This window comes from Amycolatopsis iheyensis (assembly GCF_024703995.1).
GTDB lineage: Bacteria > Actinomycetota > Actinomycetes > Mycobacteriales > Pseudonocardiaceae > Amycolatopsis > Amycolatopsis iheyensis.
In genome coordinates this window covers 284,281-340,204 of sequence record NZ_JAMXQV010000003.1, presented here as the reverse complement: position 1 = coordinate 340,204, position 55,924 = coordinate 284,281, and the positions used below count along the sequence as shown (strand labels likewise).

Annotated in this window: 52 protein-coding genes (2 of these 52 running past the window's edge); 23 read left to right on the top strand and 29 right to left on the bottom strand. The window is 72.7% G+C overall.

Translation table 11 applies throughout. The features are described from left to right. Positions 1–1,571: the 3' portion of a hypothetical protein gene (locus M8542_RS08815; RefSeq protein ID WP_257919536.1), read on the top strand. Its footprint begins 1,723 nt before the window's first position; 1,571 of the gene's 3,294 nt are visible here — the last part of the coding sequence; its start codon lies off the left edge, out of view; its stop codon occupies positions 1,569–1,571. A 79-nt stretch (positions 1,572–1,650) separates the two neighbouring features. Here the strand turns inward: M8542_RS08815 and M8542_RS08810 are convergent, their stop codons facing one another. Continuing rightward, complete coding sequence (locus M8542_RS08810; protein WP_257919535.1) at positions 1,651–2,940, bottom strand: MFS transporter; 1,290 nt, start codon at positions 2,938–2,940, stop codon at positions 1,651–1,653. Positions 2,941–3,057: 117 nt separating this feature from the next. Further along, positions 3,058–4,269 (bottom strand): PucR family transcriptional regulator, encoded by a 1,212-nt coding sequence (locus M8542_RS08805; protein ID WP_257919534.1) that lies wholly within the window; start codon positions 4,267–4,269, stop codon positions 3,058–3,060. A gap of 366 nt (positions 4,270–4,635) precedes the next feature. Here M8542_RS08805 and M8542_RS08800 point away from each other — a divergent pair, with 366 nt between their 5' ends. Genes M8542_RS08800 through M8542_RS08790 form a run of 3 tightly spaced genes read left to right on the top strand, consistent with a single transcriptional unit; the run spans position 4,636 to position 9,565 of the window. Next, positions 4,636–5,841, top strand: coding sequence for a metal-dependent hydrolase family protein (locus M8542_RS08800; protein ID WP_257919533.1), 1,206 nt, complete (start codon positions 4,636–4,638; stop codon positions 5,839–5,841). After that, positions 5,838–7,910, top strand: a complete 2,073-nt coding sequence (locus M8542_RS08795) for a prolyl oligopeptidase family serine peptidase (RefSeq protein WP_257919532.1) — start codon at positions 5,838–5,840, stop codon at positions 7,908–7,910. The genes M8542_RS08800 and M8542_RS08795 overlap by 4 nt, the downstream gene beginning before the upstream one ends. Further along, positions 7,907–9,565, top strand: a complete 1,659-nt coding sequence (locus tag M8542_RS08790) for a gamma-glutamyltransferase (protein ID WP_257919531.1) — start codon at positions 7,907–7,909, stop codon at positions 9,563–9,565. Before M8542_RS08795 ends, M8542_RS08790 begins: the two co-directional genes overlap by 4 nt. Before the next feature lie 10 nt (positions 9,566–9,575). Here the strand turns inward: M8542_RS08790 and M8542_RS08785 are convergent, their stop codons facing one another. From M8542_RS08785 to M8542_RS08775, 3 genes are all read right to left on the bottom strand, one after another. After that, entirely contained in the window at positions 9,576–11,609 is a 2,034-nt protein-coding gene (locus tag M8542_RS08785; protein WP_257919530.1) for an acyltransferase family protein, read from the bottom strand. A gap of 130 nt (positions 11,610–11,739) precedes the next feature. Next, complete coding sequence (locus M8542_RS08780; RefSeq protein WP_257919529.1) at positions 11,740–13,707, bottom strand: S9 family peptidase; 1,968 nt, start codon at positions 13,705–13,707, stop codon at positions 11,740–11,742. 105 nt (positions 13,708–13,812) lie between these two features. Further along, complete coding sequence (locus M8542_RS08775) at positions 13,813–16,557, bottom strand: AfsR/SARP family transcriptional regulator (protein WP_257919528.1); 2,745 nt, start codon at positions 16,555–16,557, stop codon at positions 13,813–13,815. A gap of 72 nt (positions 16,558–16,629) precedes the next feature. Between M8542_RS08775 and M8542_RS08770 the strand changes: the two genes are divergently transcribed. The 4 genes from M8542_RS08770 to M8542_RS08755 all read left to right on the top strand — a co-directional run bounded on the left by M8542_RS08770 (position 16,630) and on the right by M8542_RS08755 (position 19,321). After that, positions 16,630–17,031, top strand: a complete 402-nt coding sequence (locus M8542_RS08770; RefSeq protein WP_257919527.1) for a DUF302 domain-containing protein — start codon at positions 16,630–16,632, stop codon at positions 17,029–17,031. A 43-nt stretch (positions 17,032–17,074) separates the two neighbouring features. Continuing rightward, positions 17,075–17,422, top strand: coding sequence for a UBP-type zinc finger domain-containing protein (locus M8542_RS08765; protein WP_276586138.1), 348 nt, complete (start codon positions 17,075–17,077; stop codon positions 17,420–17,422). An 84-nt stretch (positions 17,423–17,506) separates the two neighbouring features. Further along, positions 17,507–18,157 (top strand): DUF4230 domain-containing protein, encoded by a 651-nt coding sequence (locus M8542_RS08760; protein ID WP_257919526.1) that lies wholly within the window; start codon positions 17,507–17,509, stop codon positions 18,155–18,157. Between the two features lie 15 nt (positions 18,158–18,172). Continuing rightward, on the top strand, positions 18,173–19,321 hold the full coding sequence (locus tag M8542_RS08755; protein ID WP_257919525.1) for a fumarylacetoacetate hydrolase family protein: 1,149 nt from the start codon (positions 18,173–18,175) through the stop codon (positions 19,319–19,321). On the opposite strand, the gene M8542_RS08750 is transcribed toward M8542_RS08755, so the two are convergent. Beyond that, entirely contained in the window at positions 19,302–19,787 is a 486-nt protein-coding gene (locus tag M8542_RS08750) for a GNAT family N-acetyltransferase (protein ID WP_257919524.1), read from the bottom strand. The two genes, M8542_RS08755 and M8542_RS08750, sit on opposite strands and share 20 nt — an antisense overlap. Positions 19,788–19,853: 66 nt before the next feature. On the opposite strand from M8542_RS08750, the gene M8542_RS08745 reads away from it, so the two are divergent. Beyond that, positions 19,854–20,642: a phosphatase PAP2 family protein gene (locus M8542_RS08745; RefSeq protein ID WP_257919523.1), complete on the top strand. Its 789-nt coding sequence runs from the start codon at positions 19,854–19,856 to the stop codon at positions 20,640–20,642. Here the strand turns inward: M8542_RS08745 and M8542_RS08740 are convergent. The 3 genes from M8542_RS08740 to M8542_RS08730 all read right to left on the bottom strand — a co-directional run bounded on the left by M8542_RS08740 (position 20,587) and on the right by M8542_RS08730 (position 24,066). Next, positions 20,587–20,799 (bottom strand): hypothetical protein, encoded by a 213-nt coding sequence (locus tag M8542_RS08740; protein ID WP_257919522.1) that lies wholly within the window; start codon positions 20,797–20,799, stop codon positions 20,587–20,589. The two genes, M8542_RS08745 and M8542_RS08740, sit on opposite strands and share 56 nt — an antisense overlap. A gap of 152 nt (positions 20,800–20,951) precedes the next feature. Continuing rightward, on the bottom strand, positions 20,952–23,591 hold the full coding sequence (locus tag M8542_RS08735) for an ATP-binding protein (RefSeq protein ID WP_257919521.1): 2,640 nt from the start codon (positions 23,589–23,591) through the stop codon (positions 20,952–20,954). Then, positions 23,581–24,066 carry a MarR family winged helix-turn-helix transcriptional regulator gene (locus M8542_RS08730; RefSeq protein ID WP_257919520.1) on the bottom strand — a complete coding sequence of 162 codons (486 nt, stop codon included), beginning with the start codon at positions 24,064–24,066 and terminating at the stop codon, positions 23,581–23,583. The genes M8542_RS08735 and M8542_RS08730 overlap by 11 nt, the downstream gene beginning before the upstream one ends. A 110-nt stretch (positions 24,067–24,176) precedes the next feature. Between M8542_RS08730 and M8542_RS08725 the strand changes: the two genes are divergently transcribed. Both M8542_RS08725 and M8542_RS08720 read left to right on the top strand, forming a co-directional pair. Next, entirely contained in the window at positions 24,177–25,358 is a 1,182-nt protein-coding gene (locus M8542_RS08725) for an FAD-dependent monooxygenase (RefSeq protein WP_257919519.1), read from the top strand. 156 nt (positions 25,359–25,514) lie between these two features. After that, the gene (locus M8542_RS08720) at positions 25,515–25,874 is read left to right on the top strand and encodes a YrhB domain-containing protein (protein WP_257919518.1); all 360 of its coding nucleotides are present in this window, start codon (positions 25,515–25,517) and stop codon (positions 25,872–25,874) included. Here M8542_RS08720 and M8542_RS08715 read toward each other — a convergent pair whose 3' ends face one another. Beyond that, a complete protein-coding gene (locus M8542_RS08715; RefSeq protein ID WP_257919517.1) occupies positions 25,875–26,969 on the bottom strand; it encodes an FAD-dependent oxidoreductase in 1,095 nt (364 codons plus the stop codon). A gap of 85 nt (positions 26,970–27,054) precedes the next feature. Between M8542_RS08715 and M8542_RS08710 the strand changes: the two genes are divergently transcribed. Beyond that, positions 27,055–27,777 carry a TetR/AcrR family transcriptional regulator gene (locus M8542_RS08710; RefSeq protein WP_276586137.1) on the top strand — a complete coding sequence of 241 codons (723 nt, stop codon included), beginning with the start codon at positions 27,055–27,057 and terminating at the stop codon, positions 27,775–27,777. Between the two features lie 6 nt (positions 27,778–27,783). Here M8542_RS08710 and M8542_RS08705 read toward each other — a convergent pair whose 3' ends face one another. The 3 genes from M8542_RS08705 to M8542_RS08695 form a co-directional block, all read right to left on the bottom strand. After that, entirely contained in the window at positions 27,784–30,033 is a 2,250-nt protein-coding gene (locus M8542_RS08705) for a protein kinase domain-containing protein (protein ID WP_257919515.1), read from the bottom strand. 4 nt (positions 30,034–30,037) lie between these two features. Then, complete coding sequence (locus tag M8542_RS08700) at positions 30,038–31,357, bottom strand: outer membrane protein assembly factor BamB family protein (RefSeq protein ID WP_257919514.1); 1,320 nt, start codon at positions 31,355–31,357, stop codon at positions 30,038–30,040. A 168-nt stretch (positions 31,358–31,525) separates the two neighbouring features. Further along, a complete protein-coding gene (locus M8542_RS08695) occupies positions 31,526–31,945 on the bottom strand; it encodes a MarR family winged helix-turn-helix transcriptional regulator (RefSeq protein WP_257919513.1) in 420 nt (139 codons plus the stop codon). A gap of 56 nt (positions 31,946–32,001) precedes the next feature. On the opposite strand from M8542_RS08695, the gene M8542_RS08690 reads away from it, so the two are divergent. Then, positions 32,002–32,511: a DUF6790 family protein gene (locus M8542_RS08690; protein ID WP_257919512.1), complete on the top strand. Its 510-nt coding sequence runs from the start codon at positions 32,002–32,004 to the stop codon at positions 32,509–32,511. Then, a complete protein-coding gene (locus M8542_RS08685; RefSeq protein WP_257919511.1) occupies positions 32,508–33,134 on the top strand; it encodes a TMEM175 family protein in 627 nt (208 codons plus the stop codon). The genes M8542_RS08690 and M8542_RS08685 overlap by 4 nt, the downstream gene beginning before the upstream one ends. A 9-nt stretch (positions 33,135–33,143) precedes the next feature. On the opposite strand, the gene M8542_RS08680 is transcribed toward M8542_RS08685, so the two are convergent. Further along, complete coding sequence (locus M8542_RS08680) at positions 33,144–33,458, bottom strand: hypothetical protein (RefSeq protein ID WP_257919510.1); 315 nt, start codon at positions 33,456–33,458, stop codon at positions 33,144–33,146. A gap of 197 nt (positions 33,459–33,655) precedes the next feature. Between M8542_RS08680 and M8542_RS08675 the strand changes: the two genes are divergently transcribed. Then, positions 33,656–34,249: a hypothetical protein gene (locus M8542_RS08675; protein WP_257919509.1), complete on the top strand. Its 594-nt coding sequence runs from the start codon at positions 33,656–33,658 to the stop codon at positions 34,247–34,249. A 27-nt stretch (positions 34,250–34,276) separates the two neighbouring features. On the opposite strand, the gene M8542_RS08670 is transcribed toward M8542_RS08675, so the two are convergent. Further along, positions 34,277–34,576, bottom strand: coding sequence for a hypothetical protein (locus M8542_RS08670; protein WP_257919508.1), 300 nt, complete (start codon positions 34,574–34,576; stop codon positions 34,277–34,279). A 37-nt stretch (positions 34,577–34,613) separates the two neighbouring features. Beyond that, entirely contained in the window at positions 34,614–35,036 is a 423-nt protein-coding gene (locus M8542_RS08665; RefSeq protein WP_257919507.1) for a MarR family winged helix-turn-helix transcriptional regulator, read from the bottom strand. Between the two features lie 55 nt (positions 35,037–35,091). Between M8542_RS08665 and M8542_RS08660 the strand changes: the two genes are divergently transcribed. Together M8542_RS08660 and M8542_RS08655 are read left to right on the top strand one after the other, a co-directional pair. After that, positions 35,092–35,874: an alpha/beta fold hydrolase gene (locus tag M8542_RS08660; protein WP_257919506.1), complete on the top strand. Its 783-nt coding sequence runs from the start codon at positions 35,092–35,094 to the stop codon at positions 35,872–35,874. Beyond that, positions 35,871–36,626, top strand: a complete 756-nt coding sequence (locus M8542_RS08655) for an MBL fold metallo-hydrolase (RefSeq protein ID WP_257919505.1) — start codon at positions 35,871–35,873, stop codon at positions 36,624–36,626. The genes M8542_RS08660 and M8542_RS08655 overlap by 4 nt, the downstream gene beginning before the upstream one ends. Positions 36,627–36,629: 3 nt before the next feature. Here the strand turns inward: M8542_RS08655 and M8542_RS08650 are convergent, their stop codons facing one another. The 4 genes from M8542_RS08650 to M8542_RS08635 are packed head-to-tail and all read right to left on the bottom strand — an operon-like array spanning position 36,630 to position 39,259. Continuing rightward, a complete protein-coding gene (locus tag M8542_RS08650) occupies positions 36,630–37,589 on the bottom strand; it encodes a threonine ammonia-lyase (protein WP_257919504.1) in 960 nt (319 codons plus the stop codon). Continuing rightward, a complete protein-coding gene (locus M8542_RS08645) occupies positions 37,586–38,230 on the bottom strand; it encodes a helix-turn-helix transcriptional regulator (RefSeq protein WP_257919503.1) in 645 nt (214 codons plus the stop codon). Before M8542_RS08645 ends, M8542_RS08650 begins: the two co-directional genes overlap by 4 nt. Further along, positions 38,223–38,576, bottom strand: a complete 354-nt coding sequence (locus M8542_RS08640; RefSeq protein WP_257919502.1) for a RidA family protein — start codon at positions 38,574–38,576, stop codon at positions 38,223–38,225. Before M8542_RS08640 ends, M8542_RS08645 begins: the two co-directional genes overlap by 8 nt. Before the next feature lie 53 nt (positions 38,577–38,629). Next, positions 38,630–39,259 (bottom strand): TetR/AcrR family transcriptional regulator, encoded by a 630-nt coding sequence (locus M8542_RS08635; protein ID WP_257919501.1) that lies wholly within the window; start codon positions 39,257–39,259, stop codon positions 38,630–38,632. 76 nt (positions 39,260–39,335) lie between these two features. Here M8542_RS08635 and M8542_RS08630 point away from each other — a divergent pair, with 76 nt between their 5' ends. Continuing rightward, positions 39,336–40,286, top strand: coding sequence for an NAD(P)-dependent alcohol dehydrogenase (locus M8542_RS08630; protein ID WP_257919500.1), 951 nt, complete (start codon positions 39,336–39,338; stop codon positions 40,284–40,286). A gap of 14 nt (positions 40,287–40,300) precedes the next feature. Here M8542_RS08630 and M8542_RS08625 read toward each other — a convergent pair whose 3' ends face one another. Next, positions 40,301–41,284, bottom strand: coding sequence for an Lrp/AsnC family transcriptional regulator (locus M8542_RS08625; RefSeq protein ID WP_257919499.1), 984 nt, complete (start codon positions 41,282–41,284; stop codon positions 40,301–40,303). Between the two features lie 123 nt (positions 41,285–41,407). On the opposite strand from M8542_RS08625, the gene M8542_RS08620 reads away from it, so the two are divergent. Continuing rightward, a complete protein-coding gene (locus tag M8542_RS08620) occupies positions 41,408–42,226 on the top strand; it encodes an NAD(P)H-binding protein (RefSeq protein ID WP_257919498.1) in 819 nt (272 codons plus the stop codon). After that, positions 42,223–42,684, top strand: coding sequence for a DUF6640 family protein (locus M8542_RS08615; RefSeq protein ID WP_257919497.1), 462 nt, complete (start codon positions 42,223–42,225; stop codon positions 42,682–42,684). The genes M8542_RS08620 and M8542_RS08615 overlap by 4 nt, the downstream gene beginning before the upstream one ends. Before the next feature lie 10 nt (positions 42,685–42,694). On the opposite strand, the gene M8542_RS08610 is transcribed toward M8542_RS08615, so the two are convergent. Further along, on the bottom strand, positions 42,695–43,417 hold the full coding sequence (locus tag M8542_RS08610; protein ID WP_257919496.1) for an SDR family NAD(P)-dependent oxidoreductase: 723 nt from the start codon (positions 43,415–43,417) through the stop codon (positions 42,695–42,697). Positions 43,418–43,451: 34 nt separating this feature from the next. Beyond that, entirely contained in the window at positions 43,452–46,169 is a 2,718-nt protein-coding gene (locus M8542_RS08605) for a helix-turn-helix transcriptional regulator (RefSeq protein ID WP_257919495.1), read from the bottom strand. 112 nt (positions 46,170–46,281) lie between these two features. Between M8542_RS08605 and M8542_RS08600 the strand changes: the two genes are divergently transcribed. The 3 genes from M8542_RS08600 to M8542_RS08590 are packed head-to-tail and all read left to right on the top strand — an operon-like array spanning position 46,282 to position 49,259. After that, positions 46,282–46,854, top strand: a complete 573-nt coding sequence (locus M8542_RS08600; RefSeq protein ID WP_257919494.1) for a VOC family protein — start codon at positions 46,282–46,284, stop codon at positions 46,852–46,854. 30 nt (positions 46,855–46,884) lie between these two features. Continuing rightward, positions 46,885–48,246 (top strand): dihydrolipoyl dehydrogenase family protein, encoded by a 1,362-nt coding sequence (locus tag M8542_RS08595; RefSeq protein ID WP_257919493.1) that lies wholly within the window; start codon positions 46,885–46,887, stop codon positions 48,244–48,246. Further along, positions 48,246–49,259, top strand: a complete 1,014-nt coding sequence (locus M8542_RS08590; RefSeq protein ID WP_257919492.1) for an alcohol dehydrogenase catalytic domain-containing protein — start codon at positions 48,246–48,248, stop codon at positions 49,257–49,259. Before M8542_RS08595 ends, M8542_RS08590 begins: the two co-directional genes overlap by 1 nt. 4 nt (positions 49,260–49,263) lie before the next feature. On the opposite strand, the gene M8542_RS08585 is transcribed toward M8542_RS08590, so the two are convergent. From M8542_RS08585 to mftC, 6 genes are all read right to left on the bottom strand, one after another. After that, positions 49,264–51,144: a tetratricopeptide repeat protein gene (locus M8542_RS08585; protein ID WP_257919491.1), complete on the bottom strand. Its 1,881-nt coding sequence runs from the start codon at positions 51,142–51,144 to the stop codon at positions 49,264–49,266. Positions 51,145–51,257: 113 nt separating this feature from the next. Then, positions 51,258–52,448, bottom strand: coding sequence for a pre-mycofactocin synthase MftD (mftD, locus tag M8542_RS08580; protein ID WP_257919490.1), 1,191 nt, complete (start codon positions 52,446–52,448; stop codon positions 51,258–51,260). Next, positions 52,445–53,854 carry a mycofactocin biosynthesis glycosyltransferase MftF gene (gene mftF / locus M8542_RS08575; protein ID WP_257919489.1) on the bottom strand — a complete coding sequence of 470 codons (1,410 nt, stop codon included), beginning with the start codon at positions 53,852–53,854 and terminating at the stop codon, positions 52,445–52,447. The genes mftD and mftF overlap by 4 nt, the downstream gene beginning before the upstream one ends. Further along, a complete protein-coding gene (locus M8542_RS08570; protein ID WP_257919488.1) occupies positions 53,851–54,624 on the bottom strand; it encodes a mycofactocin-coupled SDR family oxidoreductase in 774 nt (257 codons plus the stop codon). Before M8542_RS08570 ends, mftF begins: the two co-directional genes overlap by 4 nt. After that, on the bottom strand, positions 54,621–55,331 hold the full coding sequence (gene mftE / locus M8542_RS08565; RefSeq protein WP_443641021.1) for a mycofactocin biosynthesis peptidyl-dipeptidase MftE: 711 nt from the start codon (positions 55,329–55,331) through the stop codon (positions 54,621–54,623). The genes M8542_RS08570 and mftE overlap by 4 nt, the downstream gene beginning before the upstream one ends. Continuing rightward, positions 55,295–55,924 carry the 3' portion of a mycofactocin radical SAM maturase gene (gene mftC, locus M8542_RS08560; RefSeq protein ID WP_257919487.1) on the bottom strand. 537 nt of this gene lie beyond the right edge of the window, so 630 of the gene's 1,167 nt are visible here — the last part of the coding sequence; the start codon falls outside the window, past its right edge; it ends in the stop codon at positions 55,295–55,297. The genes mftE and mftC overlap by 37 nt, the downstream gene beginning before the upstream one ends.

Here is a 55,924-nt window from a genome sequence, read left to right as displayed (position 1 = left end):
TCGGCCTTTGGCTGGCCCCGATCGCGACCCGCGATGAGCGCGTCGAGACGGTGCTGCGGCGCGACTCGTCCACGGTCACGGTGCGCGAGGTGGCCGACGCGATCAGCCGGCGCCGCACCGACCTGCTCGACGAGGTGTTCCAGCGGCCGCCGCACGGGCGGTTCGTCGCGCGGAACGTCCGGCTCGTCCCGACGTTCACCGATTCGCTGCGGGAGTGGCTGCCGCGGCAGGTCGCCCGCTACGGCGAGCTGCTGGCCGACCTCGCCACCGCGCCCGGGAAGTCGACCTGGGAGCGGGTTTCGGCGGTGCGCCGGCTGGCCGGGCTGCCCGGCGCCGGCGTCGACGACGTGACGCCGTTCCTGGCCGACGACGAGGTCGCGGTGGTCGAGGCGGCGCTGGCCGGACTGGCGTGGATCGACCGGCCCGGCGACGCGCTGGGCACGTTGCTCGGCTACGCCGACACCGACCGCGCCCGGGTCGCGGTGTACGCGGCCGGGCGGGCCGCGCGGGTGCTCCCGCCGGCCGAGCTGGGTGCCGCGCTGCGGCCGGTGCTGGCCGGGAAGAAGGTGACGTCGCGCAAGGAAGCGATCCGGCTGCTGGCCGAGCACCGCGTGCCGGACGCCGCCGGCGAGCTGGGCGCGCTGTGGGCGGACCCGCGGCTGCACCGCGACCTCCGCCGCGCGATCGTCTCGGCCGCCAGGTGGTTCCTCGACGACGACCGCACCTGGTCGTGGCTCACCGAAGCGTCCACTATGGACGATGTGGCGACCGCGCTGACCGAAGCCGGCCCGCTGACGGTCGCCGAGCACCACCGCGCGCGGTACGGCGCACTGGTGCGCGCGGTGGCGGACAGCGCCGACGCCGACACGGCGCGGATCGGGTTGGCGGCCTGGCCCGCGTGGAGCGTCTGGGACCGGGAAGGAACGGCGGCGGTGGTGGCCCGGATCGCCGACCTGACCCGGACCGCGACCTGGCGGGAAGCGGTCCACGCGGTGATGCATGCGTGTGCGGTCACCGAGGACCTGGAGCCACTGCGGGCCACGCTCACCGCGCTCGCCTCGGCGGACGAGCCGGTGGCGCCCGACCGCGACCAGCCCGCCCGGCAGCGGTTGCGGTTCTTCGTCGGCTGCGTCGCGGGCCGCCTGCACGTCAGCGGCGCGAAGCTGCTGGCCGCGGGAGAGCGGCTGGCGACGGAGCTGGCCGGCCGGGCGGAGTACCGCGCGGAAGCGCTGACGCTCGCCGTCGCGGCCCTCCCGCACCAGGGCGACCTGCTGCCGGCGCTGCGCCGGATCGCGGCCCTCGCCGACCGGCCGGTCGTGGCCTGGCAGACGGCGGACAGCCTGTCGGCCTGGGTGGCCCGCCACGACCCGAGCCGGCCTTCGCTGCTGGACACGGCTCGCGGCCTGACGGGTGGTCCGGCGGAGGCGTTGCTGGCGCTGGGCATCGCGGAGCGAGCGGGCGCCGACACCGGCTGGCCCGAGCCGTGGCGGGAGCTGGTGGTGGCGCTGCGCGAGCACGAGGACCCGGACGTCCGGGACCGCGCGGCGCGCATCGCCCTCGCACCGGAATGACGGCACGGGGGTCTCCGTCGCCGCCACCGGACCACCACGACACACGCGGCCCGGTGGCAGCGAAAACCCTCGACAGCACTCACCCGCGCAAGCTGGTCCCCTTGGTCTCCGGAATCCCCTTCACCAGGATCGGCAACGCGATCAGCGCGACGACACTCGCGTAGACAGCCGGCGCGATCAGCGCGCCGGTGCCGTTGACCAGCAGCTCGCTGACCAACGGCGCCGTACCGCCGAACACCGCGTACGCCAGGTTGTACGGCAACGCCATCCCGCTGAAGCGGACGCTCGTCGGGTACAGCTCGAGGACCGACAGCGCGCCCATCTGCAACAGCGACACCGCGAACACGAACGCCAGCAGCGCCACCACGACCGCGGTCAGGCTGCCGGTGCCCATCAGCAGGTACGCGGGCACGATCAGGACCACCGCCGCGATCGCGCCGGCGCGGACCAGGCCGCGGCGGCCGTGGCGGTCGGCCAGGACGCAGAGCCACAGGCCCACCGGGATCGACACCAGGTTCGCCGCCGTCGTCAGCGCCAGCACCGTGCCGCTCGACATGCCGATCGCTTCGTTCAGGTACGTCGGCAGGTAGCCCAGGAACATGTGGGTCAGCAGGCCGAGCACGGCGAAGTACACGAACAGCACCAGCAGCGTCCGCCAGTGCCCGCGCACCAGCTCGCGGAACGGGCGGGCCGGTGCCGTCGCGCGCATCTCGGTGAAGACCGGGCTTTCGGCGACCCGCAGCCGCAGGACCAGGCCGACCAGCGCGACCAGCCCGGCGAGGACGAACATCCACCGCCAGCCCTCCGTCGCGAAGCGGTCGCCGAACACCGAGCGGAAGAGCAGCGCGACCGCCGTCGCGCCCACCGCGCCGAGCATCGTCGACGACCCGACCAGGCCCATGTACCACGCGCGGCGGCCGTCGGGAGCGTGCTCGACCGTGAACGTCAGCGCGCCGGTGTACTCCCCGCCCGCGGAAAACCCTTGCACCAGGCGGCAAACCAGCAGCAGCACGGGTGCGAGCACCCCCGCCGACGACCACCCCGGCAGCAAGCCCATCACCGCGGTCGCCGCGCCCATCAGGATGATCGACAGGCTGAGCGAGTTGCGGCGGCCACGGCGGTCACCGATCCGGCCGAACACCACCGCGCCGAGCGGCCGGGCGATGAAAGCCACGCCGTAGACGGCGAACGTGCCCAGCAGCGCGGCCGTTTTGTTGCCCGGTGGGAAGAACGTCAGCGCCAGCACGCCGGCGGTGTAACCGTAGAGGGTGAAGTCGAACCACTCCACGAAGTTCCCCACCGACGAAGCGAACAGGACGCCTCGCCGCATCTTCGTGGTGCGAACCCGGTCGGACGAAAGCACGCTCATCACGCCTCCATGGGGTGGTGCTCGCCAGAGTCGTGGTGAGTGTGCGGGCGCGGCCGCGCCGGCAACCAGCGCCGGATGTCGCGTCCGGCGGGACCGGCGGACGACGTTCGTCGCTCCTCAGCGGCCCAGGTGGTCGCGGTGGGCGGCGGCGAGGACCCGCAGCTTGAGGCCGAGGTGCAGCAGGAGCCGGTCGTCGCCGGAGTCCAGGCTGCAGCCGGTGATCTGCTCGATCCGCTTGAGCCGCTGGTACAGGGTCGCGCGGTGCACGCGCAGCGAGTCGGCGGTGCGCTGGATGTTCCCGCCGTGGTCGAAGAAGTCGGTCAGCGTGGGCAGCAGGACGTGGTGGGTGTCCTCCTGCTCCAGCGCGGCGAGCGCGGGCACCGAAGACGCGTCGAGGAGGTCCTCGGCCGGGAGCTTCAGCAGGAGCTCGTACGGGCCGAGTTCGCCCCAGCGGGCGAGGTTCCCGGTGCTGGGCAGCAGCAACGCGGCCCGCGCGGCCAGCAGCGCCTGCTGGTAGGACGTGACGACGTCGCCGAGGGCCGTGACGGTCCCGCCGAGCCCGAAGACCGGCCGGGCCCGCTCGTCGCCGAGCCGCCGGAACCGGGTGGTGACCCGTTCGGCGATCGTCTCGACCAGGCCGCGCCCCGGCGGCTCCCGCTGGACGAGCAGGATCCAGGCCCGCGACCGGTTCGCCGCCATCAGCGCGACGTCGTCGGCGACCGCGCGGACGCCGTCTTCGACCGCCGCCTCGAAGGCGACCTCCTGCGGGCCGGGCGAGGCCGGGCACCGCACGGCGAGCACGGTGAAGTGGGTGCTCTCGTCGCCGAAGAGCTGTTCGGCACGCAGGTCTTCGATGGCTTGCACGCGCACCGCGAGGTCGCCGGAGACGAGCTCGCGCAGGATCCCTTCCTGCCGCGCCTTCGAGCGCTCGTGCAGCAGCAGGCGGCGCAGCAGCATGGCGCCGGCGGTGGCGGCGGCCTCGCCGGCGGCCGCCATTTCGTGGTCGGTGAAGGTGCCGTCCTTGTCGATCAGCCACAGGTAGCCGAGCAGCATGCCGTTGCAGCGCACGGGCGCGCAGAGCCGCGGCATCGCGCCTTCGACGTCGACGACGCCGGGCGTCACCCAGCGGCTGATGCCCTGGGCGAGGATGTGGTCGACGACCTCCGGCTCGACGGACCGGTTGAGCACGGAGCTGACCCGCAGGGCGTCCTCGTCGCCGAAGTGCCGGCTCGCGGCGAGCAGCCGGATGGCGGGATCGTCGATGGCGACGGACCGCCGGAGACGCTCGGCGAGCTCGTCCACGACGGACTGCAGATCCCGATCGGCCACGACGGCGCCCTCCTTCCCGGCTGCGGTCCACGGTAGCCGCAGCCGCGCGGCCCGGCACCCGGCCCGAGGCCGGTGTGGACGCTCCCGGCGCCACCCGGGGTCGGTCCCGTGGCCGGCGCTCGCTCACGGGGCGGCCCGAGGCGGGAGCCTCGCGGAAACTCAGGCCGCGCGAGTCAGCGCCGCCCCGGGCGGGCGCACCCGCTCCGGCGCCCACCACCTGCCACCCCCGCGAACCCGACACCTGTCGCGCTCCCGGCGCCCGCCGCTCGACCGATGTCCATTGGCCCCGTGCGCCCGCACGGCTCACAGTGGTCCGAGGCACCCACGCACCGACGGGAGTACGTCATGTGGCTCGCAGGAGCGACCGTGATCGACGGGACCGGCGCGGATCCGGTCCCGGGGCAGGCCGTCCTCGTCGAAGACGGCCGGATCGCCGCCGTCGGAGGCGAGCCGCCCGCGGGGGCGGAGGTGCTCGACCTGTCCGGCCTGCACCTCACCCCCGGGCTCATCGACGCGCACGTCCACCTCGGCCTCTCCAGTGACCTCGACAAGCTGAGCACCTCGCGGCAGCTGTCGGTCGCGGAGATCGCCGCCGACATGTTCGCCAACTGCCGGCGGACGCTCGACGAGGGCTTCACCACCGTCCGGGACACCGGCGGCATCGACGACGGCCTCGCCAGGGTCGTCGCCGACGGCCGGATCCCCGGGCCGCGCATCCTCCACTGTGGACCGCTGCTCGCGCAGACCGGCGGGCACGGCTACCTCGGCGCGGAATGGGACTCCGCCGACGACTGGGCCGCCCGCCAGATCCCCGGCCTGGTCGCCCTCTCCCTGCTCTCCGACGGCCCGGACGCCGTGCGCCGCAACGCCCGGGAAGCCTTCCGCCGCGGCGCCGGCTTCCTCAAGATGTGCGTCACCGGCGGGGTCGTGTCCCGGCACGACAAGCTCACGGACACCCAGTTCACCCACGACGAGATCGCCACCGCCGTCGCCGAGGCGCGGGCCCGCGGCACCTACGTCACGGTCCACGCGCACAACAACGAAGGCCTGCGCACCGCCATCGAGGCCGGCGCGAAGTGCGTCGAACACGGCTCCGCGATCGACGCCGAAATGGCCACTCTGATGGCCGAAAAGGGGGTCGCGCTGGTGCCCACCCTCGCCGTCGCGCACGCCCTCCTCAAGGACTCCACCGAGGCCGGCCTGCCCGCGCACATCGGCGAGCGCGTCGGCCACGTCATCGACGGCCAGGCCGACGCCATCCGCGCCGCCCGCGCGGCCGGCGTGCTGATCGGGTCCGGCTCGGACTACGTCGGGCCGAAGCAGGCCCACCGGGGGCGTGAGCTGCTCCTGCGCAGTGAGATCGAGTCGCCGATGCAGGCGCTCGTCTCGGCGACCCGGGACAACGCCCGCGTCCTGCGGATCGACGCCGAGGTCGGCACGATCGAGCCTGGCAAGCTCGCCGACCTGACCGTGTTCGGCAGTGACCCGCTGGCCGAACCACTCGTCTTCGACGACCCCGGCCAGGTCAAGCTGGTGCTCCAGCGCGGCCGCGTCGTCAAGGACATCCGGTGAGCCGCTACCCCGCGACCCGCACGACGGACGCCGTCGTCGAGGTCGCCGGCGTCACCTTCCCCGACCCGTACCAGTGGCTGGAGGAGCGCACCGACGAAGTCCGCCGCTGGCAGGACGAGCAGGCCGAGCTCGCCGACGCCCACGTCAAGGACTGGCCGCACTTCGACACCCTTCGCGAGGGCGTCCGGCACTTCTTTACCGCCCGGTCCGGGTCGTACCCGTCGCCCGCCGGGTCGCGCTGGGTGCGCAGCGAGATCCCCGAAGGCGCCACCCAGGCGCGGGTGATCCTCTCCGACGAGCGGTTCGGCGACGGCGAAGTGCTGTTCGACGCCACGGACGAGAACCCGGCGAAGCCACCGTTCGTCTCCTGGGTGACCGCCTCCCCCGACGGCCGGTACGTCGCCGTCGGGGTCTGCGACGACGGCAGCGAACGCAACACCATCCGCCTGATCGACTCGAAGAGTGGCGAACGGCTGCCCGCGCCACCACAGCCGCTGCTCGACAACTGGACCGGCGGCGCGCGGTGGCTGCCCGACTCCAGCGGGTTCTTCTTCACCAGCATGGTCGGCGAAAACACCGACCTGCGGCACGAAGTCCTGCTGTACCGGCCCGAACCGGACCGCGTCACGAAGGTCGACGCGCCGTGGCTGCCCGGCCAGGACTACCGGACCGTGGTCTTCTCCACCGACGGCCGGCGCGCGATCGCCGTCCAGGGCATGCTGGCGCCGATCCCGGTCGCGGTGGCCGACCTGCCCGGGCTTGCCTGGCGGCCGTTCGTCACCGACCCCGCCGTCGGCAGCCTGTACGGGCACCTCGTCGGCGACCGGTGGATCGCCGTCTCCGACTTCGGCGCGCCGCGCGGCCGGGTGATCGCCGTCGCGCTGGACGGCCCGGCGCCGTCGGATCCGGCCACCTGGGACGAGCTGGTGCCCGAGTCCGCCGCCGCGCTCAGGTCGCTGACGCCGGTCGGCGACCACCTCTACGTCCTCGGCCTCGAGGACACCTACAGCCAGGTCCGGATCTTCACCGCCGAGGGCGCGCCGGCCGGGCACGTCCCGCTCCCCGGCCGCGGCGCGGTCATCGAGCACCCGTTCCCGTTGATGGCGCTCCACCCCGAGGGCCGCGACGACGAATACGCCTTCGCCTTCACCACCCTGACGTCGTCGGCCGGCTACTACCGGCACCGACCCGGGTCCACTGTGGACGAACTGGCCACGCCCCGGACGAGGATCCCGGACGCGGTGGTCGAAGACGGCTGGGCCACCTCGCCGGACGGCACGCGCGTCCCGTACCACCTCGTCCGGCGCGCGGACGTCCGGCTCGACCGGCCCCGGCCGACGCTGGTCTTCGGCTACGGCGGGTTCAACGCACCGTGGCACCCGGTCTTCCTCGGCCCGATGGCGGCCTTCGTGGCCGCGGGTGGGGTGCTGGCGCACGTCCACCTGCATGGCGGCGGGGAGTTCGGCCGCGAATGGTGGGAGCAGGGCCGCCAGAAGCACAAGAAGAACTGCTACGACGACCTGCACGCGATCGCCGAGGACCTCGTCGCCACCGGCGTCACCAGCCCCGGCCTGCTCGCCGTCAGCGGCGGCTCCAACGGCGGGCTGCTGGCCGGGGTGGCGGCCACGCTCCGGCCGGCGCTGTGGGCCGTGGCGGTGCCGCGAGTGCCGTTCCTGGACGCCATCGGGGCGACCCGCGACGGCTACGGCCGGTTCGTCATCGACCTCGAGCTGGCCGACCTCGACGACCCGGACGACGTCCGGCGGCTCGCGTCGCTCTCGCCGTACCACCTGGTCCGCGACGGCGTCGACTACCCGGCGGTCTACCTCGACGCGGGTGACACCGACCCGCGCTGCCCGCCCTGGCACGCCCGCAAGTTCGCCGCCCGCCTGCAGGCCGCGACCAGCGGGCCGAACCCCGTCCTGCTGCGGGTCTGGCGCGACGTCGGCCACGGCTGGGCCACCGACAAGGACGTGGCCGTCGAGGAGCACACCTCGTGGCTCGCGTTCGTGATGAAACAGCTGGGTGTCACACCCCGACGCCCGGACGGCAGCCGAGGAGGAGCATGACCACCGTTGTGGCAACCGGACCGGGCCGGGTCGGGCCGAAGGAGCCCGTGACCGGGCGGCGGGCCGTGGCGTCGAGCCAGCACCGGATCGTCACCGACACGATGCTCGACACGCTGCGTGCGGGCGGCAACGCCGTCGACGCCGCGATCGCCGGGAGCCTGGTGCAGGCCGTCGTCCAGCAGGACATGACCAACCACACCGGCACCGTCACCGCGCTGGTCCACGACGCGAAGACCGGCGAAGTCGCCGAGCTGAACAGCATGGGCACGATCGTGCCGGGCCTGCCGCCGTTCGCCCCGATCCCGATGGGCAAAGGGCTTTACGCGGCGGCGCCCGGCACGCCCCGTGCCGTCGTGCCGGGTTTCATGCCCGGCATGAAAGCGCTTTACGAGCGGTACGCGACCCTGCCCTGGGCGCGGCTGTGCGAGTCCGCGGTCCACTGGGCCGAAGCAGGCCACGAGGTGACGTCGTTCGAGCACCTCGTCATGGCACAGACCGTCGACTTCTTCCTCTACACCGAGTCCGGCCGCGAGCACTTCACCCCGGACGGGCACCTCCCGCAGGTCGGCGACCGCTGGGCGTCCCCGGAACTGGCCGCGACGATGCGCGCGCTGGCGGCCGAAGGCCCGGACCACTTCCTCACCGGCCAGTGGGCCCGGGACTTCGTCGCGCGCGGCAACGCGCTCGGCTGGGGCGTCAAACCGGAGCACCTCACCGCGATCCCGCCGCGGTGGTCCGCCGGACACCGCTGGGAGCACAAGGGAGCCACGATCGTCCAGCAGTCGGCGCCCGAGCGTCAGGGCATCTACTGCCAGATCGTGCTCGGCATCCTCGACGAGCTCGACATCACCTCGGTCGGGCACTGGTCGGCGAACGCCGAGGCGTTGTACTACCTCGCGCACGCGTTGCGCCGCGCCACCCTCGAGACGGGCATCCTCAACGATCCCGGCGTCTTCGGCGACACGACCGGCCCACTCACCTCGCCCGCGCTGATCAAGGGCTTCGCGGAGATCCTCCGCAACGCGAAGGCCCGCGTCGACCTCACCGAGCACGTCAAGCTCACCCGCGGGGCGCCCGCCATGGCCGCGTCGGGAGCGTCGAAGCAGCCCGCCGGCAGCTGCGAGCTCACCGTCGTCGACGAGCAGGGCAACTGGGTGCAGCTGATGAACACGCTGCAGAGCGGCGGCATCCCCGGCGAGGTCGTCGGCGGCGTGCCGATGGTCGGCAGCCACGCGATGAACAGCCTGGCCTCGCCGATCGAGGGCTGGGTGACCGGCGGCGGCCGGATGCGCTCGATCCTGTCCAACACGATGGTCCTGCGCGACGGGAAACCGTGGCTGTCACTGGGTTCCCCGGGCAACGTGCACTGCACGGTCCCGCAGGTCCTGTCGAACATCCTGGACTTCGGCATGACGCCCTACGCGGCCGACGACGCCCCGCGTTGCCTGCCGTACGAGGACGACCACACGATCTCGGTCGAGTCCCGGGTCGGTCCGGACGTGCCCGCCGGGCTGGCGAAACTCGGCGTGCTGACCAATCCCCTGCCCGCCTACGACTACCACATGGGCACCTACCAGATGGCCTGGCGCGAAGCCGGCGGCAGCCTGGGCACGTGCACCGGTCCGCGCCGCGAAGGCGTCGCCGACGGGCTCTGACCGGCCCCGCTCACCAGCCGAGCGCGGCGACCATGGCCTTCTCCAGCACCGGCGAGAGCGTGGCCATGAAGCTCGCCGTCACGTGGTTGTCGTCCATGTACACCAGCACGTTCCCGACCACCGGGCGGCACGACGAGCGGCCGCAGAAGTAGTCGCCGAAGTCGAGGAAGGAGACGTTCGCGGGGATGTCCGCCCGGCCGTCGTAGGGCGGCGGGTCGGCGAGCAGCGTCGCACGCGGGACGCTGCACTCCGGCGCCTTGACGCCGTGGGCCTCGACGCACGCCGGCGGCGAAAAGCCCATCCGCGGGTTGTCCCGGAGCGCGACGACCGGGATGCCGGCCCGGTCGAGCACCCGCCACTGGTCGACGAACCCCTGCGGGGTCTGCTCGGTCAGGCCGGGCCGGACGTCACGGGTGGACAGCGTCACCACGGCGTCCGGGCGCTGATCCAGGATTTCCCGCTGCGCGGCCGCGTTCCAGGCGAGGCAGCCGGGGTCGCCGGGCATCGCGTCCGACGTCGTGGAGAACGGGCAGGCGCCCTTGAGCATGAAGGTGACCTGGTAGCCGTTCTTCTCGGCCGCGGGCTTGAGCGCGGCGAGGTACTGCTGGACGTGCGAATCACCGACCGCGACGAGCCGCTTCGACGGCGTCCCCGCCGGACGCCACGTGCAGACCTCGAGGATCTCGTCGAACCGCGACCGGACGCAGCCCGCGTCGGCGAAGCCGCCCCAGTCGTTCGGCACGGCGATCATCGGCGGCACGACGTCCTTGCCCGGCACGGTCTTCTTCGGCGAGTCCGGGTCGCGGGCCAGCGCGCCCGGGTGGTCGTCGTCGTCGAGCGCGATCGAGAAGCCCGCCTTCTTCGTGCTCGCGACCTGCCAGCCGAGCGTGACCACCAGCACCGGCAGCAGCGCGAGGACGCCGAAGCGGTAGGCGCCCCAGCGGGTCCGCTCCCCCACCCGGGACGTGCGCAGCGGCTGTTCGACGAAGTGGTGGGTCGCCGCCGCCAGCAGCACCGACGTCCCGATCACCACCGCGCCGCCGAGCGGCCCGACCACCTCCCGGTGCCGGGCGACCAGGTACAGCACCAGGACCGGCCAGTGCCACAGGTACAGCGCGTAGCTGAGGTTTCCGACGTACTCCAGCGGCTTCGAGGCGAGGAGGCGATCGGCGGCCACCGCGCTCCCGGTGGCGCCGGCCAGGATCACCAGCGCGGCGGCCGTCGTCGGCCACAGCGCCGCCCAGCCCGGGAACACCTCGCCGACGTCGAGCACCAGGCCGCAGGTGATCAGCGCGGCGACGCCCACCCAGCCCAGCACGATCCGCGCCAGGCGGGGCAGCACCACCCGGTCGAGCACGAGCGCGAGCAGGCCGCCGAAGGCGAACTCCCAGATCCGGGTGGCCGAGTGGAAGTAGGCCAGCGGCTGGTTCACCGCGGTGAGGTGCACCGAGTAGGCGAGCGAGCCGGCGAACAGGACCGCGAGGACCACCGCGACCGACGCGGTCAGCGACCGGCGCAGGCGCGTCGCGAGCATTGCGACGAGGGCGATCAGCAGCGGCCAGGCGACGTAGAACTGGCCCTGGATCGACAGCGACCAGAAGTGCTGCACGACGCTCGCGGTGTTGTGCTGGGCGAAGTAGTCGACCGAATCGGCGGCGAGGCGCCAGTTCTCGACGTAGAGCGCCGAGGCGAACACTTCCCCGATGGTCTGGAACCACCGGTCCTCCGGCAGCAGGACCATGCCGAGCACCAGCACGCCGAGCAGCACGGTCAGCGCGGCCGGGAACAGCCGCTTGATCATCCGGCCCCAGAGCGGCCGGAACGCGATCGGCCCGCGCCCGGCCGCCCGGACCAGCTGCCCGGTGAGCAGGAAGCCCGAGATCAGGAAGAAGACGTCGACGCCGCCCGAGACCCGGCCCAGCCACACGTGGTAGCTGACGACCAGCACCACCGCGACCGCCCGCAGCCCCTGCAGCTCCGGCCGGTAGCGGCGGACCGCCCCGGTCGTGGGCGCGGGCGAAGCGGGCGCGTCGGTGGTCGGCATCGGGTACCTCGCTCACGGTGGACGGCCTGGGCACACCGCTTCCCCTGGACGACCCCGGCAAACGGCCCGAAAGGGACAGTAGATCGTCACTGTCCGCGACCGCACCCCACCCTTTGCGTACCGCACGCAACTATTGCGCAGGCGACGCCGGCATGTGCCGTTCGAACCACTGCAGCGTCCGCGCGAGGAAGTCGAGCTGCGCCGGGAACGCCCGGACGCCGTGGCCTTCCTCCGGGTAGATCGCCAGCACCGACGGCACGCCCTGGGCCAGCAGCGCCTGGTGGAACTCCCTCGCCTGCCCGGGCGGCGTGCAGTTGTCCCGCGCCCCCGCGATGTTCAGGCACGGCGTGCGTGCCTTGCTCGCGTGCAGCACCGGGCTGCGCGTGTGCGCGAGCGTGCCGGGCTGCTCGGGATCCGCGTCGAGGAAGCGGTTGCCCCACGCGGCGATGTTGCTCGTGAAGCTCTGGCTGTACCAGTCCGTCACCGGCGAAACCGGCACCGCGGCGGCGAACCGCGTGTCCTGGGTGACCAGCCACGACGACATGAACCCGCCGTAGCTGCCGCCGATGAGGCCCACTTTCGAGCCGTCGACGAGCCCGCGTTCGACCAGCGCGTCGATGCCGGAGAGGTAGTCGTGGGTGTCGGCGCCACCCATGTCGCCGACGACCCGCGCGGCGAACTCCTGCCCGCGGCCCGAGCTGCCCCGCGGGTTCGGGCTCAGCACCGCGTACCCCTGCTGCACCAGCAGCGGAACCCAGGCGTAGCGCATCGACCACGAGTTCTGGTACGACCAGATCGGCCCGCCGTGAATGCTCACCACCAGCGGGAACGGCCCGTCCCCGGCCGGGCGGCAGAGGATGCCGTCGATCTCCAGGCCGTCCGGCGCCGGCCACGTCACGACCTCGGCCGTGCCGGCCACCGACCGGACGAACTCCGTGCCCGGGTGCGCCACCGACGCGAGCCGGGTCCCGTCGAGCACCAGCTGCGGCGCCAGTTCGTAGGAGTCCTGCACGGTCAGGAGCCGGCCGTCGGCGGTGAACGCGCCCTGCGGGTGGAACCCGCCCGCCGAGCACGACAGCCCGGCCGACAACACCTCGGTGACCTTGCCGCCTGCCACGATCCCGGCGACCGAGTCGAGCCGGCGCAGCCCGACGTAGCCGAGGCGCTCGGCGTCGAGCCACTGCAGCTGCGTGACGTCGGCGCCGTCCGTGTCGACCCGCCGCACGGTCCCGGTGGCCGCCTCGACGAGCAGCAGATCGCCCGCGACCACCCCCCGGTCACTGCACACGGCCTCGACGACGGCCACCCATTCGCCGTCCGGGGAGCCCGCGGGCAAGGCCAGCTGGACGTCGCTGCCCAGCAGCTTGCGGGCGTCGCCGTCGAGGTCGAGCAGGGCCAGGTGGGCGATGTACCACTCGTCCTCGCCGGGCGCGTCCGACGCGATCGCCACCACCTGCTCGGCGCCGCACCAGCCGGCTTCCCAGCAGTTCAGCCCCTCCGGCGACACCCGCGTCAGCTCGCCGGTCGCGACGGTGTGCACCCACAGGCTGCGCCACCCGCCGTCGTGGCTGCCGTCGTCGAGCTCCGGGAACCACGACGGCTTTTCCGCGCCCGGGGCCGAGTTCGTGCCCGAGCCCTGCCCGCCGGAGAGGTCCGCGCCGAGCCCGGCCACGCCGAGCAGCACCTTGGCGCCGTCCGGGGACCAGTGCGCGTACTCGACGGTGCCGGGCACCTCCGGCGCGGGCCGGGCCTCGCCGAAGCGGCCGGCGTCCAGCAGGAAGAGCTGGAACTCCCCCGCCTTCCGGCGGTCGGCCAGGAACGCGAGCGTGCGCCCGTCCGGCGAGAACCGCGCACCCCGCGCGGAGCCCTGCCCGGTGGTGACCGGCCGGAGCTCGCCGTCCTCGACGGTGTACACGGCGGTCCGGGGCACGCCCTTCAGTTCGTCGAGCACGGCGCCGGTCACCACCACCCGCTCGCCGTCGCTCGTCACCTGCGGTTCACGGATCGAGTGCGGGCGCCCGAACGCGGGCTCGTGCACCGCCCGCAGGTGCTCCGTGACCTTCCGATGGGCTTCGGTCGTCTCCAGGTTTTCCACCACACCTCCAGCGTTGCGTTGTTCCCATCTTGGATCCGGCACGAGGTGGCGCACAGCCGACGAATGCCTGCTGCCACCAGGCCGGCCCACGACATCCGTCGGGCGCGGTCACGCTCGCGGGCAGCACTCCGCCATGGTGCGGCGCAGCTCGGCGATCGCCGCGTGCGCCTCGACGTCCGCGTAGACGTCCAGGGCCTTGTGCCAGGTCTCGTGTGCCCGCTCGGCCCGCCCCTGGACGTGCAGCGCGTGCCCGGCGCCGATCAGGGCTTCCGCCTCGAGCCGCCATTCGCCGAGCTCGACGGCGACGTGGTGGGCGTGCCGGAAGTCGGCGAGGGCGGCCTCCGGCGCGCCGAGCCGCAGGTGGATGTGCCCGCGCGTGTCCTGGGAGTAGGCGCGCATGCCGGCGGCGTCGAGGGTGAGCTGGTGCCCGCCGGTCTCGCCGTGCAGGTCCGCCGCGTGCAGGGCGCGTTCGATGGAGTCGAGGGCAGCTTCGGTGTGCCCCGCGTTCTGCTGCGCGGTCGCGAGGTTGTTCCACGCGCGCCAGCCGCGTTCGGGCTCGGGCAGGAGGGCGAGGGCCCGGCGGCACGACGAGATCCCGTCCGCCGGGCGGCCGGCGGTGATCGCGATCCGGGCGAGGTTCGTCAGCGTTTCCGCTTCGGCTGCGTGGTCCCCGAGCGCCCGGTCGAGGGCGAGCGCGGCCGAGCCGCGCTCCTCGGCGGCCGCGAACTCGCCGAGCAGCAGGTGCGCGATGCCGAGCCGGTTGAGGTGCCGGGCTTCCGCGACGCGGTCGCCGGCGGCCCGCGCGCTCGAGGCCGCGAGCTCGCACATCGCCCGCACCTCCCCCGGCCGGCCACGCAGGTCGAGATACCCCCAGTACAGCTCGGCGAGCGTGCCGACCGCCTCGTGCTGTCCGTCGCGTGCGGCGGTCGCGGCGATGGCCGCGACCGTGGTGCGCTCGGCGTCGCACCACCGCAGGGCCTCGGCCCGGCCGGTGAAGACGAGCGGGCTGACGCCGTCGCCGGGTGGCGGCAACGGCACCGGCCGGCCGCGCGGGTCGAGCAGCGCGCACGCCGCGGCGATCGTGTGCTGGTACCACTCGACCAGCCGCGCGCGGGCCGCCGCCCGCTCGGTGCCCAGCAGTTCGTCGGCGTACGCCCGGACCAGGTCGTGCACGCCGAGCCGGTGCCCCGGGAGCCGCCGGGCCAGGTGGAGGCCGCTGAGCTCGTCGGCGGCGGCGCGGGCTCGCGCCACCGTGACCCCGGTGGCCGCGGCCGCGGCGGCGAGGTCGATCTCCGGCGCCGGATGGGCGCCCAGCCGGCGGAGGAACGACTGCGTTTCCGGCGGCAGCGCGGCGTAGGACCACCCCAGGACCACGCGCATCCCGGTCGCCGGCTCACCGCCGACGTCGAGCAGGTCGAGCCGCCGCTGTTCCCCGGCCAGTTCGGCGGTGAACTCGGCGAGCGGCACCCCGGGGCCACGCGCGATCCGCTCGCCGACGATGGCCGTGGCCAGCGGCAGCCGGCCACACCACTCGACGACGGCCGCCGCGGCGGCCGGCTCGGCGGCCACCCGGTCCGGCCCGGCCACGGACGCGAGCAGCCGCACGGCATCCGGCGCCGGCAGCGGCTCGAGCACGACGCGGCGGGCGGCGTGCCGCGTGGTGAGGCCGGACAGCCGGTTCCGGCTGGTGACGACGGTGACGCAGCCGTCGCCGAGCAACGGCAGGACCTGCGCGCTGTCGCGGGCGTTGTCGAGCACCAGCAGCAGGTGCCGCCCGGCGAGCGCGGTCCGCAGCAGCGCCGACCGCGTCTCCGGCGGCGCCCCCGGGTCCGGCTCGCCGACCTGCAACGACTGCAGCAGCGCGGTGACGGCGTCCTGGGTGGCCATCGGCTCGCCCGGGCCGAAGCCGTTGAGGTCCAGGTGGAGCTGGCCGCCGGGGAACTCCGGGCGGGCCGCGTGCGCCCACGCCAGCGTCAGCGCGGTCTTGCCGACCCCGGCCGGCCCGGTCACGATCGCGATCGACGGCGTCCCGGCACCGACCTCGCGCAGGGCGGCGAGCTCGGCCTCGCGACCGACCAGAGCGGGCGGCGGTGGCGGCAGCTGCGCGGGGCGGACGTGCGGCGCCCGGGCGTCGAGGGCGGGGTCGGCCTCGAGGATCTGCTGGTGCAGGCGCCGCGCGGCGGGCCCGGGATCGACGCCGAGCTCGTCGGCGAGGGTGGTCCGCAGCTGCTCGAACGCGCCGAGTGCCTCGGCCTGCCGCCCGCACCGGTACCGCGCGGCCATCAGCAGGGTGGTGAACCGTTCCCGCAGCGGGTAGGCGGCGACGAGCGCGGCCAGGTCGGCGGCGACGTCTTCGTGCCGGCCGAGCTCGAGCCGCAGCTCGGCGGCGAGTTCGAGGGCACGCAGCCGCAGCTCCCGCAGCCGCCCGACATCGGCGGGCGCCTCGACGGCGACCCCGGTGAGCGGCTCGCCCCGCCAGAGTTCGAGAGCGGCCTCGATCCGGGCCAGCCGCGCGTCGGCGCTGCCACCGGCGGTTTCGAGCAGCGCGGTGAAGCGGTCGATGTCCACGCTCCCCTGCGGCACGGCGAGCCGGTAGCCCCCGCCTTCGGCGACGACGGCGTCGCCGCCGAGCACCTTGCGCAGCCGGGAAACGCTGACGGCGGCGGCGTTGCGCAGATCGCCGAGCTGCTCCCGCCAGACCTGCTCGACGAGCGCGTCCACCCCGACGGGCCGCCCGGCCGACAGCGCCAGCACGGCGAGCACGGCGGCGGGCCGGCTGCCGGGAATGGCGACGAGGTCACCCCGGACCCGCACCTCGAGCGGCCCGAGCAGGCTGATCGCGATGTCCCCCATACCGGCCACGCTACCCAGCCCGGGCGGGTTCGCGGGTGAGAAGATGAAAGCCACCCCGGCCGAGGAGGACGCGTGGACGAGCAGGGCCTGACGACCGTCGCGAGCCAGTGGCCGGCCGCCACGACCGTCGAACGGCTCGAGGCGGCGGTGGCGGCGGCCGGGCTCACCGTCTTCGCCCGGGTCGACCACGCCCGCAACGCCCGCGAGGTCGGCCTGCCGCTGCGGCCGACGTTCCTGCTCGTCTTCGGCAACCCCCGCGGCGGCACCCTGCTGATGCAGGACAACCAGGTCGCCGGCATCGACCTGCCGCTGAAGTTCCTCGTCTGGGCGGACGAGGACGACCAGGCCTGGGTGACCTACGACCGGGTCGAGTGGATCGCCGGGCGCCACGGCCTGTCGGAGAAGACGGCGGACGTCGTCGCGACGACCGCGGCCGCCCTCGACCGGCTGGCGCGCCACGCCACCGGGGACTGAACCCCTGGGTGCGCGTGGGCCCGGCGCGGGGCAGACTGTCGGCATGCCCGAAATCGAGGGAATCGACGTCACCGCCGCGCCCAGCGGCACCGGCTGCGCGGAATGCCTCTCCGCGGACGGCTGGTGGGTGCACCTGCGCCGCTGCGCCCAGTGCGGCCACATCGGCTGCTGCGACAGCTCACCGGCCCAGCACGCGACGGCCCACTACAAGGCGACCGGGCACCCGCTGATCCGCAGCTTCGAGCCGGGCGAGAACTGGTTCTACAGCTTCGAGACGGGCGAGGCCTACGACGGCCCGGCGCTGGCACCCCCGGAGCACCACCCGGTGACACAGCCGGCACCGGGCCCGGAGGGCCGAGTCCCCGACGACTGGCAGTCGCACATCCACTGAACCGCCGGTTCCTCCACTGTGGACAGCACCGGTCCGCCCACCCGCCACGCTTGACTCGCCCCCCGTTTGGGTATTCCTCCCGGTATGGGTGCTTGGGGCAAGCGGCTCGTCGCCGTGGGCGCGGCAGTGGTCATTCTGGTGGCGGCGGTGTTGGTCGCTTCGGCGGTTCACCTGTTGCCCCAGTTGCGCAATCCGTTCGCCGAGAAGACCGAAGAACACTCCGGTCCGGTGCTGCTGCAGTCGATCGTCGAGCTGTCGCGGTACGAGGCCGCCAGTGGTTCGTTCCAGGTCGTCGTCGACATCACCACCAGTAACGCGCTGCCCGACTTCCTGGCCGGCAGCCAGACGCTGTTCCTCGGCGTCGGCACCGACAACGCGTACGTCGACTTCTCGCGGCTCAAGGGCGACGCCGTCAAGGTCTCCGACGACCGCCAGTCCGCCACGATCACCTTGGGCCACGCGCAACTGGAGCCCGCGACCTTGAACGTGCACGAGTCACGCGTGCTGGCGCAGCAGCAGGGCGTGTTCAACCGGATCAACGACTTCCTCAGCGGCAACCCGAACTCGCAGCAGGCGCTCTACGAGCTGGCGCAGAAGCAGATCCAGGCGGCGGCCGCGAAAAGCCCGCTGGTGGCGGACGCGGAGCGCAACACCAAGACGATGCTGACCGGGCTGCTGCAGTCGCTCGGCTTCAAGAACATCACCGTCACCTACGCCGGCAACCCCGCCGGCTGAGGCAGTCTGGGGGGCATGACCCCTTCACTTCTGCCCGACGACGCCGACCACGCGCTGCTGCTCGGCCGCCTCCACGACGGGACCGGGCCGCGCGTGGTCGCCGTCCGGGGCGACGGTGTCCACGATCTGCGCGGTGTCAGCGGCACCGTGTCCGAGCTGCTCGAACGTCCGGACCACGGCGACCTCGTCCGCGCGGCCGTCACCGGCGCACCCACGTGGCGGACGCAGGACGTCCTCGACGCGTCGCTGCGGCAGGACCGGGCCCGGCCGCACCTGCTCGCGCCGGTCGACCTGCAGGTGATCAAGGCGTGCGGGGTCACCTTCGTCGACAGCCTCCTCGAACGCGTCATCGAGGAACGCACCGGTGGCGACCCCGCCCGGGCCGCCGAAGCCCGCGCGCTGATCGTCGAAGCCCTCGGCAGCGGTCTGTCCGACATCCGGCCCGGCTCCCCCGAAGCGCTGCGCGTGAAAACCGTTCTGCAGGAGCAAGGTCTGTGGTCGCAGTACCTCGAAGTCGGCATCGGACCGGACCCGGAGGTGTTCACCAAGGCCCCGGTGCTCTCCTCGGTCGGGCCTGGCGCCGGCATCGGTGTTCCGCGCGCGTCGACGTGGAACAACCCCGAGCCCGAGCTCGTCCTGGTCGCCGACTCGCGGGGCCGGGTCGTCGGCGCGACGCTCGGCAACGACGTCAACCTCCGTGACGTCGAAGGCCGCTCGGCGCTGCTGCTCGGCAAGGCCAAGGACAACAACGCCTCCAGCGCGCTGGGCCCGTTCATCCGGCTCTTCGACGACGGCTTCACCCTCGACACCCTGCGGTCCGAGGAGATCCTGCTGCGGGTGACCGGCGAAGACGGCTTCCGGCTCGACGGGCGCAACAGCCTGGCCCGGATCAGCCGCCCCTTCGAGGAGCTGGTCGCGGCCACCATCGGCGACCACCACCAGTACCCGGACGGCTTCGCGCTCTACACCGGCACGTTGTTCGCGCCGACGACCGACCGGGACGTCCCCGGCGAGGGCTTCACCCACAAGCCCGGCGACGTCGTCGAGATCCGCAGCCGCCACCTCGGCGCGCTCGTGAACACCGTGGGGTACGCCGAAGAGCTGCCCCGCTGGGAGTTCGGGCTCGCCGACCTCTTCCGCCACCTCACCGCAACGACCGGGTGAGCCAGACGACGTCGCCGGACACGTGGTCGCGCTCGAACCCGAGCTTCTCGAGGACCCGCAGCGACGCGGTGTTCCAGGTGCCGACGGTCGACCAGAGCCGGTCCCGCCCGGTCGCCTTCGCGGCTTCGAGCACCGCGCGGGCCGCCTCGGTGGCGTAGCCCTGTCCGTGCGCCCGCTGGAAAAGCTCGTAGGCGATCTCGGGTTCTTCGAGCGACGCGCGGCCAATGATCAGCCCGCAGTAGCCGATGAAGTCGCCTTCGGCACGGCGCTGGATCGGCAGCAGGGCCAACCCGGTCGTCGCGGTGCGCTGCTTCGCGATCAGCCCCTGGGTGTACTCGAGAGCCGGTGTCCCCTTGCCGCGCTCGGCGTGCAGGAGGCGGAGCTCGGCGGCGTCCGGGTCGGCCCACGGGCGCAGGAGCAACCGCTCGGTCTCGAGGTGGGACGGCAGGGGCGCGTAAGGGGACATGCTCCCACTCTGCCCGAGCGGCATGACGTGCGTTGGCCGTCATGCCCTCCCGGCTAGGGTGGCCGCGTGAACCCGCCGGAGGGCACGGCCCAGCAGCGCGTCCGGGCACTCTTCCGGAGTGCCGGCGAGCGCCCCGCCGTGCTCACCGAGCTGATCTTCCTGGGCCTAGGGTTCCTCCTCTTCACCCGTCTCGATGCCGCAGTGGGCAAGGACTTCACCGCGGCCACCGCCAACGCACTGGCCCTCCAGGCCACGGAACACACTCTGCACGTCGACATCGAACGAAGTGCGAACGCTTGGCTGGCCGCGAACCCGCTCCTCGCCCACCTCGCGGTGTACCTGTACCGCCTGTACTACGTGGCGGTGGCCGGCACGCTGCTCTGGGTGTTCCTCCGACACCCGGCGGTCTATCGCAAGGTGCGCCGGACGATGGTCGCGATGATGGTCCTCGTCCTGCCGGTCTACTGGGCCGCCCCGATGTCACCACCGCGGTTCGCGCTGCCCGGCGCAGTGGACATCGTGGCCAGGTACGACATCGTGGCCATGGAGAGCTGGACCCACCCGACCCACTACACGGCGATGCCGAGCATGCACGTGGGCTGGTCGCTGTGGTGCGCGTACGCGGTGTGGTCCGCGCTGCGGGCCGCACACCCACGCCTGGCCCTGCTGCCGTGGCTGTTCCCGGCCCTCATGACAGCCGACGTGCTGACGACGGGGAACCACTACGTTCTCGACGTCGTGGGCAGCGTCGCACTGCTGGCCACCTCGATCGGCGCGGCCTCGCTGTGGGGGCGTTTCGTCAGGTCTCCGGTTCGGGAACGAACTGCGGGGTCACCACCCGCACGCACATCTTGAGCGGCACGATCCGGTAAACCGTCCCCGCCGCCGGGTGCTGGATCCGTACCGTGGTGATCCGCGTGACCACCAGGCAGGAACGACCCAGCCCGGCATCCGCCTGGGCGGGTGGCACCACGACGATCGCCAGCGCGGCGACGATCATGGCGAGTCTCACGACGACGCCCTCTCTCGCTCGGGTCACGGCGGTTCGGCGTCTTCGCTCCCTCCCCGGCGCTCGGACCGCCGAACCGCCGAGGGCCACACTCCACCACGGTGATCGCCGTCCACCGGCGGATCCTGGACAAAGCTGGACACTCGTCGCCGGTGCTACCCGAGGAGTGCGTCCGCGCGCTCGACACCCGGTCGGCATCCCGCCGCCACGTGCAGCGCACGAGCCTGCCCGGCCCGCACCCGGGCAGCCGAGAGGTCGCCGCACGCGAGCTCCACAGCCGCCGTGGCCAGCAGGCTGTCCGCCTGGATCAGGCCGTGCCCTGTCTCCTCGCTGATCGCCCTCGCCAGCTCCGCGGCGGCCCGGGCCTCCTCGACCGCTCCTCGCCTCAGGTGCACCCCGGACAACGCGACCAGCGCGTCACCTCGGCCACGCGGGTGGTTCGCCGCCGTCGACAACGCCAGAGCCGCTTCGAGCTCGGCTTGCGCCGCGTCGTCTTGGCCGAGCTTGGCCAGCGTCGTGCCCAGGACGTGACGTGCGCCGGCCTGCGTCCGCGTCATCGCCAGTCCGGTCGCCTTCGCCAGCGCCTCACGGGCCGTCGCCGTCGCGGCTTCGTACTCGCCCAGATCACGCAGCGCCCCGGCGAGGTGGGCCAGGACGCTCGCTTCGTCCGCGTGCTCGCCTCCCGACCGGCTCAGCTCGAGCCCCCGCCGGTAGTGCTCGACGGCGCGCGGGAGGTCGCCGAGCGCCTGGGCGGCCCGGCCGGCGTGGCTTTCGGCGAGCTGCAGCCCGGCCGCGTACTCCTGCCGCGTCGCCGTCGCGATGGCTTCCGCGTAGTGATCGCGCGCACCGGTCAGCTCACCCAGCTCCCAGAGGACGTCCCCCAGGACGACCAGGTTGGGGATCGACGCGCCCCCGGAGGTGCGCAGCTCCAGCTCCAACGCCTGCCGGTAGTAGCCGGCGGCGTCCCGGAGCCGGCCGATCGTGACCGACGTGCGGCCCAGATCGCTGAGGGTGATCCCCTTCAGATCCGACGCCCCCAGCTCGCCGGCGAGCTGCACGGCCTCGTCGAGGCAGGCGCGGGCTCCGGCGTGGTCCGACCGGCTCCAGTGCGCGCTGCTGAGCACCCGCAGACACAGCACCTGCCCGGCGGTGTCCCCGGCGTCGCGTGCCGCGGTGAGTGCGGCTTCGCTGACCTCGAGCCACTCCGCGGAGCGACGGCGTTCGAACTCGAAGTGCAGGGCGACGCACAGCTGCGTCGCCAGTGCGGCGAGTCCCGCCTCGGCGGCTTGCCGGGTCACTGTCGTCAATGTGGTGAATTCGGCGTCGAACCAGGTCAGCGCTTCGCCGGCGTCCGCGAACGAAGTGCCCTCGGGTCGAACGGCCGCGTACGCGATCCGGTAGGGGCGTGGGTGTCGCAGCTGTGCCGCCTCCGTCGCGAGCCCGGCGTAGTGGGTGATCAGCCGCAGCCGCACGGCGGCGCGGTCGTCGTCGGCATCGTCTTCGAGGCAGCGGATCCGGGCCCACGAACGCAGAAGCGCGTGCTGGGCGTAGCGCGCGAGCGGCTGTTCGGTGATGAGGTGCAGGTCGAGGAGAGTGCGGACGACCGCCCGCAGCTCGTCCGTCGCCAGCCTCGTCGCGGCGGCGAGGGCCCTGAGCTCGACGCCGCCGCCGGGCAGCAGGCCGAAGAGCCGGAACACCCGTTGCGCCAAGGGTTCCAGCACGCGGTAGGACGGGGCGATCGCCGCCCGCACCGCGGTCTCCCGGTCGAGGGTTGCGTCGAGGACGGCGAGCGGGTCCACCGGGTCGAGCTCGTCGACCATCGCGGAAAGGGCGGTGCCCGGCCGGATCCGGGCGTGTGCCCCGGCGATCCGCAGCGCGAGCGGCAGCCGGCCGCAGAGTTCGGCCAGCTCGGCGGCCGCGGCCGGTTCGGCGTCGGCCCGGTCCGGTCCGACGACCCGGCGCAGCAGGCCGAGGGCTTCCCCCTCCTCGAGCGGTTCCAGTGCCCGCGAAGCGGCTCCGTCCCGGGCGACCAGCCCGGCCAGGCGGGTCCGGCTGGTGATCACGACCGCGCCGGTCCGGGTGCCCGGTAACAGGGGCCGCACCTGTTCGGCGCTACCGGCGTCGTCGAGCACCACCAGCACGCGCCGGCCCGCGACCGCGGACCGGAAGGCCGCCGCGAGCTGGTCGAGCTCCACCGGCAGCTCGCGGACGCCCAGCGCCCGCAGGAACCCGGCCAGCACGTCCGCCGGCTCGGCCGGGCGCGCGTCGGCGAACCCCCGCAGGTTCGCGAACAGCTGGCCGTCGGGGAAGCTCGACGCGACCCGGTGCGCCCAGTGGACCGCCAGCGCCGTCTTGCCGACCCCCGGCATTCCCGTGACGAGCAGGAACGGCGAGCCGGTCACCAGCCGGTCGAGCGCGGCGAGATCCCGTTCTCGCCCGACGAAACCGCCGGCATCGGGAGGCAGCTGCCGCGGGACGTCGGACGCCCGCTTCGCCGAGTGCAGGTGGGCAGCCACGCGGAACCAGGCTTCGTTCCAGCTCCCCCACGCCGCGCGTGGCACCCGCAGGGCGATCACGATCCGGTCGAACACGTCGGACGGCGGGTGGATCTTGCCGGACACGTACGCGTGCAGGGTCGAGCGTGGCAGGTCCACCGACCGGGCGAGCTCGGTCAGGCTGACCCGGGCTTTTCCGGTCCCCCGGGCGGCCAGCCGGCGCAACAGGTCGACCTCGCGCACGAAGCTCGCGCCGTCGGTGATCCGCGCCGGGTCCGGCCCGTGGCCGTCACCGCTCATCAGCCTGCCCGTCGACCGTCGACAGGAACGCCGAAAGGTCGTCGGTGAACCGCAGGAGCAGGTCGAAGAACGTCCGGCGGTCCTCGGGCGACCAGCCGGACAGCGCGTCGCCGAACCAGCCCAGCAACGTCGTCACGTACCGGCCCGCCAGCTCGGCGCCCTCCGGGGTCAGCTCGACCAGGCGCGCGCGGCGGTCGTCGGGGTCGGGCAGGCCTTGCACCAGCCGGCGTCGTTCGAGCACGTGCAGGTGGCGGGTGACGTGCGGGCCCGCGACCTGCATCCGATCCGCGATCTCGCCGACGCGCATCGCCTTCCCCGTCATCTGCAGGGCGAGCAGGATCGACAACCCGGGCCGGTCGAGGTCGGCGCCGATGCTCTTCATCGCCCGCTCGCCCAGGCCGCTGCGGTTCAGCAACGTGCCCAGCTGCATGAGCCGCGGCAGCACGGACCGCAGGTCGGGCTCGGTGGCCGCCATCACACTCCTTAGATAGCTAACTTAGGTATATAGTTGACCGTGTCGCCGGATCGCCGAAGGCATTGTCGCATCCGGCAAATAGATACCTAACTTAGCTAACGGAGGCTCCGATGACCACGAAAGTCCTCATCTCCGGCGCGAGCATCGCCGGCCCCGCGCTCGCCCATTGGCTGCGGCGGGCCGGGTTCGCGGTGACCGTCGTCGAGAAGGCGCCGGAACTGCGCGCGAGCGGCTACCCGATCGACATCCGCGGCACCGCCCTCGACGCGGTCCGGCGGATGGGCATCCTGCCCACCCTGCGAGAGCAGCACATTTCGACCCGGCGGCTGGTCTTCCTCGACACCGACGGCGGCGAAGTGGCGTCGCTGGGCGCCGAGGAGGTCGCCGGCGGCGTCGAAGGCGAGGACATCGAGATCCGCCGCGGCGACCTGACCCGGACGCTCTACGACCTGGTCCGCGACGACGTCGACTTCCGGTTCGGCGAAACCGTGGAAACCCTTGCCCAGCACAGCGGCGGCGTCGACGTCACGTTCCGGAGCGGGCGCGAGGAGACCTACGACCTGGTGTTCGGCGCGGACGGCCTGCACTCGCGCACCCGCTCGCTGGTCTTCGGCGACGAAGCGCCGTTCCACCGCTACCTCGGCTACTGCTTCGCCGGGTTCACCCTGCCCAACGACTTCGGCCTCCACCGCGAAGGTCTGGTGTGGAACAAGCCGGGCAAGGGCGCGGCGCTGTACGCGGTGCTCGACAGCAAGGAGGTCCACGGCTTCCTCGTGTTCGCCCGCCCGGACGCGCCGATCGAGGCGTTCCGCGACCCCGGGGCCCAGCGCGACCTCGTCGCCGCCACGTTCGCCGGCGAGGGCTGGGAAATCCCTCGCCTGGTGCAGGCGATGCAGGAGGCGGACGACCTGTTCTTCGACGTCGTCAGCCAGATCCACCTGCCACAGTGGACAGCCGGCCGGGTGGCCCTGCTCGGCGACGCGGCGCACGCGCCGTCGTTCCTGACGGGCCAGGGCACCAGCCTCGCCCTCGTCGGGGCCTACATGCTCGGCCACGCGCTGACGACGACCCCGGACCACGCGGCGGCGTTTTCCGCGTACGAGAAGGGGGTCCGGGACTTCGTCGAGCGCAACCAGGCGACGGTCGGCGAGGGTCGGGCCACCATGTTCCCGGCCACGGCGGAGGCGCTGGAACAGCGCAACGCCGCGCTCCGGCAGCACGCCAAGGCGCTGGCCCACACGCCGCGGCCCGAGCACACGGCGTTGACGCTGCCGGACTTCCCTGTCCACTGAGGACGGTCAGGTGGTGGCGCGCCGGAGCATCAGCCGCGATCGCCGGGGTTGATCCGGTCGAGGGCACCTGGGTGTCCGCCCCCAGGCTGCCGTCGACGATCGAGCTTTCGAACTGCTCGGCGATGGCTTGTCAGGCGTCTCCCCTAGCCTGGTGCGGTGGTGTCGAAGGAGTGGGCCGTCGCCGTGGTGGAGCGGCATCTGGCCGACCTGCCGGCGTACGGCGGAGTCACGATGGTGGTCATGGCCGTCCGCCCGCACCGGCTGGGCTGGGTGGTCCACAGCCAGACCGAGCGTTACGCGCGCACCCGCGACATGCTGGACATGGCGGTGGGCCACGGGCCGTTCATCGTCGACGGCGTCGACGGCAGCCTGCACCAAGTGCACGCCACCGCCACCATCGAGGACGGCTCCTGGATCGACGAGTACCTCGAGGCCGCGGCAGCCGGCCTGCCGGTTCCCGGACACGTCCGCGTGTGCTGGCGCGTGTCCGGCCCGAACCCCGAGCCGAACCCCTGATCAAGACGTCTGCGGCACGTACGCGGGCAGCGCGTCAAGACTCTGTCGCACAGCTTCGGCGCCGTAAGCGAACATCTCCCGCTCATAGCCGCCGACCGCCTCCACGAGACTCCCCTCGGCAAGACACCGGCGCAGCAGATCCGCGTCACGCAAGGCCGTGTTGGCACCATTCCCACCAGTGGGCGACGTCGCGTGGATCGCGTCGCCCAGCAGTGTCACCGGGCCCGGCGTCCAGCGCGCACGAGGCTCCACCACGCGAATCGACAGCAGCGCGCTGTTGTCCGGATCGGACTGCTCGACGAGCGCCCGCAGGTCCGGGTGCCACCCCTCCATCCTGGACAGTGCCGCCTCCTGCGGGGTCACCGCGTCGTCCGGCGGCAGGATCATCGCCCAGCGCACGTAGTCGCCGACGTCGGGGAGAGCCACTTCCGGCGCCAGCTCCTCGGCCGCCTGCTTCGGCGGGGTGCGGAACCGCATCGCACCGAGTAGCAGGCTCACGCCGTCGCCGGCGATCTTCGAGCCGAACGCCCGGGACAGGCCGGCGAACTGCTCGGTCAGCGGTGTGCGGCCGATGACGAACCGGACGCCGGTGTCGGTCGGGACGGTCTGCGGCGACAGCAGCGCGCGGACCCGGGAGCCGACCCCGTCCGCGCCGACGAGCAGGTCGCCGACCACGGGGTCGCCGTGCTCGAACCGGGCTTCGACCTTGCCGTCGGACCGGACGTCGTAGCCCGTCAGCGCGGCGCCGGTGTGCACGGTCAGCCCGGTCAGCAGCAGGTGCCGGAGCACGTGCCGGTCGACGACGATCCCGGTGCGGCCGGGGCCCAGCTCGCCGATCCGGTTCAGCTGCGGGTCGAGGACCAGCCGCTCGCCGTGGGCGTCGCCGACGATCGCGTCGAGCAGCGCGTGCCAGCGCGGTGGGAGGCAGCCTCGCAGTGCGTCGAAACCCGCCTGGTTCAGCACGAGCCGGTAGCCCTGGAATCGCGCGGTGATCGCCGGGTCGCGCTCGTACACCTCGGCGTCGATCCCGGCGCCACGCAGGCCCTGCGCCAGGCAGAGACCACCCAGACCGGCGCCGGCGATGGAAACTCGCATGTCAACCTCCTACGAACTTAGTTCGTCGTGAACGATCTAAGTTCTAATAGACGAACTAAGTTCGTGTCAAGCTATAGTGACCGGCATGCCGCCCGCCCCCCGACAACGCCGAGCAGCGCGCCACGCCCCGCCCGCCGGCAGCTCCGCGTCCCCCGCCAAGCGGCCCATCACGGTCGACCGGATCACCGACGCGGCCCTGCAGGTCGTGGCCACCGAGGGCTACGACGCGCTGACCATCCGGCGAGTCGCCGCGGTCCTCGGGACCGGGCCGTCGTCGCTGTACGCGCACATCGTCAACAAGGACGACCTCGACGACCTGCTCGTCGGCCGGCTCTACGCCGAGATCGCGCTGCCCGAACCGGACCCGGCGACGTGGCGCACGCAGCTCCTCGACACCTACGCCCGGATCCGCGACCAGTACCTGAGGTACCCCGGCGTCTCCCGGGCCGCGCTGGGCACGGTGCCGACCAACCTCGACGCGCTGCGAGTCCGCGAAGGCCTGCTGGCGATCCTGCTGGCCGGCGGAGTCGCACCGCGGACCGCCGCCTGGGCCCTCGACTCCCTGTCCCTGTACGTCAGCGCGTACGCCCTGGAGCAGTCGCTGGTCCAGCAGCGGCGGAAGCAGCCGGACCACGAATGGGTGGTCAGCCGCGAGGAGCTGCTGAGCCGGTTCGCCGCGCTGCCGGCCGAGGCGTTCCCGCAGACCCGGCGCTACGCCGCCGAGCTGACCTCCGGCGCCGGACACGACCGGTTCGAGTTCACGCTGGGGCTCATCGTCGACAACCTCGGCCGATCCCCGTCGGCGTGAGAGGACTCAGTGCGGTCGTGAGAGATCCCCTGGCTCGAACGCCTTCACCGTGTCGTCGACCGGCTTGTCGAGCTCCTTCTTGTGCTCGGCCGGGTAGACCCAGCGCAACCCGGCCGCCGACCCCGCGCCGACGGCCTCGTGTTCGTAGAAGATCTTCCCGTCGCCCTGGTAGCCGGACACCGTGTAACCACTGCTGTCGGCGGACTTGAACGTCACCCGGCCGCCGTTCCCCTCCTCCGCGGCGATCAGCTGGGCCAGCTTGCCCGCCGGCGGCTGGGGCGAGTTGGTGCCCCACACCGTCATCGTCGCGCCGAGCGCGGCGTTCGTGAACCGCTGCCCCTCACCGTTCTCCGGGACCCACGACGACGCGGTGTAGCCCGCCGGCACCCGCGTGGTGAACCCGAAGCGGGAGTTCGTGTACGTCGTCCCGGCACCCGCCTGCCCCGATGTCTTCGGCGCTGTCGAAGAAGAAGCGGACGACACCGGCTTGCCCAGCATCGTCAGGACCTTCGGCTGCAGCAGGTCGCCGAGCTCGGCGTAGGGCAGCACCACGGTCTCGTTCCCGGCCGCGGTGGCGCAGCCGAGGTCGTACCACAGGACTTCGAACTCGATACCGGCGTCGGTGAACCCGAACGTCGCGGCCGGCACGTGGTCACCGCCGCCGGACCGCTCCGCGGCGTCGATGCTGACCTGCCGCTCCGGGTCCCCGACGACCGTCGGCACCGTGCAGAAGCCGTTCCGCGTGTGCGGCGCCAGCCGCTGCGTCAGCGTCCGCATGCCGGCGGGCGTCAGGATCTCGGGCCGGAAGACGTCCTTGGGCCCCAGCGTCCGCCCCGTCGCGAGGTCGACCGAAAGCGCCTCGGGGAACCGCCAGGTGGTGTGCCCCAGCACGTCCGAGTCGAGATCGTGGTCGTACCGCACGGAAAGCAGGCCGGGCGTCTGCGCCAGGACCCGCGCGGACGAGTGCATCGCGACCGTCTCGCCCTGTTCCTTGACCCGCTCCAGGTTGCCCGAGACCCCGTCCCGGATGGACTTGAGCCGCTTGTCGGCCGGTGCCCGCAACGCGTCGTTGAGCCGCTGCCGGACCCCGGCGTCCGGGCCGCCGGACACCTGCGGGTACTGGAGCTCGTAGGTGATCGGCAGCGCCTGGTCCCGCCCCGACATCGTCTGCAGGGCGACCGTGAGCGGCGGTGGCGGGGCCGGCGGGTCGTCACCGGGCGAGAAGATCACCAATCCCCCGGCGACCAGGCCGCCGAGGATCGCGACGGCGATGGCGATCTTGCCCGCCACCACCGCCGTCGTGCCGGTCCCGGTGCCCACCGACACGCCGGCTCCGGCGCCGGCTGCCGCGACCGGGGCGGCGGCCGTGCCGGCGGTGGTCAGCAGCGCCAGCGGCGTCAGCGCGGTCAGCGCCGCGGCCGAGGTGGCGAGCCGCTTCCAGCCGCGCTTCTCCCAGTTCTTGCCGTAGGCCTTGCGGGCGACGGCTTCCAGCTCGGTCACGAAGGCGCCCGCCGTCGCCGGGCGCCACGCCGGGTCCTTCGCCATGCCGCGCCCGATCAACGGGCGCAGCGCCTCGGGCACCGCGTCCAGCGGCACCGGCGCTCCCCCGTGCAGGGCGCGCAGCTGCTCGCTCGTGTCCGCCTCGAACGGCCGATGCCCGGTGACGCACTGGTAGAACACACAGGTGGCCGCGTACACGTCGGTGGCGGGCACCCCCGGCTGTCCCGCCCACTGCTCCGGCGCCATGTAGGCGGGGGAACCGGCGGTGAGTCCGTTGTGGCCGTCCAAAGTGGCCAGTCCGAAGTCGACGAGCTTCGACTCGCCTTCCCGCGACACCAGGACGTTGCCCGGCTTGTAGTCCCGGTGGACCACGCCGACCGCGTGCGCGTCGGCGAGGCCGAGCAGCGAGCCCTTGAGGATCGCCAGCGCCGCCTCCGGCTCCAGGACGTTCTCCGCCACCAGCAGCGCGCGCAGCGACACTCCGGGCACGGCTTCCATGACCAGCGCGGCGCCCTGCGGCGTCTCGACGAAGTCGAAGAGCCGCACGACGTGCGGGCTCCGCACGCCGGACAGCAGCCACGCCTCGTGCCGGAAGCCGTCGGCGATCCGCGCGTCGGCGAGGAACTCGGCGCGCAGGTACTTGATCGCCACCATCCGGCCCGACGCCTCGTGCTTGGCCAGCACGACCCGCCCGAACCCGCCGGTGCCGAGCACATCCACTTCGGCGTACCCCGGCACGCTCCAGGTGTCGTTCATTTCCCTACTTCTTGATCGGGTACGCCAGCGGTGCGCCGTCTTCGCCGGCGTCGATGCCGACGTACTTGCTCACCAGGGCCGGGAAGATGCCGACGTCGTCGGTCTCCCGGTCCTGGCCGGTCTTGGCGTCGAGCACGATCGGCTGCCGGCCGCTGGTCTCGCCGTAGACGGCGCCGTGCCAGGCCAGGGTGATGCCGGGGGCCACCCGGTTCGCGGCCTGGTCGGGCAGCGTCCAGAGCTTGGCGGCGGTCTTGGCGTCGTAGGCGGTGAGCACCCCGCTCGCGTTGCAGACGACCACCGACTGCTCGTCGTAGTAGCAGTTCCCGTACGAGGACATGCCGAAGCCCTTCTCGCCCTCGACCTTGCCCTTCTCCGCGCCGGTGGCGGGATCGAGGAACACGAGGAACGCGTGCCCGCTGTTGTAGTCGGTCCGGGTGAGCACGACCAGCGCCGGGTCGGCGGGGGTCACCTCGACCGAGGCCGACTGCGCGGCGCCGACCCACTTCTGCTGCCCGGTGAGCAGGTCGAGCGCGGTCGCCTGGACCATCGAGGAGTTCTCGGCGACGTTGTAGTCGGCGCCGACGACGACATCGCCGTACACGCTGCCCGCGTCGTAGTCCTTGCGCTCCCACAGGGTTTTGCCGCTGGCGGGGTCGAGCGCGACGGTGACGTGCTCGTCGCTGGAGCGACCGTAGCCGGCGATCACGGCTTTGTCGGTGATCGCGACGACCTTGGTGACGGCGTTGCTCGCGTCGGCGTACTGGTTTTCGGAGACCTTGGTCTCGGACGACCAGACCTTGGTCCCCTTGTCGACATCCGCCGCGACGACCGACAGCGCGATGTAGGCGGGCGTGGTGCCCTTTTCGGGGACGAGGGCCGGAACCGCGGCGACGACGAGCTTGTCGCCGACGGCCGGCGGCCGCGGTCCGGTGGTGTTCACGAACGGCCCGCTCTGGTTGTAGGGATCACCGGGCTGCCGTTCGAAGGGGACGGTCCACTTCTGCTCGCCGGTGAGCACGTCCACGACGTTCAGGGCGGTGGGCGTGACGATGTAGCCGGTGCGGTCCCGCAGCGTCATGAAGACCGAGGTGACGCTGCCGGCGACGTTCGCGCGCAGTGCCCCGGCGGGCAGCTTGACGGGGGCGGTCTTGTCGAAGGCCACGGGCGGATCGGCGGTCTTCGCCGCGGGCACGGCGGAAGAAGTGGGCGCCGACGCCGGCGCCGACCCGCTGGGCGTCGAGGCGGAGCCGTCGACGTCCCCACCGCAGCCGGCGGCCGCGAGCACGGCTCCCAGGCAAGCCGAAATGACCAAAGTCCGCCGCATGCGTGTGTACCTTCCCCCGTTCGAGCCGCTCCGGCCGGAGCCACAGCGAGACCGTAGCGGACCACGGCGCACCCGAGTGGCAATTCACGCAAAAGTGTCACTATTGCCTGGTCGAGGCGGTCTGGGCCGACTTCATCACCCCTTGAACGCTTGAGTCACCGGACCGGTTTAGTCGGCTTCGAGGAGCTCGGCCAGCCGGAAGGTGTCCTCGAGGTAGCGCTCATAGGGGAACCCGGCGGCGACGAGCGCGGCGCGGAACTCGTCGTAAAGCGGTTTCCCGTTGTCGTGGAAAGCTTTCCGGCCGGCGTCGGTGAGCGTGACCAGACGCCGTCGCGCATGGGCGGGGTCGACGACGATCTGCACCAGGCCGCCCTCCTCCAGCGGCCGCAGCGCCCGGCTGATCGCCGGGTCCGACACCGACAACGCCTGGGCCAGCCGATGCTGCGTCGCCGGTTCGATGTCTTCCAGCGTGCCGAGCAGCCGGATCTGGCTGTAGGTCAGGCCGTCCTGGCCATCGGTGCGCCGCCGGGCCGCTTCGCCGATCAGCATGACCACGCGGTGCAGCAAGTCTGCGAGTCCTTCGTCCACGTCGTCAGCCTAGCAGAGTGTTGACTAGTTAATGTTAACCATGCAAGATTGAAGTCATGGACAACCTCAGCTTCGTAGCCCAGTCAGCGTTTCCCCTGGTCTGGATCGTGGTCCCGGCCATCGGCGCCTACGTGCGCGGCCGCCGCGCCACCTCCACCGAGGAGCGCCTGGAGATCTGGCAGCGCTGGTGGGCGATCGGCGCGTTCGGCATCGGCAGCCTGTGGATGACGGTGGCGTTCCTGGCCGTCCCGGACGTGATGGCCACCGCGATCGGCTTCCCCCGCACGCCGTTCCTGTTCGAAATCGCCTTCGCCAACCTAGGCTTGGCGATCATGGGCTTCCGCGCGGCATCGGCCTCGGCACGCGAGCGCATCACGATCGGCCTCGGCGGCGGCATGTTCCTGTGGGGAGCCCTGGCCGGCCACATCTACCAGTGGTTCGCGGGCGGCGACCACGCCCCGGGCAACACCGGCGGCGTCCTGATCACCGACCTGCTGATCCCGGCGGTCATGATCGTCCTCGCGGTGCGCTCCCAGCGCCTGGCCACCCAGCCGGCCGTCCGATGAAGGCCAGCGAGGCGGCCGCCGACCGCCTCACGATGTTCGTCGACGCGGTGATCGCGATCGCGCTCACGTTGCTGGCACTGGAACTCCCGATCCCGACGGGCGACACCACGAACGCGATGCTGAGCTCGGCGCTGGGCCACGGCAAGGAGTACCTGGCGTTCGCGCTGAGCTTCACGGTGATCGCGGCGCACTGGCGGGCTCACCACGAGATCTTCCGTTACGTCGACACACTGTCCGGGCGGTTGACCAGCCTGACGCTGGTTTGGCTGTTCATGCAGGTCCTGATGCCGTTCGCGACCCGGGTCCTTACCGCCGAGGGAGCTTTCCCGCCGCGGTTCAGTTTGTACGCGCTGGTGCAGGTGCTGGCGTCGACGACGTTCGCGCTCATTGTCCGGGAGGCTCGGCGCGGGCGGCTGTATCGGACGGACTTCGCGCCTCTGGAGTTCGGGCAGAGTCAGGTGCGGAGTCTCTGCCTGGCCGGGGTTTTCGCGGTGTCGGTGCCGGTTTCGTTCCTGGTCGACGGCAGCGGGGCTTACCTGTGCTGGCCTGCCGCGCCGGTCGTGCTCGCCGTCGCTCGTCGGGTCCAGGACCGCTCCGTCCACGCGCCGGGTGAGTCGAGCTAGGGTCCGGGCTCAAACACGGTCGCTGCGGTCCGAGATCTGCCACACGAGGAACAACAAGACACCCCCGGCCAGCCCGAGCCCGAAGCTGGCCAAGACAAAACCCAGCGCGACCAGGCCGAGACCACCGATCAGCAGTCCGAACCACCCAGCGCGATAAGCGGGGACTCGTCGCGTCAGCGCATCGAGAAGATTGTCACCCGCAACGGCTGCGGCGACGACGACAGCAAGCACTCCGATCACCACGACGGCAGCCAAGACAATCCAGCCCACGACGGCCGCTCGCTGCCCTTCGCCGTCGGCCAGCACAATGGAATACACGAACATGCACCACTCCGTCCTCGTTCGCCCACCTGGTCGACCGAAGACCGGAAAATGTTACAGATGATCAAAACTGCGCCGGGGCCAGCGCCATGATCGAAGAATGTTGCGGTACCGTTGCCAGCGTCACCACCACAGGGAGTAACACTTGTTCGAGCGAATTCGACGAACAGGTATCACGAACAACCTTCACCAGGTGACACATGGACGTGAACCATCACGACGACAGCTCTACGGCCGCCCTCGTGGCGATCTACCAGGCCGAGCGCGCCGATTCGACCTCGAACATGAATTTCAGCCTCGGTCTCGTGGCCGCCGAGGCGGCTTACCTCGTCGGCACCTCAGCTTTCTGGGACAAGCTCGCACTCCTCGGCGGACTGATGGCCTTGTTACCCTTTCCACTGATATGCCTCGTCGCGTTCCAATCCGTTCTTCTTGCCGCATCGGCGACGAAAGCCATCTCCATCACCTGCCTGGAGAAGCGATTGAAGGACCTGGCCGACCTTTCGGACAAGTCTTCCGGAGGACACTCGGTCGGCTTCGCGGCAAGCGAACGGATATTCAACATCAGCGGCGCAACCCGAAACGGGAATCTACCGATCGCCGCGGCAACGTTGATAACGTATGGCGGCGCGGGATCGATAATCGTACTGTATACGGCCGTTGTCACACTGAAGAGCTTCAATTACCTTCACGCCTGGGCCATCCTGCCCACAGCGGGCTATCTCGCGCTCCTGACCGTCATCACGTTGTCATGGCTCAGCGGCCTGCGAATCGTCCGCAATGTCCCGGCCTGATCGAACTCACTGATCCGTCGCGAGGCACTACCCGGCTGGTTCCTCAAGTCGCTTCAGGACATCCCTCAAGCTGCCCTCCCGGTGCAGCTCGGCAAGCACGGCAGTCATCGACTCCACACCAGGATCTCGCACCACAACCCCGTCAGAGCACCAGAAGTAACGACCCCCGCCGTACTCCCCGGTCCGGGCCCAGTTCGCCATCAACCGCCCCACCTCGGCCAGTGTGAAGAACGTCGCGCTCCAGCGGGAGCCGTCGGGGAACCGCACCTCGGCGTCGACGTTCTCCACCGTCTCCGGTTGCTCGCCGCCGCCGATTGTGAAGATCACCTCGAACTCCGGCGTCCGGACTCGGTGCCAGGGTGGGTCAACGCGGCGGGGCATGGGCGGCCTTGATCAGAAGCTCATGCAGCACATCCCGCTCAGCCTCACTCAACGCACCAACGGACTCGGCGAGAACCGACTCGAGAATCGCCGACCCGGCCTCGTACCCACGCCGCCCCTCGGCTGTCAGCTCATGCCGAGTCGCCCGCCCAGGCCCGTCCGCCCGCTTCAACAACCCCCGCTCGATCATCCGCTTTGCCAATGCCCCCATCGACTGGTCCGTCTGGAAAGTCAGCTCCGCCAGCGTGTGCAGCGTGGCTTCGGGCTGCTCGTGCAGGTGCCGCAGCACGTCCCACTGCACCAACGACAAGCCCACCTTCGTGGACAGCCGGCGGTTGGCTTCGCGGTGGTGCCGCCACTGCAGCCGCTTCACCGCGAGCCCTATCTCCTTGAGCGACACTGACACCCACGCAGAGTAACCCACCTTGGCAAACTAAGCATGTTTATATAAGCTTCCTTACATGAGCCTCCCAGTCCCGGCCGGCAGCCTCCGGCCCACCCGCGTTCTCGACGTCCCGCTGACCGGTGGCACCGTCTCCGTCGAAGACCGTGACCACACCCGCCCCTTCCTCCTCCTGCACGGCGGTGGCGGCCCCGCCACGATGACCGGCTTCGCCGACCTGCTCGCGCAGCGCACGCACTCCCGCGTCCTGACCCCGACCCACCCCGGCTTCGCCGGCACCCCGCGCATCCCCGGCGTCGATTCCACCCGCGCCCTCGCCGCGGCCTACGTCCGCCTGCTCGACGAGCTCGGGCTCAGCGACGTCACCGTGGTCGGCAACTCCTTCGGTGGCTGGCTGGCCGCCGAGGTCGCGCTGCTCGGCAGCCCGCGCGTCAGCGGCGCCGTGATCGTCAACGGCGTCGGGATCGACGTCGAGGGCCACCCGGTGACCGACGTTGCCGGCCTCTCCCCCGCCGAACTGCGGGAACTTTCCTTCCACGATCCGAGCAAGGCTCCGGGCGGCGGCGGCACCGGGCCGAGCCCGGACATCCAGGCGCTGATCTCCTACACCGGCCCGGCCATGTCCGACCCCACCCTGCTCGACCGACTCAAGGGCCTCGGCGACCTCCCCGTCCACGTCGTGTGGGGCGAGAGCGACGGCATCGTCAGCCTCGAGTACGGCAAGGCGTACGCGGCCGCGATCCCGATGTCGGTGTTCACCCCGCTCCCCCGCTCCGGTCACCTCCCCCAGGTCGAGACGCCCGAGGAGCTCCTCGGCGCCCTCGTCACCGATCCGGCGTGAGCACGACTCTCGCGGCCACCCGGCTCGCGCACGCCTGCCAGCTGATCGAGCTCGGCGACCTGCGGGTCCTCACCGACCCGTGGTTCACCGAAACCGCCACCTACCACCAGGGCGAGCGACTCGCGGCGACACTGTCCTCAATGGACCATCTCGACGCCGTCGTGATCAGCCACGAGCACTACGACCATTGCGACCTCGACGCGCTCTTGGCCGGCGGGCTCGATCCGGCCACCCCGATCGTCGGGCCGGGCACGGTGACCGCCATCGCGAAGGCCAAGGGTTTTCGCGAGCTGCACACGATCGAGGCGTGGGAAGCCACCCGGATCGGGGACCTCACGATCACCGCCACCCCCGGCGACCACGGCGTCCACGAAGTGACTTTCGTGCTCCAGGCGGGCGGGCGCAGCGTGTTCTTCGGCGGCGACTCACTGCGCGTGCCGGAGCTCGACCTGATTCCCGAGCGGCTCGGGCCGGTCGACCTCACGATCCTGCCCACCAACGGCCTGTGCGTGCGCCCGGCGAACCTGCGCCAGGTGGTGATGGACGCCGAGGAGGCCGCGCAGCTGACCGCCGTGCTGCGCCCGAAACTCGCCGTCCCCCAGCACTACGCGTTCCACAGTGGACGGCTCGGCGACCGGATGGTCACCAAGGGCGACCGCGACCCGCGCCACTACGCCGACGCCGTCGCGCGCCTCGCTCCCGACATCGACGTGCGCGTCGTCCTGCCCGGTGTCCGGGTGGTCGTCCCGTAGGCCCTACGAGGCGATCAGCTCCGCGAAGCGCTCCGGGCTGACGTTGCCGCCGCTGATGATCACCCCGACCCGGCCGGGCGCGGCCACCTGACCGCTGATCAGCGCGGCCAGGCCGGTCGCGCCGCTGGGCTCGAGGACGAGCTTCAAGCGCTCGAAGGCGAACCGCATCGCCTCGCGGACGGCGTCGTCGGAGACCAGGGCGATGTCGTCGACGAGGGTCCGGTTGATCGAGAAGGTCAGCTCGCCCGGGATCGAGGCGGCCTGACCGTCGGCGATGGTCCGGGGCACCGGGATCGACACGCGTTCGCCCGCCTCGAGCGAACGCTTCGTGTCGTCCCCATCGGCCGGTTCGACACCGACGACACGGATGCCGGGCCGCACGGCCTTCGCGGCGGTCGAGCTGCCCGCGATCAGGCCGCCCCCGCCGACCGGCACGACCAGCGTGTCCAGCGGACCGGCGTCTTCGAGCAGCTCCAGCGCCGCGGTGCCTTGGCCGGCGATCACGTGCGGGTGCTCGTATGGTGGGATCAGCGCCAGCCCGCGCTCCGCTGCCAGCGCCTCGCCGAGCGCGACGCGGTCGCCGGTGTAACGGTCGTAGGTGACGATCTCGGCGCCGTACCCGCGGGTCGCGTCCACTTTGGACTTCGGGGTGTCTTCGGGCACCAGGATGACCGCGCTGCTGCCGAGCTCCCGGGCGGCGAGCGCGACAGCCTGGGCGTGGTTGCCCGACGAGTAGGCGGCGATCCCCTTGGCCAGCTGCTCCGGCGAGAGCCGCGACGCGGCGTTGTACGCGCCGCGGAACTTGAACGCGCCGATCCGCTGGAGGTTCTCGCACTTCAGCAGGACTTCGGCGCCGACGAGGTCGTCGAGCGTGCGGGAGCGCACGACCGGCGTCCGGTGGGCGACGCCGGCCAGGCGGGCGGCGGCGTCGCGGATGTCGTCGAGGGTCACGGGCGGGGTCATTCTGCTCCTTGCTCGCGGATGTCGGCGAGGTAGTTGTAGGCGGAGGCGCGGGAGATGCCGATCCGGGCGGCGACCTGCGGCACCGCCCGGCGGACGGCGAAAACGCCGCGCCGGTGCAGGCTGCGGAACAGCTCGAGGCGTTCGTCGCGGCTGAGCGCGGCCCAGGGCTTGTTCAGGCGCAGCTGGTGTTCGTCGACGATCGCGTCGACCACCGCGTCGACGTCGTCGCCGAACGTCGTGGTCGGCGCTTCCGCGGTCGTCCCGACGTCGGCGAGCTCACCGACCAGGGTCCGCAGCCGGCCCAGCGCGGTGACGTCGAGGTTCACGCACAGCGCGCCGAACACCGCGCCGCCGCTGTCGCGCACCAGCATGGTCGAGGACTTCACGAGCTTCCCGGACGCGGTGCGCGTGACGTAGTTGAGCTGGTCCTCGGCGTCGTCCCCCCGCGCGAGCAGGCCCATGCCGATCTCGCTCATCGCCCCGCCGACGCTGCGTTCGGTGACGGCCCCGGCGATCGCGACCACCGACGCCTCCGGACGGCGGAAGTCGTGCACGACGACTTCGCAGAACGAGCCGAGGGTGGCCGCGATGCCGTCGGCCACCGGGCCGAGCGCGGCGAGGATCGCGTCCCGCTCAGACATCGCGCACCCGGGCGAGGGCTTCGACTTCGACGACACCGCCGTAGGGCAGGGAGGCCGCGCCGACGCAGCTGCGCGCCGGCCGGGGCTCGGCGAAGAACTGTTCGTAGACGCGGTTGAGGCCGTCGCGGTCGGCGATGTCGGTCAGGTAGGCGACGACCTTGACGACGTCGGCCCGGTTCGCCCCCACCGACCGCAGGGCGGCGTCGAGGTTGGCGAACGCCTGCGCGCACTCGGCCTCGAACCCGCCGGCCACCAGTTCGCCGGTGCCGGTCACGCCGAGCCGCCCGGACACGGTGACGAGGTCACCGCTGCGGAAGGCGGGCGGATAAGGGTGTTCGTTACTCACTGGACCGACTGTACAGAGCTTGGACGAACAGTCCAGATGACGCCCGTCACGGTTCAGCCGGCCGGGAAAACCCGCAGTGACAACGCGGAAGGCGCGGGCAGCGGCCCGCTCGCCGCGTCGGCGCGGAACGCCTGGAGCAGGTAGGCGACCAGCCGCCGGGACGCCGCGTCGTCGGCCGGCTGAGCGCTCACCAGGCCGCCGTGCGCCAGGAAGACGACCGCCAGGTCGGCGGGGTGGAAGTCCGCCCGCAACGCACCGGCCGCCTGCGCTCGGCGGACGAGGTTCGCGAGCTCGCGATCGGCCTGGCTCCGCAGCTGCGCGTGGGCGGCCGCGTCGTCCGGGAAAGCGGCGATGAACGCGGCCGGAAAGCCGCGTTCTTCCCGCTGCAGCTCGCAGACCGTCTCGATCAGCCGCTGAAACCCGCGCCACGGATCGGGATCGGTGAGCGCCTCGGTGAAGACCCGGGTGCAGGTTTCCATCTGCCGGGTGAAAGCGGCCCGCACCAACGCATCCCGCGTCGGGAACCGCCGGTACAGGGTCGCGACGCCGACCCCGGCGCGACGGGCCACGGTCGCCATCGGCGCGTCGATCCCGCGTTCGGCGAAGACCGCGCGGGCCGCGGCGAGGAGGCGTTCCCGGTTTCGCCGCGCGTCCGCGCGGATCCGAGAAGAAGTGGCGGGCATTGTCTCTCACCTCGGGCGGAACCGGACGATCTTGGCCAACACCGAGTCTACGGTCGGCGACGTGAACGATCGCACGATGAAAGCAGTGCTCTTCGACCGCTACGGCGACCCCGACGTCCTGTACGTCGCCCGAGTTCCGCGACCCGCGCCGGCACCGGGCGAGGTGCTGGTGCGGGTGCGCGCGTTCAGCGTCAACGGTGGTGAGCTGGCCGCCCGCGCCGGGAAGGTCCGCCTGCTCACCGGCCGGAAGTTCCCAAAGCGCGTCGGGCTGGACTTCACCGGCGAGGTCGCCGGACTCGGGGCCGGGGCGACGACGTTCGCGGTCGGCGACCGCGTGTGGGGCGTCCTCGGGCGCACTTCGGGCTTCGGCAGCGCCGCCGAGTACGTCGCCGTGCCCGCCGACCGGCTCGGCCTCGTCCCCGACGGGCTCGATCTCGTCGACGCCGCGGCCTTGCCGGTCGCCACCACCGCGGTGACCGCGCTGCGGGACAAGGCCGCGCTGCGCCCCGGCGAACGGCTGCTCGTCCGCGGCGCGGCGGGCGGCGTCGGGAACGCCGCCGTCCAGCTCGGCCGCGCGTACGGGGCGGAGGTCACGGCGTTGGCCCGCGCCGCCAACCTCGATTTCGTCCGCGAGCTCGGCGCCGGCCGGGCCCTCGACCACCGCGAGGTCGCACCTTCGACGCTGGGCCGGTTCGACGTGGTCCTGGACACCGCGGGCACCGACCTGCCGGCGTTCCGGCGCCTGCTGGCGCCGGGCGGCCGCATGGTCACCATCGCCTTCGACCTGACGCGGCCGGTCGCCTCGCTGGGCTTCATCGCGGCGAGCACGGTGCACGGCCGCGGCCGGGTGCGTGCCTTCAGCGGCAACCCCAAGCGGCCGGAGTTCGACGACCTCGCCCGCCACGTGACCGAAGGAAAACTGCGCCCGGCGGTCGACGAGGTGTTCCCGCTGGCGGAGACGGCGGCCGCGCACCGGGCGCTGGAAGCCGGTGGCGTGCGCGGAAAGTACGTCGTCCGGGTCGGCTGAGGCCCGCGCCCGGCTCAGCCGCCGACGCCGGCGAGCAGCCGGCCGCCGGCGATGAGGGACCCCGCCTGCTTCACCGGCCGGACCCGGACACTGACCTCGTAGCCCTCGATGGCCCGGAGCTTCGCGACACGCGTGGTCAGGTAGCGGTAGAGGCCGTCGGAATCGCGGCAGGCCACGACGGCCATCAGGTTGTCCGGGCCGCTGACCGCGAGCGTCACGGCGACTTCGTCGTGGCGCGCGAGCTCCTCCCCCACCTCCTCCAGATGCCTGGGCGCGACGCGGATCCAGATGGTCGCGTGGGAGTGGTACCCGAGCCGTTCGGGCAGCAGGTCGACGTCGTAGTACAGCGTGCCCGACGACTCCAGGACCGCCAGCCGGCGCGCCACCCGGGTCTGGGTCCACCCGGTCTCGCGGGCGAGCCGGGAGTGGGCGGCGCGCCCGTCCTGGGCCAGGATCGCCAGCAGCGGCGCGTCCTCTTCGGCCGGTTCGACCGGCGGCCCGGCGACCGGCGGGAGCTCCGCGCGCAGGGCCTGCTCCTGCGCCGGGGTCAGGCGGCCCTCGTAGCCGGTCCAGTCCGAGGTGCCGGGCGGCCCGAAGCGGTGCAGCAGCAGGTCGATGCGCACCCCGAGGACCGACACGGACTTCGGCAGCCGCTGCAGCAGGACGTCGCGGCCGGCGCCGGCCCGGACCAGGCACATGACCTCCGCGCCGCCGGAGGTGATGTGGGCGAACGAGACGTCGGGGCGGCGGGCGAGGGCCTCGGCGATGGCGTCGACGCGGTCCGGGCGGCACCGGATCCGGGCCACCCACTCGTCGTGCCGCCGCGACGACGGCGCGATCCGTCCGAGCACGCGCACGACGCCGTCGCGGCGCAGCGCCTGGTAGCGGCGGGCCACCGTCTGCTCGGACACGCCGATCAGCTGCGCGACGCGCCGGAACGCGACCCGTGGTGCGCACTGCAGCGCATGGAGGACTTGCGTGTCGACCACATCGACCATGGCGGAATCATGCCATCCAGCGAGTCAATATGGCGATAAATCGCGGTTTCCCGCTGCTCGATGGATACCGCCCGCGGTGGGCTCGCATGCTGGCCGAACACACTTCGACCAAGGAGAACCATCGTGACGACACTCGTGATCGGCGCCCGCGGGAGCGTCGGCCGCCACGTCCTGGACCAGCTGAGCCGCGCCGGCGAACCGGTCCGCGCCTCCGTGCGCGACCCGGCGACGGCCGGGCTGCCGGCCGGCGTTCCGGTGGTCGCCGCCGACCTCGCCGCACCCGAGACGCTGCGGGCCGCGCTGGCCGGCGTGCGGCAGGTGTTCTTGTACGCCACCGCGAACGGGACCGCGGCCTTCGCCGAAGCGGCGCGGACGGCCGGAGTCGAGCACGTGGTGCTCCTGTCGTCGGGGAGTGTGCTGCTGCCGTCCGCGCGCGGGAACGCGGTGGCGGAGCACCACCGCGACGTCGAGCGAATCCTCGAGGCGGCCGGGCTGCCCTGGACGCCGATCCGGCCGCTGGTGCTCGCGAACAACGCGCTCGGCTGGGCGCGATCGGGTGATGCGGTCCCGTTGCTGCACCCGGAAGCACGCACCGCGCCGATCCACGAGCGGGACATCGCCGCGGTCGCGGTCGCGGCCCTGCTCGACCCGGGCACCGAGGGCGTCAGCGACCTGCTGACCGGCGGCGAGCTGCTCTCCCAGCGGCGTCAGGTGGAGCTCGTCGCCGAGGCCACCGGCCGGCCCCTCCGGATCGAGGAACTCACGATTTCCCAGGCCCAGCAGCACTTCGAACGCTTCCAGCCACCGGAGATCGCGAAGGCGGTCATCGAGTTCATCACGGCCGCGGCCCGCGGCGAGTCACCGGTGACGCCGACCGCGCGGCGGGTGCTGGGCCGCGAGCCGCGGACGTTCGCCCAGTGGGCGGCCGAGGCGTTCGCATGAGCGGGGAAATCAGCACCGGCAAGGTCCTGCTCACGCTCAGCTCGCTGTGGTCGGCGTGTGGCTCGTACCGCTTCGACTGGAACGAAACCCACATCCACAACCCCGAATGGCCGCCGCACGCCAAGTTCCACAACGCGCAGACGATGAGCACCGGAGCGGTGCTCGGCGCGGCCGCGACCTACCTGCTTTGGGGCCACCGCGGCCCGTGGACGAAGGCACGCCTGCAGGTGACGACGGCGGCGGCGTCGATCTACTGGATCACGCAGCTGTCGGCCACCCTGTACCCGGGCACGGCACTGTTCGACCACGCCCGGCCGGCCGCCGGGGAGACCGCGCCGCCCCGGTGGCGGGGCCCGCAGACGGCCGTTGCCGGCGTTGCCTTGGTGGTCAACGCGCTGTCGTACGCCCTTGAGCGCCGCCGGATCAGGAGCAGCTTCCCGAACTCTGGGCCGCGCTGATGTACGGCGCTCAGAAGACGAACTGCTGCCCGCCGTCGATGTCGTAGGTCGCGCCCGTCAGCGCGGTGTTCGTCATCAAGTGCACCGCCAGGGCCGCGACGTCGGCCGGCCCCACCACGCGGCCGATCGGGAGCCGGTCCCGCAGCTCGGCTCGGCGGTCTTCCAGCTTGTCCCCCAACAGCTTCGCCGACAGCGGCGTGTCGACGAAGCCGGCTGCGATCAGGTTGACCCGGACCGGCGCCAGTTCGAGCGCGAGGGCGGCGGTGAACGGCGGCAACGCGGCCGTCGCGGCCGAGACGATGCCCAAGCCATGGCCGACGCGCCGGCCTCCGGTGCCACCCATCAGCAGGATCGTCCCGCCCGGGCGCATCTTCGGGGCCGCGTGGCGGGCGATCTCCAGGGACACCACGATGTGGTCGCTGACCGCCGTCCGCACCTCCTCGGCGCTCATCTCCAGCAACGGCCCGTAGTGCGGGCCGCCCGCGGTGACCAGCACGTGGTCGATCGTGCCGGGCAACGTGCCGAAGAACTGCTTGACCGCGGAAGCGTCCGAGGCGTCGAACGCCGCCGTGCTGTGCCCGCCGAGCTCGGCCGCCGCCTTCTCGAGTTTGTCCGGTGATCGGCCCGTGAGCACGATTTCGGCGCCTTCGGCCCGCGCCAGCCGCGCCGTCTCGAAGCCGATGCCGGCGCTGCCGCCGATCAGCACGACCTTCTGTCCGGCCAGGTTCGTCATGTCGGCAGCTCCGTTCCCCACGACCGGTCGAGCCTCAGGTGCCCGCCACGTCGAAAACCGCTTCGCGCAGCTGTCGCCGTGAGCTGATCGCGAGCTTGCCGAACACCTTGCGCAGGTGCCATTCGACCGTGCGCGGGCTCAGGAACAGCCTCGTCCCGATCTCGGGGTTCGACAACCCCTCACGCGCCAAGCGGGCGATCTGGAACTCCTGCGGGGTCAGCTCCTCGGTGGTCCCGGCCGAGCGCTTGCGGGCCGTTTCGCCGGTGGCCAGCAGCTCGCGGCGCGCGCGGTCCGCGAATGCTTCCAGCCCCATCTCCGACGTCATGACGTGGGCCGTGCGCAGGTGTTCGCGGGCGTCTACCCGGCGCCCCTCGCGGCGGAGCCATTCGCCGAACAGCAGGTGGGCCCGGGCCAGCTCGACGCGCAACGGGGTGCCGGCGAGCAGCGCGATCGATTCCGCGTAGCACTCGGCGGGGGTGAAGCCCGCCAGTGCCCGCAAGCGGGCTTCGAGGGCTCGGGTCCACGCCGTCGGGGTCGCGCGGGCCCGTTCGGACATCCGGTCCAGCGCCGCCGTGACCAGGTCGCCGTCGCCGGTCCGGGACGCCGCTTCCGCCAGCTCCGCCGTCGCCAGGGCCTGGTGGCCGACCGTGTCGTGCGCGAACACCCGGTGAGCCGCGTCGCGGGCGGTCTCGTGGTCGCCGAGGCCGTTGGCCAGCACGGCCTGCGCGTAGCCGGCCCACCGCACGACCCGGCCCTGGCCCCGTTCGGTCGCGGCCGCCGCCGCTGTCGCGATCTCCGCGGCCGCGTCCCGGCCGCGCAGGGCGGCGAGCAGGATCGCGCTGTACCCGATCGGGCGGCCTCCGGTGGCCTCGGCGAGCAGCCGGTCCTCCTCGACGAACGCCTGCGCCGCGGTCAGGTCGCCGGCCAGCAGCTCGTGGTTGGCCAGGAAGTTGAGGGCGAACTGCAGCTGGACGAGCGCCCCCGTGTCGCGGGCCAGCCGCACCTGCCGCTCGGCGAGCTCACGGCCGGCGGCGTAGTCGAGCAGCTCGGTCGCGAGGGTTCCGCCCGCCCGGTTACCCAGCAGCCACAGCACATGCGCGGTGTTTTCCTCCTCGACGGCCAGCGCGCGGACGGCGTCGACCGCCGCGGTCATCCGCGGGGCCGCGGCCGCGTAGCCGTCGGTGAGCCGGGTCGCGAGCGCGTCGAGGACCAGGTCGACGGCGGTCGGTGGCACCCGGGCCGCCGGAGCCGCCCGCGCCGCCTCGGCGACGCCGGACTCGGCCCACATGGCGGCGCCGAGCGCTTCCAGGTACGTCTCGCGAGCCTCGACGCCGTCGAGGGATCCGGCGGCGCGCACCAGCAGCTCCGCCGCGTCGCGCCCACGCCGCTGGTCGAACGCGATCTGCCCGCGGAGGCGGCCGGCCTCGGCGTCCCGCGCCGGATCCGGCGGCCCGGCGTCGGCCGCGCCCAGCAGGCCCAGCGCCGCTTCGAGCGCGCCCGCGCCGCGTTTCGCCCGGGCGGCCGCCAGCTCGCGGCGGGCCCGCAGGGCCGGATCGGGCGTGAGCGTCGCCGCCTGCTCCAGCAACGCCGCGGTGGCGACCAGGCCACCCCGGGCCTGCGCCCGCCCGGCGGAGCACTCCAGCTCGGTCGCGACACTCTCGTCCGGGGCGACGGTCGCCCGCGCGCGGTGCCACGCCCGCCGGTCCGGGTCGAGGGCGGGATCGGTGACCGCCGCGAGCACCCGGTGCACCTCCTGCCGCTCCGGGGCCGAGGCGAACCGGTAAACGGCCGAACGCACCAGCGGGTGCCGGAAGCGGACCCGCGGGCCGAACTCGATCAGCCCGGTCGCCGCCGCGGCCGCCGCCGGGTCCGCGCCCAGCCCGAGCTCGCCGGCCGCGCGCCAGAGCAGGGTCGCGTCACCCAGCGGTTCCGCGGCCGCGATCAGCAGCAGCCGGCGGGTGTCCGGCGGCAGCGGGGCGAGCTGCCGGTGGAAGCACCGCTCGAGACGGTCCGCCAGCGCGTCGCCGTCCGGGCGGAAGAGCCCGTCGGCTTGCTCGGCGGCGGTCCAGAACCGGGGCAGCTCGACCAGCGCGAGCGGGTTGCCGCGGGTTTCGGCGACGATCCGGTCGCGCACCCGGACGTCCAGCGGCCCCTTGAGCACCGAGTCCAGCAACGCGCCGGCGGCCGCTTCGCCGAGGCCGCGGACCGTCAGCTCCGGCAGCCCGGCCAGGTCGAGCTGCTCCGCGGGCTCGCGCACCGCGACCACCAGGGCGATCGGCTCGGCCAGCAGCCGCCGCGCGACGAACGCCAGGGTCTGCGCCGACACCCGGTCGAGCCACTGCGCGTCGTCGACCAAGCACACCAGGGGCCGGTCCTCGGCGACCCCGGCGAGCAGGGTCAGCACCGCCAGCCCGACCAGGAACTCCGCCGGCGGCTCGCCCACGGTCAGGCCGAACGCGGTGCCGAGCGCCCTGCGCTGCGGGACCGGCAGGTGCTCGAGCCGGTCGAGGAAGGGGACGCAGAGCTGGTGCAGGCCGGCGTAGGGCAGCTCGCGCTCGGACTCGACCCCCGCGGTCCGCGCCACCCGGAAGCCGGCCGCGTGCGCGGCGACGTGCTCCAGGAGCGCGGTCTTGCCGATCCCCGCCTCGCCCCGCACCACCAGCACGCGGCTGTGCCCGGTCCGCGCCGCGGCGAGCGCGCCGTCTAGCGCGGCGAGCTCGGCACCACGGCCGACCAGCTCCGGATCCCGCATGAACCGGAACCCTAGCGCGGTCCCCGGGGCGGACCAGGGTGTCTCACGGGGGCGAAGGGCCCGCGAGAGGACCACTGTGATGGCGAACGAACCAAGAAAAGGAGTTCCGATCATGGACATGAAGCTCGAAGTCGTGGTCCTGCCCGTCACCGACGTCGACCGGACCAAGCACTTCTACAAGACCCTCGGCTGGCGCGAGGACGCCGACATCGTCTTCGGCGCCTCGCGGATCGTCCAGCTGACCCCGCCGGGGTCGGCGGCCTCGGTGCACTTCGGCACCGGCATCACCGACGCCACCCCGGGCGCGGTGCGCAACACCTACCTCGTCGTCGACGACATCGAGGCCGCCCGGGCCGAGCTCGCCGGCCACGGCGTCGACGTCAGCGAGGTGTTCCACCGCGACGGAACCGGCGCGTTCGCCCCCGGTGTGCACCCCGACCGCGGCACCTACTCCTCGTTCGCGTCGTTCAGCGACCCGGACGGGAACACCTGGCAGCTGCAGGAGATCACGACGCGGCTGCCCGGCCGGGTCGACGGCGTGACGTACGGCTCGACGCAGCAGCTCGAAGCCGCGCTGCGCGAGGCCGCGGCCGCGCACGGCGAGCACGAGAAGGAAACCGGGAAGTACGACGAGCAGTGGCCGACCTGGTACGCCCAGTACATGGCGCAGCACCAGGACGCCTGAGCCCGGCCGACTGCCCCGAAAGGAGGAATCATGGCTCACCGCGATTTCGACGCCATCGTCCTCGGCGGTGGCGCGCCGGGCGAACACACCGCGGCCGCGATCGCCGCGGGTGGCCGGCGGGTCGCCGTCGTCGAACGGGAGCTGCTCGGCGGCGAATGCTCCTACTGGGCGTGCATCCCGTCGAAGACCCTGCTGCGGCCCGGCGAAGCGCTGGCCGCCGCCCGCGACGTCCCGGGTGCCCGCGAGGCGGTCACCGGCCGGCCCGACGCCGCCGCCGCGCTGGCGTGGCGCGACTTCATGGTCTCGTCCTACGACGACGCGGGCGCCGAGAAATGGGCCCGCGACACCGGCATCGAGGTGCTGCGGGGCGAGGGCCGGCTCGCCGGACCGCACACCGTCGCCGTCGGCGGGAAGGAGTACACCGCCGAGCACATCGTCGTCGCGACCGGCTCCGCACCCGTCATCCCGCCCGTACCCGGCCTGCGCGAGCTGCCCGGGCTGTGGACCAACCGGGAAGCGACCGGCGCCCGGGAGATCCCCCGCCGGCTGCTCGTGCTCGGGGCCGGGCCGACCGGGGTCGAGCTGGCCCAGGCGTTCACCCGGCTCGGCGCCGAGGTCGCCCTCGTCGACGGCGCCGGCCACGTCCTCCCGCGCGAACCACGGGCACTCGGCGAGGCCGTCGGAGAAGCACTGCGCGCCGACGGCGTCGCGCTGCACCTCGGGCAGCACGCGACCGCGGCCCGGCTCGACGGCGACGAGTACGTGCTCGACCTACCCGACGGCAGACGGCTGCGTGCCGAACGGCTGCTGGTCGCCACCGGACGGCGGCCGCGGGTCGAGGGCATCGGCCTGGAAACCGTGGGCATCGAGGCGGATCCGCACGGCATCCCGGTCGACGAGCGCATGGCGGCCGGCGACGGACTGTGGGCCGTCGGCGACGTCACCGGGCAGTGGAACCTGACCCACGTCGGCGAGTACCAGGGCCGGGTCGTGGCCGCGAACATCCTCGGCCGGCCCGCTTCCGTGAACTACGACGCCATCCCCCGGGTGGTCTTCACCGACCCGCAGGCCGCGGCGGTCGGCGCCGCCGAAGGCGCTTTCACCGCGACGGTCCAGCTCTCCGGTGTCCCGCGCACCTCGACCTACACCCGCGCGTACGACACGCGACCCGGCTTCCTCACCGTCGTCTCCGACGGCGAACGGCTGACCGGCGCGTACGCGGCCGGGCCCGAGGCCGGCGAATGGCTTCAGCAGGCCACGCTGGCCATCCGCGCCCGCGTCGCGCTGGCCGTGCTGCTCGACGTCGTCCAGCCGTTCCCGACCTTTTCCGAAGCTTTCCTGCACGTCCTGCGCGATCTCGATCGCCAGGTGAACCCCTTGGGAGCCCAGTGATGTCCTACCGTGCGTTCGAAGTGACCGGCACGCGCCGGTTCGCCCTGGTCGACCGCGAGCTCCGCGACCCGCTGCCCGGCGAAGTCCGGCTGCGCGTCGAGGCCTGCGGTGTCTGCCACAGCGACACGCTCGCCGTGGAAGGAATGCGCGCCGACGCGTCGGCGCCGGTCGTGCCCGGCCACGAGATCGTCGGCGTGGTCGACGCGGCCGGTCCGGGCGTGACGGCGTGGGCGGTCGGCGACCACGTCGGCGTCGGCTACCTCAACGGCCACTGCGGCCAGTGCGAAAACTGCCGTCGCGGCGACTTCGTGAACTGCACCGACCAGCCCTGGACGGGCACCACGACCGACGGCGGCTACGCCGAAGTCGCGTACGCCCGCGCCACCGGTCTGGTCCGCATCCCCGACAGCGCACAGCCCCTCGACGTCGCACCGCTGTTGTGCGCGGGGCTCACGGTGTACCGCGCGCTGCTCACCGCCGACGCCCGGCCGGGCGCGCTGGTGGCGGTGCAGGGCATCGGCGGGCTCGGCCACCTGGGCATCCAGTACGCCAAGACACTGGGCTACCGCGTGGCGGCGATCGCCCGCGGCGCCGGCAAAGCGGAGCTGGCGGCGGAGCTGGGCGCGGACGAGTACATCGACAGCACGACAACGGACCCGGGCGCCGAGCTGACGCGCCTGGGCGGAGCGGCGGCGATCATCGCCACGGCTTCGAGCGGCGCGTCGATGTCCCCGCTCGTCGCCGGGCTCGCCACCCGCGGACAGCTGCTGGTGGTCGGAGCCGCCCCGGACCCGATCGAGGTCCGCACCCCGGACCTGATCTTCGGCACGCGTTCGGTGACCGGCGCGCTGACCGGTTCGGCCATCGAGAACGAGGACAGTCTGCGGTGGGCGCACGAGCGGGGAGTCCGGAGCCGCAACGAGATCATGCCGCTGTCGGAGGCGCCCAAGGCTTACGAACGCATGATGTCCGGCGAAGCGCGGTTCCGCGTCGTGCTCGACGCGCGGGAGTAGTGCTTCACAGGTCGGCCTTGTGCTCCCAGTGTTCGGCCTCGGCTTGGTCTCCTCGTTGACGCAGGAGCCAGCCGAGGTTGCGCATGGCACCGGCGTCACCGGCCTCGGCGGCCTGCCGGAGCCATTGCTCGGCCTCGGTCAGCCTGTCGCGCTGGATCAGCAGCCAGCCGAGGTTGTGCTGCACCCTGGCGTCGCCGGAGTCGAGCGCTTGCCGGTACCACTGCTCGGCCCCGGCATGGTCTCCGCGTTCTTCGAGCAGCACGCCGAGGTTGTTCATCGCCGCGAGGTGGCCGGCACCGACGGCCCGCCGATACCAGTGTTCGGCATCCGTCGGCTCGCCGCGCCGGTAGTGCAGCACGCCCAGTTCGTTCATGGCATGCGAGTCGCCCAGGTCGGCACCTCGCCGGAACCACTGCCCGGCACCGGCGTCGTCGCCTTGGTCCTCACACAAGCCGCCCAGGTAACGCATCGCGTTGGTGTAGCCGGCGTCGAGGGCCTGCTGATAGAGCTTTCTGGCCGCGTCGAACTCGCCTTTTTTCTGGAGCAGCAGGCCCAGGTTGCACATCGACGTGGTGTAGCCGGCCTCGGCTGCCCGTCGATACCACCGCCGTGCTCCGGCGAGGTCGTCCTGCTCTTCGTGCAGCCAGCCGAGATTGTGCAGTGCGTGGACGTTGCCGCCCGCAGCCGCTTTCGTCCAGGCCTGCTCGGCGATGTCGGGCAGGTTGTGGTGCACCGACGCCTGGTACCCGACGGAGACCAGTTCGTCGCCGGCCATTTCCTCGACCGCGAGCTGCCAGGTGGCGGTGGGAATCGTTCGGTTCACGGTCGCGAGGTGCTCGAGGGCGTAGTCGTAAACCCGGTAGCCCCCGTCGTCGGGCTCCAGCAACGAGACCGTCGGATTGATCTCCCGGGTCGCCCACTCGAACGCCGCGCGATACCTCTCGTCGTCATCCAGGCCGGCTGTCCTTCGACCGGTCAACCGGGCAGCGGCGAGACGCGGCAACAGGTGCGGCGGCACCGGCCGCCTGCCTCCCGCCAGCGACCAGTCCGCGGCGCCGGCGACGAGGGCGTACCCGAGCGGGTCGTCCTGCACGTCGAGTCTTTCGCGCACCCGTTGGGCGGCGGCGACGTACTCCCCGATGCCGATCCTCGTGATCCGTTCGCGAAGGTCGTCGTCCGGTATCGCGCTGCGCAGATCGTCGTCGGCGGGACGGTCGCGGCTCCGATCGAGAACCACCAGCTCGAACAGGCGCAGCACGTCCCACTCCGGCGGCCGGAGCTGATCGGTGGGCTGGAAGCGATCCCATTCGTGCGCCCGCAAGGTCGCCACCAGCCAGTTCGACGCACCCAGTCGTCGCACCAGTCCCGCACTCAGCCCACCGGCGAAGAACCGATCCAGATCGTCGAGCCAGATCACCTGCCCGTCGGGGATGACGTCCGCCTTGTCGAGGTCGGACAAAGCCGTGGGGGTGTCCGGCAGCAGAAGCGGTTCGTCCGGCAGGGTGCGGGCGACCACGGCGGCGGCCAACCGGGTCTTGCCGACCATGGACGGTCCCACGATCAGCACCGGACGGCGTGCGCGCAGGTGTTCGCCGACTTCGCGTTCTTTCGCCGGGCGCGGCAGGTAGGGGACGTCCACGACGGCCGCGTGGACTCGCAAGTCCGCCAGGCTCAGCTCGCCCACGGTGGTACCCGCACCGCTCACACTGCGCCGGACCACGCCGATTCCGGCTGCCCGCTGCTCGCGCCACCGTTGCCAGAGCGGCCCGGCGCCACCGGCGAGAGTGGCGAGCGCGGCTCCGCCGCCGACCACCCACCAGGCCGCACCTTGCCATTTCTGGAGCAGGGCCAGCCCCGCGGCGACGACGAGCAGCCCGAGCAGCACCGCCGCCACGATTCGCTGGCTCGGCGGTCGCAGGCCTCTGCTTCGCACGTTCACCCCTCCTCTCCGGAGAGAGTCGCACACGACCGGGCAAACGCAACGCAAACGTCCTGGCCCTACCACCCAGCCTTCGCCTCGGCGGCCACACCGAGCTTCGCCTCGAACCCCTTCGGAACCACCACGTCCCCCCGGGTGAGGTCGTGGATGCTGCGTTTGCCCAGCGCCAGCAACGTCGAATCGATGCCGTTGCGCAGGACGTCCAGGACGTTCTCCACCCCCGGCTGCCCGGCCGCCGCCAGCCCCCACAAGTACGCGCGGCCGATCAACACCGCCTTCGCGCCCAGTGCCAACGCCTTCACCACGTCACTGCCACGGCGGATGCCGCCGTCCAGCAGGACCTCCACTTCGGAGCCCACCGCCGAGGCGATCGCCGGGAGGGCGCGGATCGTCGCCGGGGTGCCGTCGAGGTTGTTGCCGCCGTGGTTGGACACCGAGATCGCGCTTACCCCCGCCTCCACCGCGCGGCGGGCCTCGTCGACGCGGATGACGCCCTTGAGCAGGAACGGCCCGTCCCACTGCGACCGCAACCACGCCACGTCCTCCCACGACGGCGGTGGCGTCTGCATCCACTGGCCGTACGCGCCGAAGAACGTCGGCGACGGTTCGCCCGGCGAGGCCATGTTCGGCACGCCCAGGTCCGGCAGACGGCGGGTGCGGACGTAGTCCAGCAGCCACCTCGGGTGGGTGACACCCTCCGGCGCGAACCGCAGCAGCTCGCGGAACGTCAGGCGTTCGGGGATGTGCGGGCTGCCCCAGTCGCGGCTGTGCGAGAACGACCAGTCCAGGGTCAGGATGATCCCGACCGCCCCGGCGGCTCGGGCGCGCTCCAGGCGTCGGAGGATGTCGTCGCGGGTTCCGGTCCAGTAGATCTGGAAGTACGTGTTCGGGTTGGCCGCGACGACCTCCTCGATCGGCTTGCTGCCGAACGAGCTCAGGCCCATCGACGTGCCACGCGCGGCCGCCGCCCGAGCCACCGCGACCTCGCCGTCGGGGTGCACGGCCTGCACTCCCGTCGGGGAGATCAGCACCGGCAGCGCGACGTCCCGGCCGAGCACCTGCGTGTTCAGCTCCCGCTCGCCGTAGTGCCCGGCGGTGCGCGGTGCGAACCGGAGTTCGTCGAACGCGCCGAGGTTGTCGGCCAGCGTCAGGCCCTTTTCCGAGCCGGCGATCAAGGCGGAGTACACCGATCCGGGCAGGCGCTTCTTCGCGCGTCGCTGGGCCTCCGCGACGGATTCGAACCAGCTCATCGTGTTCCCTTCGGGTCGAAGCGCAGCGGGCGCCGGACGAGTGCCGGCCGCACCGGCTCGAACGTGCGGTGGGTCAGGCAGCCGGCCCACACGCCGGCGCCGTAGGCGAGGTCGTCGGCGATCGCCGCCGCCGTGTAGCGGACCGGATCCAGGTCCGGGCGCCGCTTGAGCCACGCGGTCAGCGGCGGGCCGAGCAGCAGCGACGCCGCCGCCGCGCGCCAACCGCGTCGAGCCAGCAGCGCCGCGAGCAGCGGCGCGGCGAACTGCGTGCCGTAACGGCCGCAGCCGAGCCACGTCTGCCCGACGGCGTCGGCCATCGCCCGCACCACGCCGTCGGTGGGAACGTCGTGCGCACGCAGCAAACGGACCATGCTGCCGACGGATCCGCCGAACGCCGCCGCGGCCAGCAGCGGGCGCCGGGCCAGCAGCGCGCAGACGGTGAGCGCCGGCCACGGGTGCAGCCCCAGCGGCGCCAGCGCGCCCGGGTGCCGCTTCGACAGCGGCGCGGCGGACGTGCCGTAGCGCGCCCGGCGCCGGAGAAGTCCTTGCCACGAAGCAGGTTCGTGGTGGTCGACGGCGACGCCCGGTGCGTAACGAACCCGGAACCCCGCGGCGTTCAGCCGCCAGACCAGGTCGACGTCCTCGCCCACGCGCAGCGAAGGGTCGAACGCGCCGACCTCACGCACGGCGGCGGCGCGGGCGACCAGCGCGGCCGTCGGCACGTACGACGTCCGCGTGCCCGGCGCGACCCGCGCGGGCCGGTCGCCGAGGTCGAGGCTGCCCGCCACCCGGGTGTACCGCCCGGCCGCCGTGTCCGGCGCCAGTGCCCGCACCCGCGGGGCGATCGCGGCGAGCAGCGGGTCGGCGAAGTGCGTGGCGAGCCGGCCCACCCAGCCCGGCGTCGGCACGCAGTCGCTGTCGAGGAACGCGACGAGTTCGGTGCCGACGTGGTCCAAAGCGGAGTTGCGGGCCGCGGCCGGGCCGCCGTTTTCCTCGCGGCGCACCAGTTTCGCGCCGTGCTTCGCGACGAGCGCGGCCACCGCCGCCGGGTTTCGGGAGCCGTCGTCGACGACGAGGACCGGGTGCCGGCGCTCGAGCGCTTCGAGGCAGCGCTCGAGCAGCTCGGTCCGGTCGTGGACGGGGATCACGACCGTGACGTCCGGTTCGTCGGCCGGCTCCGGCGGGATCGGGTGCGCGAACCCGGTGTCGGTGAGCCGGCGGGCGAGCGCGCCCGTGGCGGCCGTGCTGACCGGCCCGGTTTCCAGGTCCTGCCAGGCTTTCCGGCCGGCGGCGGTGAGCCGCAGGACGCGTGCCGGGGAACCGCCGAACCACAGCTCGTCCGAAAGGCGGCGGGTGCCGGGGTCGACTTCGATGCGGAACCCGGCGGGCAGCGGAGTCGTCTTCACAGCGCCAGTCCCCCGTCCACCGGCACGACCGCGCCGGTCATCGCGCCGCTGTCCGGGCCGGCCAGGAAGGCGAGCACCGCGGCGACTTCGGCCGGGTCGAGCAGCCGGCGCACCGGTTGCTGCCCGGCGAACGCGGCCGCCTCGGGCAGGTCGTAGAGCCGGGCGCTCTCCGCAAGGATCGGCGTGCCGGTCGAACCGGGGCTCACCGCGTTGGCCGTCACGCCGGAGTCGCCCAGCTCGGCGCCGAGGGCGCGGATCAGCCCGGCGACACCGGCTTTCGCGGCGCAGTAGGCGGCGAGCATCGGCAGCCCGCGAGTGGCCGCGGCCGACGCGACCGCCAGGAACCGCCCGGACCGCGGCTCGGGCCGGCGCAGCAACGCGGGCACCGCGGCCCGCGCCAGGTTCACGACGCCGTACAGGTCGATCTCCAGCACCGCCCGCTCCTGCTCCGGCGGGACTTCCCACAGCGGCACCCCGCCGGCGATCACTCCGGCGGCCGCGACGGCGACGTCGAGTCCGCCCCACCGGCGTTCCGCTTCGGCGACGGCCGCGGCCAGCGCGTCGAAGTCGCGGACGTCGGCGACGAAAGCCTCGACGCCGGGCTGCGCCGCGACCGCCGTCAGCTCCGCGTGACTGCCCATCGCGTACGGCAACGCGGGATCATCGGCGGCGACGTCCACCGCCAGCACGGCGTAACCCTCGCGCGCGAGCCGCAGGACGGTCGCGGCGCCGATCCCGCGGGCGGCGCCGGTGACGAGCGCGGTCCTCATCGCCAGCCGTCCACATGGGACACCAGCTGCGTGGTGAGCGTGTCGAGCAACGCCTGTCCTTCCGACGCCGTCGCGGTGGTCGGGTCGCCGAGCACCCCGGTCGGCGTCACCGCCCGCACCCCACCTTCCCGGAGGGCCGGGAGCAGCGCGCCGAGGGGACGCGAATCGCCCGGAACCGCCCGGTCCATGCGCACGCCGCCGGGCCGCAGAGCCAGCTGCAGTGCGGTTTCCGGCCGGCCGGCGTGCGGGTCGCCCGGCCAGCGCGGGGAGAACACCCCGACGTCCCGTGCCTCCGCCCGCAAGCGCGCGACGGCCCGCGCGACCGGACCCGCGTTGCCGCCGTGCGCGGAGACGAACAGCAGCCGTGGGAACGTCTCCGCCGCCGACCGGCCCAGCTCCAGCAGGAGCAGCTCGGTCGCCGCCTGGCCGATCGAGAGCGTGCCGGCGAACCCCGCGTGCTCGCCGCTGGAGCCGTAGGGCACCGGCGGCGCCACGAGGACGTCGCGGACGACGGCGAGCCGGTCGCACAACGCCAGGGCGATGTCGGTGTCGGTGGACAGCGGCAGGTGCGGCCCGTGCTGCTCGGTCGCGCCGACCGGCACCGCCAGCACCGCCCCGGCCGCCGCGCGCTCGGCGACGTCCGGCCAGGCCAGCTCGGCGAGCCGCACGATCAGGTCCGGAACCCGGCGAGCGGGCTTTCGTCGCACGAACGCTCCGGCGGGCGCCGCATCCCGATGGTGACCGGGACCGGCCGCCGCCGGTGCGAGTGATCCAGCGACGGCTTCGGCACGCTCGTGACGCCGGCGAGCGCGCGTTCGCCGTGCCCGCGCACGCATTCCGGGTCCGGGCCGTCGAGTGGCAGGCCGGTGAAGAACTTCGCGGCCATGCAGCCGCCGCGGCAGGCGTCGAACGCCGAACACGACTCGCACGCGCCCCCGCTCTGCGGCGAACGCAGCGACGTGAACAGCTCGGATTCCCGCCACACGCGGGTGAAACCGCCCTCCGAGCGGGTGTTGCCGGCCAGGAAGGTCTCGTGGATGGCGAACGGGCAGGCGTAGACGTCGCCGACCGGGTCGACCAGGCACACGACGCGCCCGGCGCCGCAGAGGTTCAGGCCGGGCAGGCCGCCGTCGCCGTAGCCGGCGAGGTGGAAGAACGAGTCGCCGGTGAGGACGTGCTCGCCGTGGGCCACCAGCCAGTCGTACAACGAACGCTGCTGCGCCGCGGTGGGGTGCAGCTCGTCCCAGACGTCGGCGCCGCGGCCGGACGGGCGCAGCCGGGTCAGCCGCAGCTGGGCGCC

What these genes read in the sequence shown, in the direction of transcription:
- M8542_RS08755 (WP_257919525.1), top strand. Translation starts at nt 18,173, where the DNA reads ATGACCCCTTCACTTCTGCCCGACGACGCCGACCACGCGCTGCTGCTC.
- M8542_RS08605 (WP_257919495.1), bottom strand. Translation starts at nt 46,169, where the DNA reads ATGCGGGATCCGGAGCTGGTCGGCCGTGGTGCCGAGCTCGCCGCGCTA.
- M8542_RS08725 (WP_257919519.1), top strand. Translation starts at nt 24,177, where the DNA reads ATGACCACGAAAGTCCTCATCTCCGGCGCGAGCATCGCCGGCCCCGCG.
- M8542_RS08635 (WP_257919501.1), bottom strand. Translation starts at nt 39,259, where the DNA reads ATGCCCGCCACTTCTTCTCGGATCCGCGCGGACGCGCGGCGAAACCGG.
- M8542_RS08785 (WP_257919530.1), bottom strand. Translation starts at nt 11,609, where the DNA reads ATGCCGACCACCGACGCGCCCGCTTCGCCCGCGCCCACGACCGGGGCG.
- M8542_RS08730 (WP_257919520.1), bottom strand. Translation starts at nt 24,066, where the DNA reads ATGGCGGCCACCGAGCCCGACCTGCGGTCCGTGCTGCCGCGGCTCATG.
- M8542_RS08610 (WP_257919496.1), bottom strand. Translation starts at nt 43,417, where the DNA reads ATGACGAACCTGGCCGGACAGAAGGTCGTGCTGATCGGCGGCAGCGCC.
- M8542_RS08775 (WP_257919528.1), bottom strand. Translation starts at nt 16,557, where the DNA reads ATGGGGGACATCGCGATCAGCCTGCTCGGGCCGCTCGAGGTGCGGGTC.
- M8542_RS08590 (WP_257919492.1), top strand. Translation starts at nt 48,246, where the DNA reads ATGTCCTACCGTGCGTTCGAAGTGACCGGCACGCGCCGGTTCGCCCTG.
- M8542_RS08625 (WP_257919499.1), bottom strand. Translation starts at nt 41,284, where the DNA reads ATGGTCGATGTGGTCGACACGCAAGTCCTCCATGCGCTGCAGTGCGCA.
- M8542_RS08685 (WP_257919511.1), top strand. Translation starts at nt 32,508, where the DNA reads ATGAAGGCCAGCGAGGCGGCCGCCGACCGCCTCACGATGTTCGTCGAC.
- M8542_RS08675 (WP_257919509.1), top strand. Translation starts at nt 33,656, where the DNA reads ATGGACGTGAACCATCACGACGACAGCTCTACGGCCGCCCTCGTGGCG.
- mftD (WP_257919490.1), bottom strand. Translation starts at nt 52,448, where the DNA reads ATGAGCTGGTTCGAATCCGTCGCGGAGGCCCAGCGACGCGCGAAGAAG.
- M8542_RS08690 (WP_257919512.1), top strand. Translation starts at nt 32,002, where the DNA reads ATGGACAACCTCAGCTTCGTAGCCCAGTCAGCGTTTCCCCTGGTCTGG.
- M8542_RS08680 (WP_257919510.1), bottom strand. Translation starts at nt 33,458, where the DNA reads ATGTTCGTGTATTCCATTGTGCTGGCCGACGGCGAAGGGCAGCGAGCG.
- M8542_RS08570 (WP_257919488.1), bottom strand. Translation starts at nt 54,624, where the DNA reads ATGAGGACCGCGCTCGTCACCGGCGCCGCCCGCGGGATCGGCGCCGCG.
- M8542_RS08790 (WP_257919531.1), top strand. Translation starts at nt 7,907, where the DNA reads ATGACCACCGTTGTGGCAACCGGACCGGGCCGGGTCGGGCCGAAGGAG.
- M8542_RS08710 (WP_276586137.1), top strand. Translation starts at nt 27,055, where the DNA reads ATGCCGCCCGCCCCCCGACAACGCCGAGCAGCGCGCCACGCCCCGCCC.
- M8542_RS08735 (WP_257919521.1), bottom strand. Translation starts at nt 23,591, where the DNA reads ATGAGCGGTGACGGCCACGGGCCGGACCCGGCGCGGATCACCGACGGC.
- M8542_RS08760 (WP_257919526.1), top strand. Translation starts at nt 17,507, where the DNA reads ATGGGTGCTTGGGGCAAGCGGCTCGTCGCCGTGGGCGCGGCAGTGGTC.
- M8542_RS08630 (WP_257919500.1), top strand. Translation starts at nt 39,336, where the DNA reads ATGAAAGCAGTGCTCTTCGACCGCTACGGCGACCCCGACGTCCTGTAC.
- M8542_RS08595 (WP_257919493.1), top strand. Translation starts at nt 46,885, where the DNA reads ATGGCTCACCGCGATTTCGACGCCATCGTCCTCGGCGGTGGCGCGCCG.
- M8542_RS08765 (WP_276586138.1), top strand. Translation starts at nt 17,075, where the DNA reads ATGCCCGAAATCGAGGGAATCGACGTCACCGCCGCGCCCAGCGGCACC.
- M8542_RS08600 (WP_257919494.1), top strand. Translation starts at nt 46,282, where the DNA reads ATGGACATGAAGCTCGAAGTCGTGGTCCTGCCCGTCACCGACGTCGAC.
- M8542_RS08660 (WP_257919506.1), top strand. Translation starts at nt 35,092, where the DNA reads ATGAGCCTCCCAGTCCCGGCCGGCAGCCTCCGGCCCACCCGCGTTCTC.
- M8542_RS08750 (WP_257919524.1), bottom strand. Translation starts at nt 19,787, where the DNA reads ATGTCCCCTTACGCGCCCCTGCCGTCCCACCTCGAGACCGAGCGGTTG.
- M8542_RS08650 (WP_257919504.1), bottom strand. Translation starts at nt 37,589, where the DNA reads ATGACCCCGCCCGTGACCCTCGACGACATCCGCGACGCCGCCGCCCGC.
- M8542_RS08810 (WP_257919535.1), bottom strand. Translation starts at nt 2,940, where the DNA reads ATGAGCGTGCTTTCGTCCGACCGGGTTCGCACCACGAAGATGCGGCGA.
- M8542_RS08615 (WP_257919497.1), top strand. Translation starts at nt 42,223, where the DNA reads ATGAGCGGGGAAATCAGCACCGGCAAGGTCCTGCTCACGCTCAGCTCG.
- M8542_RS08715 (WP_257919517.1), bottom strand. Translation starts at nt 26,969, where the DNA reads ATGCGAGTTTCCATCGCCGGCGCCGGTCTGGGTGGTCTCTGCCTGGCG.
- M8542_RS08700 (WP_257919514.1), bottom strand. Translation starts at nt 31,357, where the DNA reads ATGCGGCGGACTTTGGTCATTTCGGCTTGCCTGGGAGCCGTGCTCGCG.
- M8542_RS08705 (WP_257919515.1), bottom strand. Translation starts at nt 30,033, where the DNA reads ATGAACGACACCTGGAGCGTGCCGGGGTACGCCGAAGTGGATGTGCTC.
- M8542_RS08645 (WP_257919503.1), bottom strand. Translation starts at nt 38,230, where the DNA reads ATGTCTGAGCGGGACGCGATCCTCGCCGCGCTCGGCCCGGTGGCCGAC.